This is a genomic window from Nostoc sp. (genome assembly GCF_036917675.1).
GTDB lineage: Bacteria > Cyanobacteriota > Cyanobacteriia > Cyanobacteriales > Nostocaceae > Nostoc.
Genome location: NZ_JBALCT010000037.1, coordinates 1 through 57671 on the forward strand (window position 1 = coordinate 1; position 57671 = coordinate 57671).

The 57671-nt window shown below is 43.4% G+C and carries 51 protein-coding genes and 5 pseudogenes (1 of these 56 running past the window's edge); 31 read left to right on the forward strand and 25 right to left on the reverse strand.

The annotated features are described in order from the left end of the window. The 8 genes from V7K31_RS12450 to V7K31_RS12485 form a co-directional block, all read left to right on the forward strand. Positions 1-1668: putative Ig domain-containing protein (locus V7K31_RS12450; RefSeq protein WP_335094655.1), on the forward strand; the 1668-nt coding region annotated here is incomplete at its 5' end. 615 nt (positions 1669-2283) lie between these two features. Next, on the forward strand, positions 2284-2571 hold the full coding sequence (locus V7K31_RS12455) for a Mo-dependent nitrogenase C-terminal domain-containing protein (RefSeq protein WP_335094656.1): 288 nt from the start codon (positions 2284-2286) through the stop codon (positions 2569-2571). Positions 2572-2765: 194 nt separating this feature from the next. Further along, a complete protein-coding gene (locus tag V7K31_RS12460) occupies positions 2766-3440 on the forward strand; it encodes a response regulator transcription factor (protein WP_335094657.1) in 675 nt (224 codons plus the stop codon). A 206-nt stretch (positions 3441-3646) separates the two neighbouring features. Further along, positions 3647-4615, forward strand: a complete 969-nt coding sequence (gene arsM / locus V7K31_RS12465) for an arsenosugar biosynthesis arsenite methyltransferase ArsM (RefSeq protein WP_335094658.1) — start codon at positions 3647-3649, stop codon at positions 4613-4615. A gap of 394 nt (positions 4616-5009) precedes the next feature. After that, on the forward strand, positions 5010-5978 hold the full coding sequence (locus tag V7K31_RS12470; protein WP_335094659.1) for an inorganic phosphate transporter: 969 nt from the start codon (positions 5010-5012) through the stop codon (positions 5976-5978). A gap of 34 nt (positions 5979-6012) precedes the next feature. After that, on the forward strand, positions 6013-7020 hold the full coding sequence (gene arsS / locus V7K31_RS12475; protein ID WP_335094660.1) for an arsenosugar biosynthesis radical SAM (seleno)protein ArsS: 1008 nt from the start codon (positions 6013-6015) through the stop codon (positions 7018-7020). A gap of 289 nt (positions 7021-7309) precedes the next feature. Further along, positions 7310-7495, forward strand: a complete 186-nt coding sequence (locus V7K31_RS12480; RefSeq protein ID WP_335094661.1) for a BrnT family toxin — start codon at positions 7310-7312, stop codon at positions 7493-7495. Then, positions 7458-7724, forward strand: coding sequence for a BrnA antitoxin family protein (locus V7K31_RS12485; RefSeq protein ID WP_335094662.1), 267 nt, complete (start codon positions 7458-7460; stop codon positions 7722-7724). Before V7K31_RS12480 ends, V7K31_RS12485 begins: the two co-directional genes overlap by 38 nt. A gap of 266 nt (positions 7725-7990) precedes the next feature. On the opposite strand, the gene V7K31_RS12490 is transcribed toward V7K31_RS12485, so the two are convergent. From V7K31_RS12490 to V7K31_RS12520, 7 genes and pseudogenes are all read right to left on the reverse strand, one after another. Further along, positions 7991-8779, reverse strand: a complete 789-nt coding sequence (locus V7K31_RS12490; RefSeq protein ID WP_335094663.1) for a BMC domain-containing protein — start codon at positions 8777-8779, stop codon at positions 7991-7993. A 55-nt stretch (positions 8780-8834) separates the two neighbouring features. Continuing rightward, positions 8835-9608, reverse strand: a complete 774-nt coding sequence (locus tag V7K31_RS12495; protein ID WP_335094747.1) for a transferase — start codon at positions 9606-9608, stop codon at positions 8835-8837. A 150-nt stretch (positions 9609-9758) separates the two neighbouring features. After that, the gene (locus V7K31_RS12500; protein WP_335094748.1) at positions 9759-10130 is read right to left on the reverse strand and encodes a ribulose bisphosphate carboxylase small subunit; all 372 of its coding nucleotides are present in this window, start codon (positions 10128-10130) and stop codon (positions 9759-9761) included. Continuing rightward, a pseudogene (locus V7K31_RS12505) lies at positions 10107-11765 on the reverse strand (ribulose bisphosphate carboxylase small subunit); the annotation flags it as partial. The gene V7K31_RS12500 and the pseudogene V7K31_RS12505, both read right to left, overlap by 24 nt. Before the next feature lie 77 nt (positions 11766-11842). Further along, complete coding sequence (locus V7K31_RS12510) at positions 11843-12145, reverse strand: EutN/CcmL family microcompartment protein (RefSeq protein WP_334832380.1); 303 nt, start codon at positions 12143-12145, stop codon at positions 11843-11845. Between the two features lie 6 nt (positions 12146-12151). Further along, positions 12152-12496, reverse strand: coding sequence for a carbon dioxide-concentrating mechanism protein CcmK (locus V7K31_RS12515; RefSeq protein WP_196515968.1), 345 nt, complete (start codon positions 12494-12496; stop codon positions 12152-12154). A gap of 89 nt (positions 12497-12585) precedes the next feature. Further along, complete coding sequence (locus tag V7K31_RS12520) at positions 12586-12894, reverse strand: carbon dioxide-concentrating mechanism protein CcmK (protein ID WP_190891121.1); 309 nt, start codon at positions 12892-12894, stop codon at positions 12586-12588. Positions 12895-13557: 663 nt separating this feature from the next. On the opposite strand from V7K31_RS12520, the gene V7K31_RS12525 reads away from it, so the two are divergent. From V7K31_RS12525 to V7K31_RS12535, 3 genes are all read left to right on the forward strand, one after another. Beyond that, a complete protein-coding gene (locus V7K31_RS12525) occupies positions 13558-15414 on the forward strand; it encodes an NAD(P)H-quinone oxidoreductase subunit F (protein ID WP_335094664.1) in 1857 nt (618 codons plus the stop codon). A 96-nt stretch (positions 15415-15510) separates the two neighbouring features. Beyond that, complete coding sequence (locus V7K31_RS12530; RefSeq protein ID WP_335094665.1) at positions 15511-17016, forward strand: NADH-quinone oxidoreductase subunit M; 1506 nt, start codon at positions 15511-15513, stop codon at positions 17014-17016. Between the two features lie 107 nt (positions 17017-17123). Continuing rightward, the gene (locus V7K31_RS12535) at positions 17124-18254 is read left to right on the forward strand and encodes a CO2 hydration protein (RefSeq protein WP_335094666.1); all 1131 of its coding nucleotides are present in this window, start codon (positions 17124-17126) and stop codon (positions 18252-18254) included. Positions 18255-18271: 17 nt separating this feature from the next. Here the strand turns inward: V7K31_RS12535 and V7K31_RS12540 are convergent, their stop codons facing one another. From V7K31_RS12540 to petH, 9 genes and pseudogenes are all read right to left on the reverse strand, one after another. Further along, positions 18272-18994, reverse strand: a complete 723-nt coding sequence (locus tag V7K31_RS12540) for a Uma2 family endonuclease (RefSeq protein ID WP_335094667.1) — start codon at positions 18992-18994, stop codon at positions 18272-18274. A gap of 97 nt (positions 18995-19091) precedes the next feature. Further along, complete coding sequence (locus tag V7K31_RS12545) at positions 19092-19265, reverse strand: type II toxin-antitoxin system VapC family toxin (protein WP_335094668.1); 174 nt, start codon at positions 19263-19265, stop codon at positions 19092-19094. A gap of 6 nt (positions 19266-19271) precedes the next feature. After that, entirely contained in the window at positions 19272-19466 is a 195-nt protein-coding gene (locus tag V7K31_RS12550; RefSeq protein ID WP_335094669.1) for a type II toxin-antitoxin system VapC family toxin, read from the reverse strand. A 40-nt stretch (positions 19467-19506) separates the two neighbouring features. Further along, on the reverse strand, positions 19507-19761 hold the full coding sequence (locus tag V7K31_RS12555) for a FitA-like ribbon-helix-helix domain-containing protein (protein ID WP_335094670.1): 255 nt from the start codon (positions 19759-19761) through the stop codon (positions 19507-19509). A 164-nt stretch (positions 19762-19925) separates the two neighbouring features. Then, positions 19926-21200, reverse strand: coding sequence for a DUF4365 domain-containing protein (locus V7K31_RS12560; RefSeq protein WP_335094671.1), 1275 nt, complete (start codon positions 21198-21200; stop codon positions 19926-19928). A 332-nt stretch (positions 21201-21532) separates the two neighbouring features. Next, positions 21533-22276, reverse strand: a pseudogene (locus V7K31_RS12565) (Uma2 family endonuclease). Between the two features lie 48 nt (positions 22277-22324). After that, positions 22325-23083, reverse strand: a complete 759-nt coding sequence (locus tag V7K31_RS12570; RefSeq protein ID WP_335094672.1) for a Uma2 family endonuclease — start codon at positions 23081-23083, stop codon at positions 22325-22327. Positions 23084-23214: 131 nt separating this feature from the next. Further along, entirely contained in the window at positions 23215-24501 is a 1287-nt protein-coding gene (locus V7K31_RS12575) for a homoserine dehydrogenase (protein WP_335094673.1), read from the reverse strand. Positions 24502-24716: 215 nt separating this feature from the next. Continuing rightward, positions 24717-26063 (reverse strand): ferredoxin--NADP reductase, encoded by a 1347-nt coding sequence (gene petH, locus V7K31_RS12580; protein WP_335094749.1) that lies wholly within the window; start codon positions 26061-26063, stop codon positions 24717-24719. A 326-nt stretch (positions 26064-26389) separates the two neighbouring features. Here petH and V7K31_RS12585 point away from each other — a divergent pair, with 326 nt between their 5' ends. The 3 genes from V7K31_RS12585 (at position 26390) to metK (ending at position 29829) form a co-directional block, all read left to right on the forward strand. Continuing rightward, positions 26390-26593, forward strand: a complete 204-nt coding sequence (locus V7K31_RS12585) for a zinc ribbon domain-containing protein (RefSeq protein ID WP_335094674.1) — start codon at positions 26390-26392, stop codon at positions 26591-26593. 692 nt (positions 26594-27285) lie between these two features. Then, complete coding sequence (locus V7K31_RS12590; RefSeq protein WP_335094675.1) at positions 27286-28290, forward strand: phosphoribulokinase; 1005 nt, start codon at positions 27286-27288, stop codon at positions 28288-28290. A gap of 264 nt (positions 28291-28554) precedes the next feature. Then, the gene (gene metK, locus V7K31_RS12595) at positions 28555-29829 is read left to right on the forward strand and encodes a methionine adenosyltransferase (protein ID WP_335094676.1); all 1275 of its coding nucleotides are present in this window, start codon (positions 28555-28557) and stop codon (positions 29827-29829) included. 205 nt (positions 29830-30034) lie between these two features. On the opposite strand, the gene V7K31_RS12600 is transcribed toward metK, so the two are convergent. Continuing rightward, positions 30035-31534: an MBOAT family O-acyltransferase gene (locus tag V7K31_RS12600; RefSeq protein ID WP_335094677.1), complete on the reverse strand. Its 1500-nt coding sequence runs from the start codon at positions 31532-31534 to the stop codon at positions 30035-30037. A 130-nt stretch (positions 31535-31664) separates the two neighbouring features. Beyond that, a complete protein-coding gene (locus V7K31_RS12605; RefSeq protein WP_335094678.1) occupies positions 31665-34664 on the reverse strand; it encodes a DUF1574 domain-containing protein in 3000 nt (999 codons plus the stop codon). Between the two features lie 537 nt (positions 34665-35201). Here V7K31_RS12605 and V7K31_RS12610 point away from each other — a divergent pair. From V7K31_RS12610 to V7K31_RS12625, 4 genes are all read left to right on the forward strand, one after another. Further along, positions 35202-35456, forward strand: coding sequence for a hypothetical protein (locus V7K31_RS12610; protein WP_335094679.1), 255 nt, complete (start codon positions 35202-35204; stop codon positions 35454-35456). An 84-nt stretch (positions 35457-35540) separates the two neighbouring features. Next, positions 35541-38612, forward strand: a complete 3072-nt coding sequence (gene ppc / locus V7K31_RS12615; RefSeq protein WP_335094680.1) for a phosphoenolpyruvate carboxylase — start codon at positions 35541-35543, stop codon at positions 38610-38612. A 103-nt stretch (positions 38613-38715) separates the two neighbouring features. Then, the gene (locus V7K31_RS12620) at positions 38716-38970 is read left to right on the forward strand and encodes a hypothetical protein (protein WP_335094681.1); all 255 of its coding nucleotides are present in this window, start codon (positions 38716-38718) and stop codon (positions 38968-38970) included. Between the two features lie 156 nt (positions 38971-39126). Further along, complete coding sequence (locus V7K31_RS12625) at positions 39127-39432, forward strand: small RNA NsiR4-regulated ssr1528 family protein (RefSeq protein WP_335094682.1); 306 nt, start codon at positions 39127-39129, stop codon at positions 39430-39432. Between the two features lie 114 nt (positions 39433-39546). On the opposite strand, the gene V7K31_RS12630 is transcribed toward V7K31_RS12625, so the two are convergent. Next, complete coding sequence (locus V7K31_RS12630; RefSeq protein ID WP_335094683.1) at positions 39547-40290, reverse strand: SDR family oxidoreductase; 744 nt, start codon at positions 40288-40290, stop codon at positions 39547-39549. 96 nt (positions 40291-40386) lie between these two features. Between V7K31_RS12630 and V7K31_RS12635 the strand changes: the two genes are divergently transcribed. Continuing rightward, entirely contained in the window at positions 40387-41292 is a 906-nt protein-coding gene (locus tag V7K31_RS12635; protein ID WP_335094684.1) for an AraC family transcriptional regulator, read from the forward strand. Here V7K31_RS12635 and V7K31_RS12640 read toward each other — a convergent pair. After that, entirely contained in the window at positions 41265-41519 is a 255-nt protein-coding gene (locus V7K31_RS12640) for a hypothetical protein (RefSeq protein ID WP_335094685.1), read from the reverse strand. The genes V7K31_RS12635 and V7K31_RS12640 overlap by 28 nt on opposite strands. 312 nt (positions 41520-41831) lie before the next feature. Between V7K31_RS12640 and V7K31_RS12645 the strand changes: the two genes are divergently transcribed. Continuing rightward, complete coding sequence (locus V7K31_RS12645; protein WP_335094686.1) at positions 41832-42794, forward strand: aldo/keto reductase; 963 nt, start codon at positions 41832-41834, stop codon at positions 42792-42794. 252 nt (positions 42795-43046) lie between these two features. Here V7K31_RS12645 and V7K31_RS12650 read toward each other — a convergent pair. From V7K31_RS12650 to V7K31_RS12660, 3 genes and pseudogenes are all read right to left on the reverse strand, one after another. Beyond that, a pseudogene (locus tag V7K31_RS12650) lies at positions 43047-43520 on the reverse strand (RAMP superfamily CRISPR-associated protein); the annotation flags it as partial. Between the two features lie 123 nt (positions 43521-43643). Beyond that, positions 43644-44021, reverse strand: a complete 378-nt coding sequence (locus V7K31_RS12655) for a hypothetical protein (protein WP_335094687.1) — start codon at positions 44019-44021, stop codon at positions 43644-43646. A 654-nt stretch (positions 44022-44675) separates the two neighbouring features. Beyond that, a pseudogene (locus tag V7K31_RS12660) lies at positions 44676-44906 on the reverse strand (FAD-dependent oxidoreductase); the annotation flags it as partial. A 39-nt stretch (positions 44907-44945) separates the two neighbouring features. On the opposite strand from V7K31_RS12660, the gene V7K31_RS31865 reads away from it, so the two are divergent. The 9 genes from V7K31_RS31865 to V7K31_RS12700 all read left to right on the forward strand — a co-directional run bounded on the left by V7K31_RS31865 (position 44946) and on the right by V7K31_RS12700 (position 53122). Next, entirely contained in the window at positions 44946-45137 is a 192-nt protein-coding gene (locus V7K31_RS31865; RefSeq protein ID WP_442941273.1) for a hypothetical protein, read from the forward strand. Between the two features lie 133 nt (positions 45138-45270). Next, positions 45271-46113: a YaaW family protein gene (locus tag V7K31_RS12665; protein ID WP_335094688.1), complete on the forward strand. Its 843-nt coding sequence runs from the start codon at positions 45271-45273 to the stop codon at positions 46111-46113. Then, positions 46095-47525, forward strand: a complete 1431-nt coding sequence (locus V7K31_RS12670; protein ID WP_335094689.1) for an O-antigen ligase family protein — start codon at positions 46095-46097, stop codon at positions 47523-47525. The genes V7K31_RS12665 and V7K31_RS12670 overlap by 19 nt, the downstream gene beginning before the upstream one ends. Positions 47526-48349: 824 nt before the next feature. Then, complete coding sequence (locus tag V7K31_RS12675; RefSeq protein WP_335094690.1) at positions 48350-48868, forward strand: hypothetical protein; 519 nt, start codon at positions 48350-48352, stop codon at positions 48866-48868. A gap of 441 nt (positions 48869-49309) precedes the next feature. Further along, a complete protein-coding gene (locus V7K31_RS12680) occupies positions 49310-49831 on the forward strand; it encodes a Ycf51 family protein (protein ID WP_335094691.1) in 522 nt (173 codons plus the stop codon). 205 nt (positions 49832-50036) lie between these two features. After that, positions 50037-50201, forward strand: a complete 165-nt coding sequence (locus V7K31_RS12685) for a hypothetical protein (protein WP_335094692.1) — start codon at positions 50037-50039, stop codon at positions 50199-50201. Positions 50202-50359: 158 nt separating this feature from the next. Then, positions 50360-51553: an iron-containing alcohol dehydrogenase family protein gene (locus V7K31_RS12690; RefSeq protein ID WP_335094693.1), complete on the forward strand. Its 1194-nt coding sequence runs from the start codon at positions 50360-50362 to the stop codon at positions 51551-51553. Beyond that, complete coding sequence (locus tag V7K31_RS12695; protein ID WP_335094694.1) at positions 51550-52782, forward strand: aspartate aminotransferase; 1233 nt, start codon at positions 51550-51552, stop codon at positions 52780-52782. Before V7K31_RS12690 ends, V7K31_RS12695 begins: the two co-directional genes overlap by 4 nt. Before the next feature lie 85 nt (positions 52783-52867). Continuing rightward, complete coding sequence (locus tag V7K31_RS12700) at positions 52868-53122, forward strand: hypothetical protein (protein WP_335094695.1); 255 nt, start codon at positions 52868-52870, stop codon at positions 53120-53122. A gap of 207 nt (positions 53123-53329) precedes the next feature. On the opposite strand, the pseudogene V7K31_RS12705 reads toward V7K31_RS12700, so the two are convergent. After that, positions 53330-54478 (reverse strand): annotated as a pseudogene (locus V7K31_RS12705) (ScyD/ScyE family protein). A 346-nt stretch (positions 54479-54824) separates the two neighbouring features. Between V7K31_RS12705 and V7K31_RS12710 the strand changes: the two are divergent. Continuing rightward, positions 54825-55007 carry a hypothetical protein gene (locus tag V7K31_RS12710; protein ID WP_335094696.1) on the forward strand — a complete coding sequence of 61 codons (183 nt, stop codon included), beginning with the start codon at positions 54825-54827 and terminating at the stop codon, positions 55005-55007. Positions 55008-55126: 119 nt separating this feature from the next. After that, complete coding sequence (locus V7K31_RS12715) at positions 55127-55678, forward strand: hypothetical protein (protein WP_335094697.1); 552 nt, start codon at positions 55127-55129, stop codon at positions 55676-55678. Positions 55679-55740: 62 nt separating this feature from the next. On the opposite strand, the gene V7K31_RS12720 is transcribed toward V7K31_RS12715, so the two are convergent. Then, positions 55741-57671 carry the 3' portion of a PAS domain S-box protein gene (locus V7K31_RS12720; RefSeq protein ID WP_442941270.1) on the reverse strand. Its footprint extends 1723 nt past the window's final position, so only the last 1931 of its 3654 coding nucleotides appear in the window; its start codon lies beyond the right edge, outside the window; its stop codon occupies positions 55741-55743.

The following is a 57671-nucleotide window of genomic DNA, read 5'->3' on the forward strand; positions in this document are numbered from 1 at the left end:
TACAACAGCAATGGCACTCTCGACACCAGCTTCAACGCTACTGGTAAAGTTATTACCGACTTTAACAACAGTTATGACGATGGCAAAAGCATCACTGTGCAATCGGACGGTAAGATTCTGGTGGCGGGAAGTAGCGGCGATAACAGTAGCAATTCTGACTTTGCGATCGCTCGTTACAACAGCGATGGCACTCTCGACACCACCTTCAACGCTACTGGTAAAGTTACAACCGACTTTAACAACAGTTATGACGATGGCAAAAGCATCACTGTGCAATCGGACGGCAAGATTCTGGTGGCGGGAGATAGCAATCAGGACTTTGCTGTTGCCCGTTACGTGGTCAACCAAGTTCCAGAACTAGCGAATATAATTGACGATCAACAAGCCACCCAAGATAGTGTCTTCAACTTCATCGTCCCAACTAACACTTTCACTGATGCGGATGTTGGAGATAAACTAACTTACACTGCAACTCTAGAAAATGATCACCTCCTACCCACTTGGTTGAACTTCAATCCTACTACCCTTACTTTCAGTGGCACTCCGACAAATAAGGATGTGGGTAGTTTGAACATCAAAATCACCGCTAAAGATATTGCTGGGGATGAAGCCAATGATGTTTTTACACTTGGGGTTGCTGACCATACTAATCCTAATATCCAGTCGATTACCCTACTGACAAAAATTACAGGCGATATCTTTAGTGTCAAGACTAACGTGAACACTAAAGGTAATAAAGCAAAACTCTTAATCAAGATTCAAAGCAGCACCGCCAACCAGGTGAATGAGCTGGGTGTATTTTTCGTTGACGATGAAAAAGGTACAATTAACGGCATAGCCCCTGGTGCAGAAGGCTATACACAAGCGGCTCTTTCGCGTTCACAGGTGATTTTATCTTCCATTGCCAAGTTGCCCAAGGGTTTTAAGCAGACTGACCTGAAAAACATACTAGAATTCGAGCCTGATACCAAACTCAGATTTTATCTGGTATCCAACAGTACTACTGAGGCTGTACTGTCTGGAGAAACCCCTTTTTCTAATGTCCTTTTTTCCTCAGCTACAAATAGCAACACAGAAGGTGAAGGGTTTTCTCTCAACTTCCAAAATTTCGTTGTGACGGTTCAACCAACAGAGCAACAGGTATCTTTAGGTAGTGGTCTGCAAGGTAAAAATCAAGGCGAACTGATTGATTTACGGAGTGTGACACAATCGGTAACAGCTAACTTTGTAGTCAACAGAGAAGCATCTTACAACGATTATGTGGGCTTCTATCAGGTGACTGATCAGAATGGTGGTATTGATACCAATGGTGATGGCAAAGCAGATATTCTCGTTGGTCAGGCTGGTTACGCCCAAGCCGCCGTGAGTAGACGTGTTCCAGGCATTGACTTGACGGTGAGCAACCAAGGTACAGCAAATTACACTGGTAGTTTCGGATCTGATTCTCTGTTTGCGCCGTTTATTATTGTTGATGGTCAACCCGATGCCTTTCTCAATAGCAATGCCAATAAGAATGTTTACTTCTCATTTTTGGGTGCTAACTCAGACAAGACAGATCACATTCGTCTGTTGGGAAATAACACCTTTGGTTTTGAAGATTTACCAAATGGTGGTAATAAAAGTTACAACGATATGATTGTGCAGGTAAATTTGAGTGTCAATCTCTAAAAGCTTGCTCTAGACAAGCTTTCACCTTACAGCAGAATTCAAGTATTTAAGTAGGTAGGCGTAATTAAATATAAGATCAAACCTCACCCTCAATCCCTCTCCGAACTCACGGAGAGGGAAGCCGGAGGCACGGGTGAGGTTTTATATTTAATTTGACCCACTTACTTACAGCTATTTTCGTCTTAAATAGACCACGCGGTAGGGGCACAGCATTGCTCATGAGTGTCAACTTAAGCGCAAACCCTTTTAAAACCTCGTTTCTAGCAAGAAGGCTGGAAATGCAGATCAATTGCGGCTCTGCCGCCAGCAAGGGAGGCAGAGCCTCTAGAACGGCATTCCCAGTCGGAGACTCTTAACGAGACAATCTAAAAGCTGCTTCTAGAAAGGCTTTCACGTTAAGTTGACACCTATGAGCATTGCTGTGCCCTTACGATAGATGTGGTTCAAATAACTTGAATTCTGCTGTAACAGTGTACCTAGAGACTCATTCTATCTCTGTAGAGAACCAAAAAATGAGCAATCAGTGCATAAAACTATAGAATCTAACCGTATGTATTTATAGAGGTTCAAATACAAGAAACTCAATCTAGTTAGAAATTATTAAGGTGAACAATTATGACAAACTTTATTCAAGTCCACTTACACAATGATCTACTGCACCCAGTCCGCCAGTGGTTGGAAACGATAGAAATTCATAACTCTAAATTGGCTCATTTCCTGTGCAAAGCTATTCCTGCTCAGTGTCCCTTTGACCGAGACATCACGCTGTTTGGTCGGAAGCTATTTCACATTCCTCCAATGTGTAAATTAAATCCCCTATACGAGGAAGTGGTTGGTTTGCGTTTTAAAGCGCTTTGTTATCTTGCCGATGAATGCGGTGAAGATGTTACAGCCTATTGCTAATAGCCAGTTGGATCGTTCTTTGATCAAGCAGCGATCGCTAATTGCAGACTTACGGTTGTTACTTACTCAGGATTTATACTAAGCTAGCATACACCTAATTAGATGTTTGGCTATTCAGTAGCTGGCATCTCGAAGACAGTGTTTCCAGACCGTATTGTTACTTACCGTACCCTGCTGAAATCATTAACATCATCATGACGCACATCTTACTAGTTGAAGATGAAGTCAAACTGGCACGATTTGTCGAATTAGAATTGAATTATCAAGGCTATCAAGTCAGTATTGCCTACGATGGATTAACTGCCCTCACCGCAGCGCGTGAGTTACATCTAGATTTAGTAATTTTAGACTGGATGTTGCCAGGTTTGTCGGGGTTGGAAATTTGCCGCCGCCTGCGAAGTATTGGTGATCAAGTGCCGATAATCTTGTTAACCGTCAAAGATGAAGTAAGCGATCGCATTGTAGGCTTAGACGCTGGTGCTGATGATTACCTCGTTAAACCCTTCAGCATTGATGAATTATTAGCCAGAGTCGGCGTTCACCTGCGAAGAAGCCAGCAAGCAGATGGCGCAGATGTTTTAGAATTTGAAGACCTGAGTTTAAATCGTCGCACGCGCCAAGTGTACCGAGATCATCGGTTAATTGAGTTAACTGCTAAGGAATTTGATTTACTAGAATATTTATTGGCCAATCCGCGACAGGTAATTACCTGCGATCGCATTTTAGAGGAAGTCTGGGGTTACGACTTGATGGGCGATGCGAACATCATTGAAGCTTACATTCATTACCTGCGCCTGAAACTTGAAGCCAATAACGAAAAATGCCTCATTCAAACTGTGAGCGGTGTTGGTTACACATTGCGTGATTGAATTTGGGCATTGGGCATTGGGCATTGGGCATTGGACATTAGGGAAAGACCCTGCCCCCTTCTAGTGTCAAATAACGCTAAAACACCAAATTTTTCTGTTTTATGAAGATTTGGGGTTTTTGGCAATCTCAGCCAAAACTCATCCAACTCAGAGCTTTAATTATACTAGGATGCACAAAACTATGATCATCTAAAATCTAAAATGGCATGACCTATCTAGAAACAGCAGCGCAATTCTACCGTGAAGTTGCTCAAACCCCGCAAGTTGGACTTTGTTGTGTGCAAAGTACACCCCTGCAACTACCAGGATTGAAAATTTCTTTGCTAATGCAGCAAATGAACTATGGTTGTGGCACCACTGTTCACCCCACGGAACTAGGAAAGCAACCGACTGTCCTGTATGTCGGTGTTGGCGGCGGCTTAGAAGCGTTGCAATTCGCTTATTTTTCTCGCTATGCAAGTGCTGTAATTGCCGTTGAACCAGTTGCAGCCATGCGGGAAGCCGCCGCACGCAATTTGGAAATTGCTGCTCAAGAAAACCCGTGGTTTGACACCAGTTTTGTAGAAATCCGTGAAGGGGATGCTTTTAACTTAGCCGTTGCTGATGCTAGCGTCGATATCGTGGCGCAAAATTGTCTTTTCAACATCTTTGAACCAGAAGATTTAACCCGTGCTTTAAAAGAAGCCTATCGGGTATTAAAACCAGGCGGACGCTTGCAGATGAGCGATCCAATTGCCACTAGTCAAATTCCAGCACATCTTCAACAAGATGAACGACTGAGAGCCATGTGTTTATCAGGCGCACTCACATATCAAGAGTATACTGAACGGATCACAAATGCTGGCTTTGGTCAAGTTGAAATTCGCGCCCGTCGTCCTTATCGTCTCCTAGATAGCCAAACTTATAATTTAGAAGAACACCTACTTTTAGAAAGCCTGGATTCTGTCTCGTTTAAAGTTGCTATTCCAGAAGATGGTGCTTGCATTTTCACTGGTAAAACAGCAATCTATGCTGGTTTGGAACCCTTCTTTGACGATTCAGCAGGTCATCTACTTCAGCGAGGTATTCCCGTAGCAGTGTGTGATAAGACTGCTGCTAAACTTGCTGCTATCAAGCCAGCAGAAATAATTGTTACCAATTCAACCTGGCACTATAGCGGTGGTGGTTGCTGTTAATTTATTAAGAAAGAATTCAGGTATCAGGAGGAGGTAGTGCGGTCTTGGGATCTCCCCAAATAGAGCAACTACCGTTAATAATTCAGAATAATTTTGTGCGACTGAGGAATGAATGCACAATTTGAATATTTCACTAATTGCATTCTTAATTCTGGATTCTGGATTCTTACCGAAGAAGAATTCAGAAGTCAGGAGCCAGAATTGAATTCTGAACTAAAAAGTGGATGAATCCTGCATCTTCTGCGCCCGACTTCAGTCGTGCAGGAGAAGAAAAGAATTAAAGAGCTTGAAACCCCTGACTTGACTGCTGGGGTATTCTGACGCCTCGGCGGAGCTTTCCTTGCTCCGCTCCTGAATTCTGACTCCTTTTCATTTCTTCTCTATTAGCCCCAAAATGTTGTTAATTAGTCTATTTATCGCTACGCTTTTTTTAGCATACTCCAATGGTGCAAATGACAACTTTAAAGGTGTAGCAACGCTGTTTGGTAGCCTAACAAGCAGCTATCAAACAGTAATTTTGTGGGCAACTTTTACAACTTTTGCTGGTGCAGTAACTGCAACTTTTTTGGCAAGTACACTAATTAAAAACTTCTCTGGAAAAGGACTAGTACCTGATGCGATCGCTAACACCCCACAGTTTCATATAGCAATAGCGATCGCAGCTGGTTTAACTGTGCTTATAGCCGCCCTCATGGGGTTTGCCATTTCCACCACTCACAGTTTAACAGGTGCTATTGTTGGCGCTGGATTAGTTGCGATCGGACTCAAAGTTAATTTTGCAGCTTTGGTAACTTCCTTTATTTTGCCTCTATTACTCAGTCCAATCATTGCTATTCTCTTGGGAGCAGGAATTTACAGCTTATCTAGCTATATCAATTCAAAATGGCATCTACCAGTCAATCAGAAAATGATCGATACTTGCCATTTTATCAGCGCCGGAATTATCAGTTTTACTAGAGGATTAAATGACACTCCCAAGATTGTTTCACTCATTTTAATTATTGAGTATTTTTCGATTCAGGGAGGAATGATTACGATAGCGATCGCAATGGCACTTGGCGGTTTACTCAACTCCCAAAAAGTTGCTGTTACCATGAGTACAAAAATTACCTCAATGAATCATACTCAAGGCTTATCAGCAAATATAGTAACTGGATTTCTGGTCATTGTAGCTAGTGGATTTGGGCTTCCAGTTTCCATCACTTATGTTTCAGTTGGTTCTATTTTTGGAGTAGGATTAATTGGTAAAAAAACTAATATGCGTGTTTGTTATCAGATACTACTATCGTGGATTTTAACCTTACCTACTGCTGCAATTATTAGTGGAATAACCTACAGATTATTGCAAGGTTATAAAATTTGAATATATTTGTACCCTCTTTAAGGAGTAGTAACTAATGCAAACTCAATCAATAATTACACTAGATACAGCAGTCACACCGTTTAAAAACAAACTCAGTTCACCTTTGACAAAAAAAGGAATTACTGTTTTACAAATTAATCTAGGTAAGCGTTGTAACCTTGCCTGTACACATTGTCATGTCGAAGCTAGTCCAAAACGTACAGAAGAACTTTCTCCTGAAATTTGCGAACAATTGATTTCGCTAATCCATAAATTTCCCGAAATTCAAATTGTGGATTTGACTGGTGGCGCACCAGAAATAAATTATGGATTTAAGCCACTGCTAGAAGCAGCAAGAGCAACTGGTAAACAAGTGATTGTCCGCTCTAATTTGACCATTTATTTTGAAGATGGATTTGCTGATTTACCAGAATACTTTGCTAAACACCAAGTAAGAGTTGTGGCTTCCCTACCCTGCTACTTAGCGGATAATGTTGATAAAATGCGCGGTGTTGGTGTTTTTGATAGTTCAGTCAAAGCTTTGCAGTGGCTTAACCAACTCGGCTATGCTAAAGAGCCAAATTTAACTTTGGACTTGGTATTTAATCCCCAGTTACCCACAGGTGAAAAATTTTCCTTAGCTCCCGAACAGACCAACCTAGAACGAGATTATAAAATGTTCTTGCAAGAACATTTTAATATTGTGTTTAACAACCTGTTCACCATTACCAACCTCCCTGTTGGTAGAACCAAAATGCATTTAGAACGGAGAAAACTGTACACCAGCTATTTGCTGTTTTTAGAGTCGTATTTTAATCCCAGCACAGTTGAACATTTAATGTGTCGTGATGAACTTTCAATTGACTATCTAGGCAATGTATATGATTGTGATTTTAACCAAATGATGAATTTGCCTGCGAAAAATCACAATGGTGAAACTCTGACAGTTAGCAAACTCTTAGAAGCTGGCAGTTTAGACCTGATTAGTGAGATACAAACTGCTGCTTATTGCTATGGTTGCACTGCTGGGTGTGGTTCTAGTTGTGGTGGTGCTTTGCTCTAAGGTTGTTAAAAAAAGTCTGTTACCAAAATTGTTACGAGTGCGTTGGTGTAGCCCAACCCAGGCATCGCAAAATCATTGCGCCTACGTTATCGCTCAACCCAACCTACGCAAAATCAGGTTTTTATCTCTAACACCGAGCGTATTGGGATATTATGCCGGATAATACAGATGGTTGAATTAGCGTGTCTAAATTTTCATGCAGTTTGAGTGAGATGAGGCGAAAAATTTAGAGAATCTTCGCAAACATGAGATTGATTTCGCCGATGTTCCTGAGATGTTTTAAAGTCGAATGCTAATTGAGTTAGACGATCGTTTTGATTACGGAGAAGATCGTTGGTTCGGTATAGGTTTCCTCGGCAACGGTGTAGCCGTTGTAGTTTGGACAGAACGCAAAAATAATGTGATTCGGATCATTTCAGCCCGAAGGGCAAATCGGTATGAGCGACAAAGACTTGAGAAATACCTCTGGTACTAACTGGACAGCATTGGAGTCAATGAACGATGAAGAAATTGACTACTCTGACATTCCACCATTGACAGAAGAGTTTTTTCAGAAAGCTACTCTCCGAGTTCCGGCACCTCAAGCACAGCAATTGGTACAGATTGAGCCAGATATACTAGAGTGGTTTCAAGCTCAAAGCGGAGAATATAAAGCCTTAATCAACTCTGTTTTACGTCATCACATCAAAAACTGTGATGAATAGGGAGCAGTGTAACAATTTAAAATTCAATATTACAGCGGAACTTGCCCCCTCGATTAGATGACAATTTATATCGGGGGGGTATTGCTTGATATTTACTCAAAAGCTTGATTTCCAAAACGCGATCGCATCTTTTGGAAATCAAGCGATCGCAAAATCAGTATATAGGTATTTTACTTATGGATTGAAGAAGCTATTATCAGAACAATAAGAGCGTAAGATGCCTTCCATCTCCCGATGAATGCTGGATGAGGATTTTCCAAAATTCATCATTCATCATTCCATAATTCTTCTGTAACTTTTGTAGTTAGCTTGGTTAAATCTGGTAATCTTAGTATCTCGATTTCGGCAACTTGTTCTTTAATATTCACAGGCAAGTTTAACGGTTGGTGTTTTTCTATCCAGCAACTTGCTAATGGCAAAGTTAGCTCCATTTCATCTAGTGGTCGAGGAATTACCATCACTGCATTCAATTCCCCAATGCGTTCTGCCTCAAACATTCCTGCTTCCACTGCTACCGCCACATTTGCTACGGAACCGCGAATAATGGCTGTACACAAACCCGCACCAATTTTTTCATAAGCTGCCAAATGAACATCAGCAGCTTTGAGCATGGCATCACACGCTCCTACCATCGCTGGAAATCCTCGCGTTTCTACCAAACCAATTGCTTGATTACTCAGACGGCTGTAATTGCCCTCCTCCATCAATTTAGTGAAACGGGTTGTGATGGGAAGCACTATATCTAAGTTGGGATAAGGTCGAGGAATCACCAAACTAGAAATCAACTGACCAAACTGTTCAGCCGTTTGCACACCTGATTCTACCGCCAGACGCACGTCAGCAATTCCACCCCGGACGATCGCAGTACAATGACCGCTACCAATTTTTTCATACCCAACTAGGTGAACTCCCGCCGATTTCAGCATCATATCCGCCGTACCAACTATCGCTGGAAAGCTGCGGGTAGAAACTAAACCCAAAGCAGTATCCTCGTAGGTTTCTTGACGATGCGCTCCCTGGAGGGTATTGATAGACCGTTGATTATATGTTTCCATGTGAATTCTCCAAGATACGGAAAAGCCGACAACTTACAATTAACACTTACTCGGACTAATCGTCAGAGTTTGGGTTGCTCAAGGATTGTCTATGAGGAAACAATGTAGTCAACAGTCTGCTTATGCTCCCTTGCCCATAGATTTGATTCCCAAAACCGTTAGGTGATTCTGTGGCTATCTGACTCGAGTCTGAGTCATGTTCTGTATACTCTTGGGCGGCTTCCTCCAAACTGGAGTCAGGATCATTAGGCGGTTCTTCCACGGGAGGAGACTGTTTTTCTGGAGTGGCGGGAGATTTAAAATAAGAAATCGACTTGTTTTGTTTGAAATCCACAAAAGCCGCAGCTGAGAAGTTAGTTGAGGAAATTACCTTTTCTTTAACTCCACCTAAGCCATTTTCCTCTTCCTTCTGCGGTGGTGGACTTGTAGAAGCTGGGTTATTTGTGGATGGTTCCAGTTGCTTTGTTTGGAAAATCTGCCGACTAGTGTCTCCTAAAATCGAACCAGATGGTACTACTTGTCCAGGTTCAACTGAATAGTTAAAAACTGTTGTCGCCGAACCAATGCAAGCATTTGCTCCAATTTTGCCCTTGCCAACCATCAAAAAACCTGCTCCCAGGTTTGCACCTGCTTCTACCTCTAGGGTTCCTTCATGGACTTGGAGAATTGCTCCCATACCAATACAGACCCCTGGCCCAATGATAATCTTGCTGTTTGCAGCCGCTTGCAGTATTACCCCAGGTGCAAGTACCGCGCTTGGATGAATACTCACCTCACCACTAATGTAAGAATCAAAGTTATTGCTGAGGTGCGGTAGCGGCACAGACATGGAAATTTTAACCTCGGAAGCCGGATGTAGTACTGAGTGCTGAGTGCTGAGTGCTGAGTGCTGAGTATGTTCCAAAATCTGAGTTTACAGTTGGTGTGACTGGTGTCTTTAAGTCTCAACTCAGCACTCAGCACTTTTAACTCAGCACTACTATGGTCGTTGAATAATCGTTTCCAATACCCGACGCTTCGCTTTGGGGTCAACACCAATTAAGCGCACATATTCACCTGGATATTCGCCGAGTTGCTTTTCTAGGGCAGCGATCGCTTCTCTTTCTGAGGAGGCTTGAATTTGACCGGTACTAGTCCAGGAACCTGTACGGAACCGCCGTTGGTCTACATGTTCAATGCTAATTTTTGAGCCGCCAGCCAATAATTGCCGGAGTTGGTCTACTATTTCAGTACTCAAGCGGGTACTGGTAGCTGTTGCTGTAGCAGTACCAGAGGGTGCATTGCTAGTAAATGATTTTTGACTGCCAGAGGAGGCTACTTGACCATTTGGACGTTGGATAATCGTTTCCAATACCCGACGCTTTGCTTTGGGGTCAATACCAATTAAGCGCACATATTCCCCTGGATATTCGCCCAGGTGCTTTTCTAGGGCTGAGATCGCTTCTCTTTCTGAGGAGGCTTGAATTTGACCGGTACTAGTCCAGGAACCTGTACGGAACCGCCGTTCATCTACGTGTTCAATGCTAATTTTATATCCACTACTCAATAATTGCCGGAGTTGGTCTACTACTTCAGTACTCAAGCGGGTACTGGTAGCTGTTGCTGTTGCTGTTGCTGAGGTCCCACTCGTACTAAATGATTTCTGACTGCCAGAGGAGACTACTTGACCATTTGGACGTTGGATAATGCTTTCTAATACGCGCCGTTTGGCTTTGGTATCAATGCCGATTAAACGCACATACTCACCTTGATGGCTTTCGATACATTCTTCCAAGGCGGAGATTACTTGATTTATGGAAGTTGCTTCAATTGATTTGCAACTAGTCCACGAACCAGTTCGGAAGCGGCGTTCATCTACGTGTTCCATACCAATTTTGTAACCACCTGCCAAGAGTTGGCGGATTTGCTCTACAGTTTCACCATTGACTTTGCCACTGGTAGAGTTGTTACTATTACCATTACCATTACTGCTGCTATAACTGCCATTACCACGACTAGCAGGAGCTTTAAAGGTGGTAGCTGGTTTAACATCATCATCTGGACGTTGGATGATGGTTTCTAATACGCGCCGTCTACCTTTGTCAATGCCAAACAGCCGGACATACTGGCCGCTATGCTCACTTACACAGCTTTCTAATGCTGCGATCGCTTCACCAAGCGATCTCGGTTCAATTGGTTGGCAACTAGTCCAAGAACCCGTGCGGAACCGTCTTTGGTCTACGTGTTCCGTACCTATCTTATACCCTTGCTCCAATAGATAGCGCAACTGCTCTATTGTTTCTGCACCTAAGCTATTGCTCGACACTTCACTACTCCTTTCCAACTCTAAGACAGTAATACTACTACCTGTATAAGATTTAGCAATTTCATCCCGAATGGGTGCTATACATTTGCTATCCGCAGCACAGAGATAACCCGCTCGTAATGCCTGATTAATCCCAACCACATGATGAGCAAAATCTTTATCCTGATCTTGCACATCTGGCAAACGGTCAGCTTGCTGCTGGTTGGTAATTATCGCTCCCGAAGGTATATATTTACCTGGGGGAATCTCTACGTCTTGAATCAAAGCGTGCATCATCACAATGCAACCTGCACCCACCCTGGCATTGAATACCGTAGAGCGAAAGCCAATGAAGGAATTATCCCCAACATAAGCTGGCCCGTGAATGAGAGCCATGTGGGTAATGCAAGCATTTTTACCAATCCATACCGAGTATTTATTTTGGTCATCGCCAATTACTCGACCTTGCTCTAACCCATGAATGACAACACCATCTTGAATATTGGTGTTTTCACCAAGATAAAAAGGTGTGCCTTCATCCGCTCTAATCGTAGTCCCCGGAGCAACGATTACATTTGCACCTAACCGTACATCCCCAATAATATTGGAAAATGAATGTACAAAGGCAGTTTCATGGATTTTGGGTTCAGCTAAATTCCTCGACCACGGGGTTGGGGGTGCCGCCGTGCTGCGAACTGCCATCGCGAGATTCCTCCTGTATTGTCATTTGTCAGTTGTCATTTGTCCTTTGTCGAGAGCTAATGACTAATGACCAATGACTATCGATATTGCTCTTTTTTGCTGTAAATGAGGCGATCTTCAACGTGAATGGTATCTATGATCGCCACCACTACTGCATCTAATGGACGTTGTTCATTTCCAAGAACTTGACGAGCAGCACTGCCACGACTGACAAGTACCCACTCATCTACTCCTGCTCCCACACTATCTGCTGCTACCTCATATTGTGGCAGGATGTTTCCGTCTTCATCCACTAATTGTAACAACAGTAGTTTGACACCCCTGAGACTTGGATCTTTTTGGGTGCTAACTACTGTGCCGCGAACTTTGGCAACTTGCATTACAAATTACGGTCTTCTACCGAAAGGACGAATTGCATTCACATTTTCCCGGAACTGCTCTACGTCTTCGGTATAACGAATTGGCAGAACATATTCCAAGTTCTCGTGAGGACGAGCAATGATGTGAGTAGACAGTACTTGTCCGCCAAAAACGCGCTTTACAGATTCAACACCTGCGGCCACGGAAGCTTGCACTTCCGAAACATCACCCCGGACAATCACTGTCACCCGACCACTACCGATTTTTTCATAGCCTACTAAAGTGACACGGGCAGCTTTCACCATTGCATCAGCAGCTTCTACTACTGCTGGAAAGCCTAGCGTTTCAACCATTCCTACTGCAATTGACATTAGTTTTAATCCCTATTTCAAAGTTTTTAGCCTGGACAAAAGTGATGCTTAATCAGGTAAAAGTGTTAATTACTTTGTTTAAACAGCTTTTAAGTACGGAACTGTTCCACAGCCTCTGTGTAACGTATCGGCAAAACGTATTCCAGGTTTTCGTGAGGACGAGCAATGATGTGAGTGGATAAGACTTCACCACCATTAACTCTTTTCGCCGCTTCAACCCCAGCTGCTACAGAAGCTTGCACTTCCGATACATCTCCCCTAACGATCACGGTGACACGAGCGCTACCAATTTTTTCATAGCCTACTAAAGTGACACGGGCGGCTTTCACCATCGCATCAGCAGCTTCTACTACTGCTGGAAAGCCCTTCGTTTCAATCATCCCAACTGCAATTGGCATCGCAGAACTCCTACAAAATGAATCTAATCAGTACTGTTGTTTGAAATTTTTGACGGGGAGAGCTTGATCTTAGAGTTAAGAAAACACTTCCAAATTAAGCATAGGAAAGCTTTGCATCCCTGGCAATATAAAATACTATAGTAGTTTATGATAAGAAAGTTTTAAAAAACTTAACAAAACTTTATCTGGTCTTCTGGGCAATTAAAGTTGACTAATTCCTAGAGCAGCCACTTATGCTTTATAATTTCTTTATTGCATTTACAAAACGACATTCATAACTCAGGCTAATCCCATCTGGCGAGGGACAAGCAGAGGCTGTATGTTTTGCTATATCTATCTTTCCTCAAATTTTACTCTATGTACAAGGACTAGGTGAAAAATATATAACTTTTTCAAATATATCGTATAAAGTACTTTGGTCAAAGTAGAAATACAAATGTAAAAAGGTCGGTGATGTTAAGACAAGTAAATGCTTTTACTTATGTAAAGTTATATTTTACTTATATTTAATCGGGTAAGGTTAAGTAAAAGTACTTCCGGGAATTTAGTTGAAATAATAGCAAAAAAAACATCGGTGTTTTGGTAAATTAATTTTATTAAATAAATCATAACTGTTTGAAAGCTTTTTTTAAGATTAAGGCTGAGTCGTAAAGGGAAATTTCAATGGATCAATTTCTATTTTCAACAAGTTGGTTTGTGCCTTTTTATAGCTTATTGGGCGCAATTTTGACCTTGCCGTGGGGAATAGGAATAATTCAGCGAACAGGGCCAAGACCTGCGGCATATATAAACTTGTTGACGACTGTTTTAGCTTTTGTCCATAGCCTGTTTGTATTTAAAAATATCTGGGATAGAGAACCAGAAAACTTATTGGTCACTTGGTTCAAAGCTGCGGATTTAGACTTATCTTTTAACTTGGAACTATCGCCAATCAGTATTGGGGCAACAGTTTTAATTACAGGGTTAAGCTTACTGGCACAAGTTTACGCTCTGGGTTATATGGAAAAAGACTGGTCGTTGGCGCGTTTTTTTGCGCTGCTGGGATTTTTTGAAGCAGCGCTGAGTGGTCTAGCAATCAGTGATTCTTTGTTTCTTAGCTATGCGCTTTTGGAACTCCTGACGCTTTCAACTTACTTGCTGGTGGGGTTCTGGTATGCTCAACCACTAGTAGTGACAGCAGCGCGGGATGCGTTTTGGACTAAACGGGTGGGAGACTTGTTGCTGCTGATGGCTGTGGTGACGCTTTCCACCTTAGCCGGCAGTTTGAACTTTTCGGATTTATATGAGTGGGCGCAAACAGCTAATTTAAGCCCAATGACATCGACCTTGCTGGGGTTGGCGTTAATTGCTGGGCCTGCTGGGAAATGCGCCCAATTTCCACTGCACCTGTGGTTAGATGAGGCCATGGAAGGTCCCAACCCCGCCTCGGTAATGCGAAACTCACTAGTAGTAGCTGGTGGTGCTTATCTTTTGTATAAACTGCAACCATTGTTAGCACTGTCGCCAGTTGCCTTGAATACCTTGGTAGTCATGGGCACGGTGACAGCAATTGGGGCAACATTAGTATCTATAGCTCAAATTGACATTAAGCGATCGCTATCTCATTCCACCAGTGCATACATGGGCTTAGTGTTTTTGGCAGTGGGGTTGCAACAAGGGGGTGTAGCGTTGATGTTGCTGTTAACTCATGCGATCGCTAAAGCATTATTATTCATGAGTTCTGGTTCAGTAATCTTGACTACCCAAAGCCAAGACTTAACAGAAATGGGCGGTCTGTGGTCACGGATGCCAGCCACCACCACTGCCTTTGTAGTGGGTTCAGCCGGGATGGTAACAGTGCTACCGTTGGGAAGCTTTTGGGCAATGTTAGCATGGGCTGACGGTTTCGTGAATATTAGCCCTTGGGTGATTGGGGTTTTGTTATTGGTCAATGGCTTGACAGCATTGAATTTGACCAGAGTCTTTAGATTAGTATTTTGGGGGAAACCGCAACAAAAGACCCGTCGCACGCCAGAAGTTGGTTGGCAGATGGCCTTGCCAATGGTGATTCTGACAGTATTGACTCTGCTTTTGCCTTTGATGCTACAGCAATGGTACTTGCTACCCGATTGGGAAAGTATTAATTGGTATGTGGCGTTAGCGTTGTTTGCTTCTACCGTGATGGGAGTAGGTATAGGGTCTACAGTTTATCTGCATAAAGCTTGGTCAAGATCCAGAATCTTGGCGTGGAGATTTATGCAAGACTTGTTAGGTTATGATTTTTATATTGACCGAGTTTATCTTGTAACGGTTGTGAGTGCAGTAGCACTGCTATCTAAAATTTCTGCTTGGAGCGATCGCTACTTGGTTGACGGTTTCGTAAACTTGGTTGGGTTTGCGACAATTCTCGGCGGACAAACTTTAAAGTACAGCATTTCTGGCCAATCTCAGGGCTATATGTTGACCATCCTAGCAGTTGTCAGCGTCCTGGGTTTTTTCATCAGCTGGTCATCGGGTTTACTAGATAAATTGCCTTTTTAGAGAGACGCGATAAATCGCGTCTGTACAAAACCTAGAGACGCGATAAATCGCTTCTGTTATTCTCCCTCATCCCCCTGCTCCCCTTATCTGAATTCTATGCTTAGTGTTTTAATTCTAGTGCCGTTAATCGGCGCAGCTTTAATTGGTTTCTCGCCCTCTGGAATCAGTGGGAAATTTGCCCGTGGGGTGGCTTTACTCTTTGCCAGTATCGCTTTCTTGTGGACAATCGTATTAGCAATTCAGTTCCATCCAGGGGAAATCACTCAACAGTTTGCCGAGTCTCTCCCTTGGGTAGAGGTTTTAGGCTTGAACTATAACCTTGGGATAGATGGTTTATCTTTGCCATTGCTGGTTATGAATGGACTATTGACTTGCATTGCTATCTACAGCAGCGATGAATCCCTACAGCGTCCGAAATTTTATTACTCTTTGATACTATTATTAAGTGTTGGAGTAACAGGAGCCTTTATGGCACAGGATTTACTGTTATTTTTCCTGTTTTACGAATTGGAACTGATTCCGCTATATCTATTGATAGCCATTTGGGGTGGCGCAAGACGGGGTTATGCTGCAACAAAATTTCTCATTTATACAGCAGTTTCGGGAATCCTGATTTTAGCAAGTTTCCTCGGCATGGTTTGGCTGAGTGGTTCCTCTAACTTTGCACTAGCAACCTTGAACGCTACGACTTTACCTTTAGCGACACAGCTTTTACTGCTAGCGGGGATTTTGGTCGGTTTTGGGATTAAAATTCCCTTAGTTCCCTTCCATACTTGGTTGCCAGATGCTCACGTTGAAGCTTCCACACCGATTTCCGTGCTGTTGGCTGGGGTACTGTTGAAGTTGGGAACTTACGGCTTACTGCGATTTGGTATGAATTTGTTACCAGAAGCTTGGGCTTATGTGGCTCCTTGGTTAGCGACTTGGGCAGTGGTAAGTGTATTGTATGGTTCATCCTGCGCGATCGCTCAAACCGATATGAAAAAAATGGTGGCCTATAGTTCCATTGGACACATGGGTTACGTGCTTTTAGCGGCGGCGGCGGCTACACCTTTAAGTGTTTTGGGTGCTGTGATGCAAATGATTAGCCACGGCTTGATTTCGGCAATGCTGTTTTTACTGGTGGGGGTTGTGTATAAAAAAGCCGGAAGCCGTGATTTAGAAGTCATCCAAGGATTGCTAAACCCAGAACGGGGTATGCCAGTAATCGGTAGCTTGATGATTGTCGGAGTCATGGCCAGTGCTGGTATACCGGGAATGATCGGGTTTATTTCCGAATTCGTAGTTTATCGGGGGAGTTTTCCAGTTTTTCCAGTACAAACCCTGCTGTGCATGATTGGTACAGGTTTAACAGCCGTTTACTTCTTAATTCTCGTCAACCGCGCCTTTTTTGGTCGCCTGTCTGCATCAGTTACCAACTTACCGCGTGTGTATTGGAGCGATCGCGCCCCAGCTGCAATTTTAGCTGTGCTGATTGTCATTCTCGGCATTCAACCTGGTTGGTTAGCACGCTGGACTGAACCAACAATTACAGCAATGGTGAATAGCCAAAACGTAGTATTAGCAGTGTCCTTGGATAAAGCAATGGGGAGTAGGGAGTAGGGAGTGGGGAATGGGGACTGGGGAAGAGTATTTCCCAATGCCCAATGCCCAATGCTCAATACCCAATGCCCAATGCCCCAATCCTTATACTTTTTGGAGAGATGCCAATGGTAACTATTAAAAAAAAAGCTACTCACAATCCCTTAGCTGAGTATATTGAACGTCTGCAAAAAGGAGAAGCATTACTTCCCGATAATCCAGAAAATGTCCTGGAAGTTGTTGGCATTCTGAAAAGCTATGGCGTAGTTTTAGATGCCTACTCAACAAATCTTAACTATATTGCCGAGCATCAATTTTTAGTATTTTTTCCATTTTTTAAATACTTTAATGGAGAGGTTTATTTTCAGAAATTACTCCGTCACTGGTGGCATAACCGAATTAATTTTGAATATGCCGAGTATTGCCTGAAAGCCATGATGTGGCACGGTGGCGGCGGACTAGATACGTATTTAGATACAAAAGAATTTAAAGAAAGAGCGCAAGCCGTTATCGCTGCAAAATTTAAAAATAATCCCTTAATCCCAGGTATTAACCAACTGTTTCCAGATTTCTTAACAGAACACTTGCGCGTCTCTGCTTACTACACCGGTTTAGGTCAATTCTGGCGAGTAATGGCTGATATGTTCCTCAGCTTATCAGACCGCTACGACCAAGGCGAAATCAAATCGATTCCCCAAGTTGTAGACCACATTAAAACAGCGTTAGTGGCAAATGCGTCAAACCCAATTACCTACGCCGTCAAAATTCGGGATGAAGTGTATGAAATCATTCCCAAAAGCGTTGGTTTGACCTTCTTAGCAGATACAGCCATACCTTATGTAGAAGCAGTATTCTTCCGAGGAACTCCCTTCCACGGTACAGTTTCATACAACGCCCAAGGATATCAAATTCCCCCAGATCAAACTCGATTTCAATATGGCGCATTGTATGCCGATCCTTTGCCTATCGGTGGTGCGGGTATTCCTCCCACCTTATTGATGCAGGATATGCGTCATTATCTTCCAGAGTATTTGCACGAAATTTATCGTCGCAGTCTTCGGGGTGAAGATGATTTGCGAGTCCAAATTTGCATAAGTTTCCAAAAATCGATGTTTTGCGTGACGACAGCAACGATTTTGGGACTGATGCCTTATCCTTTGGATACTAAAGATCCAAATGAGGAGAAAGGTAATCGAGTTTATTTAGAGAAGTGGATGAGTCGGTTACAAACTTCGCGGTTGCTAGATGTGAATAAATAGTTTATTTTTGGTCAAGATTATGCTTCTGGTTCAACGCCGAGCGATCGCAATTGAGCAACTAGGCGCTCATTTCTTTGACGTTCCTGTTCGGCTCTTTCCTCACCAGTCAACAACAAATTACCTTGCGAATCCCACCAGCGTAGCCAGGGTAATTCCATATTGTGATATTGCCCCTGCCAGAGACCTAACTCAACCTCTAAAGGATGTATAGGATAATGCCCACGTTCATTTGCTGTTAATAACTGATATTGTCCACCAATTAATTCATAAACTTCCACGCTGGCTTTATTCACTTCATAAATACCGTAGAAGGGAGGACGAATCACCTGCTCATAAATCCAAAATTTCCCCTTCCAAGGTGTTTTATCTCGCTCCTGACTACCATCTCCAGAAACAAATTCTAATGCAATCAAAGGGGCAATAAACTCTCGCCATAGTACATAAGACCTACGCGTTTCTCCATTCAGAGTAGGTGGTACATTCCCTACATAAAACCAGTCTGGTGCTTCTGCACCTTTTTCTGGCGGGTCAGTCATCCGCCAGTAGATACCGCTATCTTGACCAATACAGTATTGCCCATCAGGATGACGTTTTTGCAATATCGGTTTAATTGAGTCAGTTAGGAGAATGCTTTGGGGATGTTCCTGAAAGTTTTTCACGAAAGTACCATCAGACTCTGGTAGCTGCGTATGGTCTGGGAACGGTGTGAGGGCGGTGGATGGATCGGTTGCAGAGGTCATAAGGCTACCTTTGCAGGAGTAAGGGTTGTTTTTTAGTTTAGCAAGAGTAGACGCAAAGCGGCTTATCGTGAGACATTTAGGTAATGGCGATCGCTATCTAAAAATTCTCCACCCAGAAAAGATTCTTTGCGTAGCTACTGGTTTTCAGAGCATTGTAAAATTTTTCATCTGCTGTCACCATTTGGCATTTTTGTGTAATAGCCAGCGCTAAGTATAAACTGTCATACAGTGCGCGATCGCTCTGGATGGCAATATCTAAAGCAAGCGGCATTAACGGTCAAGATAAGTACACTTCTAGAGGAATCGTATTTAAATCTGCCAAAGTTTGTTTTGCATTATCGGCTGTGTCTTCAGCCCGACGGACTCGTTTCCACAAGACATTTGCCACTTCTGCGAAGAAAAAATCTGGAACTAAAAAAGTATAGCTACTTGTCAGCAAACGTCTAGCTTTATCAGAGTGGACTTCAGGCACGAACCATTTTATGCAACACTAGCATCTAAAACATAGCGACTCACCGTTCTCTATCCTCACGGATCAGTTCAGCACTGTCACTGAAAGTTTTTCCTGTATATCTAACTTGAGCGCGTGCTACAGCTTCTCTGGCTTGTTCCATGTCGCCGCTAGTGTGGTAATGTGTCGCTGTTTCTGCGGCTTGTTGGAGGATGTGTTTTAATTCTTCTTGCAAAGACCTACCGTGTTGTTTGGCAAGAGTTTCTAGCTTTTCTAGAATAATGGGGTCTAAATCTTCAACTAAGATTTGAGCCATAATTTCGTGGTCGTTTTTTGCTGCTTTTATTCGATATTTTAAATTAGTTTAGCAAGTGTAGATGCAAAGAGAAGCTTGATCGGAGGCTATCTGCTGTAAAAGCCTATCCTCGACTTCCATTTAACAGTCGTCAGTTGATTCTAGAAACTACTAAGCAAATAAGATTAATAAAGTCTAATCAATCTCACAGTTTGTATTGCTTCAAGCGTCATTTCATCTTCATCAGAGAAGAGAATAGTATGTGTCTTTTTATTAGGGTGTTTTGTAAGGTATTCTGTAACATTTTTCCAATAAATTTTTCCCTTACCATCACGGACTATCAGGTATACAGGATAAAGTTGTTGTTTCCAATATTCAAGGTGTTCTCGTTTTTTGATAAAAACTGAAAGTTTTCCGTCTTGACGTAATGATAAGTAGGAATCACCTGATTTAAGCTGTATATAAATGCGTTTGCCAGAAGGCTTACCATTATCATCTTTAAACTCAATTTCTCCATCAATAGCATACCTTTTATTATCATAAAATTCGCAAAACTGTCCTGCTTTATTGACAAGTAGCATCACTTGACCTCTTTGAATACCCTCTTTGTTTTCATTGTCAAGCAATACATTTTCTACTTTAATAATTCCGCCTTTAGATAATTGCCGATTCATTTTTTGTTCAATTTGTTCTTCATATCGTATTATTCTTGGTGCAAATCTTCCTATACCTTGATGTGCTAAACTATCTTTCCAAGGAAACACTGATTTTAATTTTGAATTGTTGTAAATATCTGTAGCATAAATACTGTAAGCATCAAGGAATGGATTCCAATATTCCTGTCTAAAACATTCCCTTTCGGCAGAACTATTTTCTGAATTAGCAAGTTTTATAGCTGTATTTAATAGGTTGTAATTATGTTGTGTATCTTCTCGATATGGAAGCATAACTTTGCTATTTTCTCTTAACTCTTTTATAAATGTTCTTATGCCTTGAATTTGCTGAGTTTTTAATATTGGCTGTTCTCCTGATATAGTTGGACATTCAATAATTGAATTAACTCGCCATCTCCTAATTTCCTGCATACAACCTATCCACCTTTCATAATGTGATGGATAGATTTTATTGATGGATTTGAATTTTTGCACACCAGCGCACAAGTTAAGTTGAGCATTTAAAACTTGCCCATATGTTTTACGATCTTGAAAATCTTGAAGGTTGTAAGGTGATTTTTTTGGATTTAGCTGGTCTGTTTGTAGGCATATTATCCAGTAAGCTATTATTTGCCAATCGTAGTTAAGTCCTGCTAATAATAGATTTTGCCCTTGAGTTAGGAATTGGTGGTTTCTTTTAACTGGAAGGAAGGGAGCCTGTATTATCTGAATTGCTTTGTACAGAAGTGGATTAAGTTCTATGCATTTTTTTTGAATCGAGACGCAATTGAATTTCTGGTCTGTCATATGATTACCTCTTAACTTATGTACTGAGGTTAGCGAAAACTAGTTAGAAGCACAATCGCTGGGAGAATAAATCTTATAAAGCTTATATGGCAAGCTTTTTGAAGCCTCTATTTTTTCGGATATGTTTTTTGGACCTAGAGATGCCGCCATGATGTATTCAGCGATAGCATCCCCAGCATCCTATAGTCAGTCATAAAAACCAAAGCAGCCGGAGTACACCAACTGCTTTAACACTCTTCTATTACTCTGGAGAGATAATATTTAAGCTAAATAAGGAAAGTTAGAGTTGATGAGAGAATTAGCGATCGCACCTTTAACCCCATTCCAAAATATTAAGCTTCTGGTTCAACGCCAAGCGATTGCAATTGGGCACTCAAGCGATCGGCTCTTTGTCTTTCCTGTTCAGCCCGTTGAGATTCCTGTTCAGCTCTTTCCTCACCAGTCAATAACAAATTACCCTGCAAATCCCACCAGCGCAACCAGGGCAATTGGGCGTTTTGATATTCTCCTTGCCATAAGCCTAACTCAACTCCCAAGGCGGTAATCGGATAATGTCCGCGTTCATTTGCTGTTAATAACTGATATTTTCCACCAATTAATTCATAAACTTCTACACTGGCTTTATTCACTTCATAAATGCCATAATAAGCCGGATGAATTACTTGCTCATAAATCCAAAATTTCCCTTGGAAAGGGGTTTTGTCTCGTTCCTCATTACCATCTCCAGAGACAAATTCCAAGGCAATCAAAGGGGCAATAAATTCTCGCCAGAGTACATAAGACCTCCGCGTTTGTCCATCGAGCAAGGGCGGTACATTTCCTACATAAAACCAATCTGGTGCTTCTGCACCTTTTTCTAGGGGGTCTGTCAAGCGCCAGTAAATACCTAAGTCCTGACCTATACAATATTGACCTTCAGGATGTAATTGTTTGAGGACAGGTGTAATTGAGTCAGTGAGTAAGATGCTTTGGGGACGCTCTTGCCAATTTTTCACGAAAGTACCATTAGACTCTGGTAGCTACGTGTGGTCGGGGAAAGGAGTGAGAGCGGTGGATGGATCGGTTGCAGAGGTCATAAGACTACCTTTGCAGGAGTAAGGGTTGTTTTTAAGTTTAGCTTGCCATTAGGCTTCTGGTTCAACACCGAGCGATCGCAATTGGGCAGTTAAGCGATCGGCTCTTTGACGTTCTAATTCCGCTCTTTGACTTTCTAATTCCGCTCTTTGGCTTTCCTGTTCGGCTCTTTCTTCACCACTCAACAACAAATTACCTTGCAAATCCCACCAGCGCAACCAAGGTAATTCCGCATTCTGGTAAACTCCTTGCAAAATACCTAACTCAACTCCCAAAGGTGCAATAGTATAATGTCCCCGTTCATTTACTGCTAACAGCTGATATTGTCCTTCAATCAGGTGATAAACTTCCACACTGGCTTTATTCACTTCATAAATGCCGTAAAAAGCCGGATGAATTACCTGCTCATAAATCCAAAATTTCCCCTTCCAAGGAGTTTTGTCTCGCTCCTCGCTACCATCCCCAGAGACAAATTCCAATACAATTAATGGAGCAATGTGTTCTTGCCAAAGCACATAAGAGCGGCGCATTTGCCCATTGAGTGTAGGCGGCACATTGGGGACATAGAACCAGTCAGGAGCTTCAGCACCCCGTTCTGGTGGGTCAGTAATCCGCCAATAAATCCCACTATCTTGACCTATGCAATATTGCCCGTCAGGATGACGTTTTTGCAATACTGGTTTAATAGACTCCGTTATTAGAATGCTTTGGGGATGTTCCTGAAAATTTTTCACGAATGTTCCATCAGAGTCTGGAAGTTGCGTATGGTCTGGAAGTGTGATGCTAGTAGCTGGATTGGTTGCAGTCATGGGGCTACCCTCGCGTTTAACGCGGCAGTTTGTTATTTAGTTTAGCAAGGGTAGACGTAAAGAGAAATCTGAAAAAACTAAGCATTCTAGCCTGTGGGAACATCTGAGAGCGATCGCACTTTGCATTCATCTCAAAGTACACGCAGTAAACTGGGAATGCTTTCGATCGCTGACAAATTCCGAATTTCTGCTAAAGCTTGCCGAAAATTACCTTCCCGTACATCATGGGTAACAACCACAATCTCTGCTAGTTCCCCTTGAAAGCCAGTTTGGACAATTGACTCTAAGCTAACGCCATAGTTACCAAAGCAAGTCCCCAATTTACCGATAACTCCCGGTTGATCATTGGTAAGGAAACGGGCGTAAAACCGAGTTATCAGTTCTGCCATCGGCGCAATTTGGCAGTATTCCTGATGTCCACAAGCTAATAATGGATTTGCAACTGCTGTATTGGTTTTAAGAACAGCAACTAAATTCAAAATATCCGATGTGACAGCACTGGCGGTTGCACCGGCACCAGCACCGGGTCCGAAAAACATTACTTGCCCGATTGGTTCTCCTTCCACAAGAATGGCATTGTAAACGCCGTTGATGCTAGCCAAAGGGTGTGCTTGAGGCACTAAAGTAGGATGAACTCTGACGGAGAGCAAAGATGAGGGAGTATTACGTTTAGCGATCGCTAACAATTTAATCACAAATCCCAATTTTTCGGCGTAGGCAATATCTGTTTTGCTCACTTGCCGAATGCCCTCAGTATATACATCTTCTAGGTTGATGCGTCCACCAAAGCCTAATGATGCCAGGATGGCAATTTTATCCCCTGCGTCTAAGCCATCGATATCGGCGGTAGGGTCAGCCTCAGCATAACCGAGGCGCTGGGCATCAGCTAAAACATCGCTGAAGTTGCTACCTTCTGTTTGCATCCGTGTCAGGATGTAGTTCGTTGTACCATTCACGATGCCAGTTATAGTGTGAATGCGGTTAACACTTAAAGACTGCTTCAGGGGTTGAATCACCGGAATACCACCACCCACAGCAGCTTCTAACATGACGTATACACCTGCTTGATTGGCAGTTGTGAAAATTTCTGCCCCAAAGCGGGCGATCGCTGCTTTATTGGCGGTGACGACGTGCTTACCATTACTTAAAGCTTTGAGAATGAGCGATCGCGCCGGCTCCAATCCACCCATCACTTCCACAACTATATCCACCGCCGGATCGTTGACAATTGATTCTAAATCTGTAGTTAAGACTGCCGTAGATAATTCTACAGCACGGGGTTTATCGAGCGATCGCACTCCCACCCGATAGATTTCGATCTCTTGCAACAATGGGTGACGCCCAGTTATATCTTGCAACAATTGCACTGTTCCCGTCCCCACGGTGCCTAATCCCAGTATTCCTAGTTTCACACCCACAATTTTTGCACCCAATTCATTTTTAAGTGCTGAGTTCTGAGTGCTGAGTGCTGAGTAGTAACAACTATTTAGTACTTTACCGTTCAGAACTTAGAACTCTTTCCTCAGCTATTTATAATATTCATAACAAAACAATTGTAGGGTGAGCACCGCTCACCCTACTGATTCATAACTCAGAACTCAAAACTCATCACTCAGCACTCGCTACTCAGCACTTAGTAAGTTTCTACGTGCCAGCGATGAGCTTTCTTAAGTTCCTTCTGGTAATCACTCCAAGTTACGCCTTCCTTAGCAGCAGCAGTTGTTAAGGCTGCATCAATACCTTCTTCCATACCGCGCAAACCGCAGATGTAGGTGTGAGTTTTTTCATTTTTAATCAACTGCCACAATTCATCAGCATGTTCCGCTACCCGGTCTTGGATATACATTCTACCGCCTTGGGGATTTTTCTGTTCGCGGCTGATGGCACCAGTGAGGCGGAAGTTATTAGGATATTTTTGTTGAATTTCTTCCAGTTCTTCCTTATATAAGAGGTTTGGAGTTGTCGGCACGCCAAATATTAGCCAAGAGAATCCTTTAAATTCGTATTCTGGGTTAGCTGCTCTTTCCGCATCTTTAAACTGACGCCACAGATAAGCCCGCATGGGGGCAATACCTGTTCCGGTTGCCAACATGATGACATTAGCATCAGGGTCTTGGGGTAACAACATTTCCTTACCCACAGGCCCGGTAATTTTTATGTCTGCCCCTGGTTCCAGGAAACACAGGTGTGTAGAGCAAACACCGTAGACTGTTTCGCCAGTTTCCGGGTGCTTGTACTCCAGCTGGCGGACGCACAGTGATACTGTCTTATCATCTACATCATCGCCATGACGAGTTGAGGCAATGGAATATAGTCTGAGTTTTTCCGGCTTGCCGTTCTTGTCTAATCCTGGTGGAATAATCCCAATACTTTGACCTTCTATATATTTCAAATCCCCGGCGGAAATGTCAAATTTGAGGTGTTGAACAATACCAATACCACCTTCTTTGACTAGCGGTTCATTAGATATTACCTTGCCAATAAACGGAGCATTGGGACGGTAAGTGTTTACAGGAACGTCACCGTGGTCTTTTTTGGCTTTCGCTTGAGTCATGGTGTTGCCTTTCTTGTCCTTGTTCTTGAGCTGTTCTTCAGCTGGTGATTTAGCGAAGTCTTCGTCTTCACTATGAGCATTTACAGGTGTGGCTTTACCATTCCCTTCACTGTTAGCAGTTTCCCCAGATGTCGCTAACTCGCTGACAACGCTTGTAGCATTCCCAAATGAGGCTTTACCATTAACTTGCTCTAGAGCAGTTACGGGCTGGATGCTAACAATTGTGCCGCCTAGACGAGTGATACGTCGCATTTCTTGATTCATGCGGTTATAAGGCACTCTGATGAACACACTGCCACTTTTACGAATTGGGTAGTTAGTTTGATCAGTTTCTTCGCCCTGACGCAAACCCACCACTTCATACACGAAGACGCGGCTACCTAATTCTGTGTTGGCAGCACCCTCAACAGCACCTTGATTGTACATTCGTTCTACCACTCCGATAATTTACTTAACCGTTTTTCAAAAAAAAACTATTCCCTACCTTGCCAGCTTTAGTTTACCGGATTTTCGTTTCACAAAACTGGCCTGAAGGAAAAACGGCATCATTAAATTAATGCCTTGCTAAGTACACTCACCAAAGATATGCAGGCATAGCAAAAAACACACCTGTTCACCTTCTAAGGTAAAGGATAAGTCTTGTAGAGAATGTTAATAATGAGTCAATTTAATCTTTTTTTCGTTAACTACTACCCCGATTAGGGAGATTAGCAAAAGCTATAAGTGACAAAGGTTGGGGGATGTTTTTAACTATGCTTAAATACAAAGCTGAGAAATTTGGACACACCTATCAAGAAATAGGTCGTTTCTTCCCATCATCTCAACTTTGTAGCGATACCCTAGAACCCATCCCGATGCTACAGAATGGTTATGATTCATTGGGTGTAAGATTTGTAGATTGTCCCCACTCCCAGAGACAGCATGATAGAGACATAAATGCTGCGATAATTTATTAGAAATGAACGACTGCAATTATAGGCGTTTGGAACTAGCACTTCTGCCCTTGGAGGGGATGTAAGACCAAAGTCACGACTGACGTAAAAAATCTCTGACGACCCAGGCTTTCCCCCGTGAATTGCGAAGCCTACAATGTCCTACAATGTACTGCAAGGTCGGTGTAGGTAGTTCATAGCCAATAATTTGACCAATGCAAGTTGTTGACTCATTCGTTGGATAGATTTTAGCTTTGAATATCGGAAACATTGTCGAGCCGGAATTACAATTTAGGAAGGCTAAAGAGTTCGCTGCCAGAATAAATTCTACCTTATAGACTTGATTATATAGAGTCACAACTAGCAGACTGACAGCACTGCAACGCTTATGGCGATGCTGATCCCCATTTTTAAATTAACAACTAAATCAACAAAATCATTGATGAACCACGCTAATTCTTCTTGAGGGCAAATCTTGTATGGGATACCCCCTTCTGTTAAAATCAAATATACCACTAGGATTAAATACTTACCGGCACAAACATTCAGGCTAGTCTGACGAGTAGCAGCTTATTACTTTGTTGTCTACCCGTTTGGTGTGTTATAGCAGTGCTAGGTAGCAAGAACGCAGGATAAACCAAAGGGGTAAACTCCTGGCTTCAGAATCTGCTGTGTGAAAAATTATTGAGACAACTTTAGTATTTTAGAGGAGATTTATGACAAATAAGCCGGAACGCGTGGTACTGATTGGAGTAGCCGGAGACTCTGGGTGCGGGAAATCTACGTTTTTGCGTCGTTTGATAGATTTGTTTGGTGAAGATTTAATGACAGTCATCTGCTTGGATGACTATCACTCGCTCGATCGCAAACAACGCAAAGAAACCGGGATAACGGCACTAGACCCCAGAGCGAACAATTTTGACCTGATGTATGAGCAAATTAAAGCGCTCAAAAATGGTCAAGGTATTAATAAGCCGATTTACAACCACGAAACCGGCTTGCTTGATCCGCCAGAGCGAGTGGAGCCGAATCGGATTATAGTTATTGAAGGGCTGCATCCTTTGTATGATGAGCGGGTGCGATCGCTAATCGACTTCAGTGTTTATTTTGACATTAGCGATGAAGTCAAAATTGCCTGGAAAATTCAGCGAGATATGGCTGAACGTGGTCATCGCTACGAAGATGTCTTAGCGCAAATCAATTCCCGCAAACCTGACTTTGATAAGTTTATCGAACCACAAAGAGAATTTGCCGATGTAGTTCTCCAGGTATTACCTACCAACTTGATCAAAAACGACACGGAGCGCCGAGTCTTAAGGGTACGTATGCTGCAACGGGAAGATAAGGAAGGCTTTGAGCCAACCTACCTGTTTGATGAAGGCTCAACAATTAATTGGACTCCCTGTGGACGCAAGCTGACCTGTTCTTATCCTGGTATGCAACTATACTATGGTTCAGATGTATACTACGGTCGCTATGTCTCAGTACTAGAGGTGGATGGTCAATTTGACAACTTGGAAGAAGTAATTTATATCGAAACCCATCTTAGCAATACATCCACCAAATATCAAGGTGAATTAACTCACTTGTTACTCCAGCACCGCGAGTATCCAGGTTCCAATAATGGAACTGGTTTCTTCCAAGTGCTTACAGGTTTGAAAATGCGTGCTGCTTATGAACGGCTGACAGCTACCGAAGCAAAGTTAGCAGTTCAGGTTTAAAAGCAGCAGTGTTTATATCAAAGTTTGTGGGGGCGCTTCTGGGTGTCCCCCTTTTTTTGTGTTATTAAATACATCTTAGCTAGAAAATAATTAGCATACATTTATCTTCTTTACAGATACTTACCTGATAATTAGTGGTTTTTATCAATATCAAGAAGATACTAACTACTGAAGTATAAATATTGTTATGATTTCATAAATTAGGTAGTTGAACTAAATACCACATTTAGTCAGCAAAAAAACTCAAGTCAGGAGGAATTTCCTTTGTCTCGTCGATATCTATTTACCTCCGAGTCAGTCACCGAAGGTCATCCAGATAAAATCTGCGATCAGATTTCTGATACCATTCTGGATGCCTTACTGACACAAGACCCCAGTAGCCGTGTCGCCGCTGAAGTAGTAGTTAACACTGGTTTGGTGCTAATCACTGGTGAAATAACCACCAAAGCCAATGTGAATTTCGTCAATCTCGCTCGGAAAAAAATTGCCGAAATTGGCTATACCAATGCTGATAATGGCTTTTCTGCTAACAGCACCAGCGTTCTATTGGCTTTAGACGAACAATCACCCGATATTGCCCAAGGCGTTAACACCGCCCAGGAAAGCCGCCAGCAAGATAGTGATGAACTATTCGACAAAATTGGCGCCGGAGATCAAGGTATAATGTTCGGCTTTGCCAGCAACGAAACACCAGAACTGATGCCCTTACCCATCAGTCTTGCTCACCGCATTGCTCGCCGATTGGCAGCAGTCCGCAAAACTGGTGAACTACCATACCTGCGTCCTGACGGCAAAACCCAAGTAACTGTGGTCTACGAAGACGGACGCCCAGTAGGCATTGATACTATCCTGATTTCCACCCAGCATACAGCCACTATTGGGGAAATCACAAATGAGGCAGCGGTACAAGCCAAGATTAAACAAGACCTCTGGTCAGCAGTAGTCGAACCTGTTTTTGGCGATATTGACATTAAGCCGAATGAGGAAACACGTTTTTTAGTCAACCCCACTGGCAAATTTGTCGTTGGCGGTCCTCAGGGAGACTCTGGTCTGACAGGACGGAAAATAATCGTTGACACCTACGGTGGTTATTCACGGCATGGTGGCGGCGCTTTTTCCGGCAAAGACCCCACGAAGGTAGACCGTTCTGCTGCCTATGCAGCTCGCTATGTGGCGAAAAATATTGTCGCCGCCGGGTTAGCAGACAAAGTTGAAATCCAGCTATCCTATGCTATTGGTGTAGCGCGACCAACAAGCATTCTGGTGGATACCTTTGGCACTGGCAAAGTAGATGAAGAAACCTTGCTGGAATTAATCAACCAGCACTTTGAACTGCGTCCGGCGGGGATTATCCATACCTTCAACTTACGCAACTTACCAAGTGAACGAGGCGGACGTTTTTATCAGGACGTCGCGGCTTACGGTCATTTTGGGCGGACTGATTTAGACTTACCTTGGGAACAGACCGATAAAGCCGAATTGTTGAAGCAAGCAGCAAATGAGTCACTTTCGGCAGTAGTTGCTCAGGCACTAACTTAGACTTATAGACTACTGCAAAAACCTAATATGTTTATCTGAGGGTATAGGCAACTTAACAACTTGCTTATACCCTTATTTATCTTTCAATTGTCGTCGTTAAGGATTATCAGTGAAAATTTTAGACGCGAAATTTTTGGATCGCGAAAGGGAATATTCAACTTGCTATTGTCTAATGTTTGAGTTAATTTTTCTGGGTTGTGGAATTTTAAAAATCAAAGTAGATGTAAGGTAAACTGCCTTCAGGAGCTAATAACCAAACAGCGTAGAAGCATAGAGGGGCGAAGACAAGCTTAAGAGGCCAGTTCAACTCTAACTTCAGAATTCGGTTGAAGGCATAGACTACAGCCATAAGGGCAGCGATCGCTAGAAGTACCCAAGTGAGTTGATATTGGCTCATATTTAAGGCTTCCACATAGACCTTTTCGGCAAACTGGGCGTCAGCAGGATAACCCCAAAGATGCCGAATTACCAAAGAAGAGTCTTGGAGATTAGGTAGGCGGAACCAAATCCAAGAGGTAAAAACCATCAGTTGCGTCAATAACCAAGCGACAAAGATACCCAGAGGATTTTGCCAGAATTCTTCTAAACTTTCAAAGCGATCGCTCATCGCATCTGTAAGTCGATGAACCACCAAGGCTAACCCGTGGAATATGCCCCAAACGACATAACCCAAAGCAGCACCGTGCCAAATACCAGCGATTAGCATTATAGTAAGTAAATTCCAGCAGGTACGGACTAAACCCCGACGGGAACCACCCAAAGGAAAGTAGATATAGTTACGTAACCAATCTCCGAGAGTTATATGCCAACGCCGCCAAAATTGGGCAATATTGGTGCTGAAATAGGGAAAGTCGAAATTCTCAGGTAGAACCAAGCCGAAAAGCATAGCACTACCACGGGCAATGTCTACGTAACCATTGAAATCTAGATATAACTGCAACCCGTAGGCAAATGTCGCTAACCAGAGATCGGTACTACCCGCCCGTTGCAAATTACCAAAACATAAATCAACAAAAATTCCCAAGTGGTCTGCAAAAATACCTTTTTTGACTGCGCCCCTAGCAATCAACCACAGCGCTTCAGCGACTCTATCGCTACTGGGGAAGTCTAGTGTATTGAATTGATTTGCTAAGTTGTGATAGCGCGTAATCGGGCCGGAAATCAGTTTAGCGAAGAATAATTTGTAGGTGGCAAATTTGAGAAACTGCTCAGTCGCAGGGGCACCGCGATAGACATCTATTAAATAGGCAATGCATTCAAAGGTAAAAAATGAAATTCCCAAGGGTGCAATCAATTTAAAAGAGCTATCTGGTGAGTTTGTTTGTATATGAAAAACAAACTTGAATAAAGGGGTGCAATACTTAAAACCTAATAACAGTAAAACATTTAGAGTTATACCCAGCCATAAAAGTTTTAGACGGCGAAGATTCCAGTCACCTTGGGCAAATTGCCACTCTTCGTTAGAAATTCGCCAGTCACCAGAATGTTTTCCTGGTGATGTATTGTTTCCAATCTCCAGCCCCACACGGAAATTAATAAATGTCAATGCTAATAGTAATGGTATGTACTGGATCTGCAAAGATGCGTAGAAAACCAAACTGGCAATTAGCAGCGTCCACAATCGCAATTTCTGTTGTGCTAAAGACCAGTAAATTCCTAACACACTCAACAAGAACAGCCCATAGAAAATTGATATAAAGTTCATTTTTTAGTCATTTGTCATTTGTCATTTGTCATTGGGCAATTCAATTTTGGATTTTTGATTTTAAATTTTGGATTAAATTTCAATCTAAAATCCAAAATCTAAAATCTAAAATTCTTGCTCCCCCACTCCGCTATTTCACTGGCCAAGGAATCATCGGATCATTCGCCAGCTTTTTCGAGACTTCGTATGCTCCAAAGCGGTTGAGGTGGCTAGGATCAGAAAAGTAGTCATTTGATTTTATCCACTGTTGGCTCAAATCACGATAAATAAAGTTGCGACTAGTAGCCAAATGCAACATATATTGCTGAAATTCTTGCTCATATTGTCTACGCACTGGATCTAAATAATCTCCCGTCAGAGGCATATTGACAAACACTAAGGAAATTTTATGAGACTGGGCAAACTGAAGCACTTCTTGAGTGGCAGCATCTTGCTGTCCTTCTATTTGGAAAGATTTATAGTCGTTGTCGTAATTTCCGGGAACTCTAGAATGTTTTTGATAGTATCTAGCGGGATTAAAGCGAATAGACAAAGGTAGAAAGCCATCAAAGTCAACTGCTTGTTGGGAAATACTCTCATCTGAAGTACCATCTGTTAGCTGTTTTTCTGATGCAACTGTCTGATTAGGACCAGGTATAAGCAGTTGTTTTTGCAGTAAACTTTTAATTTGATCGCGGTTTTGATAGCTAGCAGAAACAGATGCTAGAGCCTGATTTAACGACTGATTGACAGCTTCATAGATACTAATCTCTGGTTTTTCTTTGTTTGTCTTTTCTTCTGGCGGATTTACTGGATTTTGTGGCAAATCATTACTATTTGCAATTGTTGGTGTTTTTTGGAATGCTTGTTTATAACCAGCTGATGCAGCGATCGATTTAAAGGTAATATCCTCACGTCCACCGTTGAAAGCACGGGCACCATCTGCCCAGATAATTATTTTAGGTAGTTCTGATGGTTCCAGTACCTGGCGAATTACAAAGTCTACAACTTGTGCAGTAGCACCGTTGATCCCAAAGTTAAACACGCCAAGATTTGGATAGCCCTGACTCGCTAAAGCTTTAGAAAGTGCTGCGGGATCAACTCCCCTGAGAGCGCGAGAGGAGCCAATAATCAACACATCTGGGGGACTACCAGTTCTAGCCAAACGCTGTTTATACAGTGCTAGTTGCTCGTCTAACTGCCTGACATTGAAACTTGGCAGCTGCGATCGCGCTGCTAAAAGAATAGCAGTAGCGGTTGCTTTTTCCTTCAGTGGTGCGGCTGCCAAATTCTTGATCGGGATATTATCACTTTGGGTAAATTCCGAAGCATTAAATACAGAACTCTGATTTGGAGGAGATTTTGTCTTGGAAGTGCTGGTAAAAAATGTCGTTTTCTGACTCTGATTTTTCCCAGATGTCAAAGATGCCTTTTGCCCAGATGATGATGGGGGTGAGATATTGGTGGGCGTAGTGTGTGCGATGATTTGACCTAACACCCAATCAGTTTGGAGGGTGAGTAATAATCCTAGTGTTCCCCAAACCAGAACCACCTTAAGTCCTTGAGCATCAGGGTTTGTCTCGGCTGACTTGTGGCTTTCGGTAAATAGCTGGCTTGTCAACAGGAATTTTTTCGCTGTTGTACTCGCTGTTACTATCCAACCTCGCGCTACTTCTGTCACAAAAGTTTGAACGTCTTCTGTCGTTAAATCGGGGCGCAAAATTGGTTCGTTAGTTTCAGAGGTTACTAGATCGTTGACGTATTCAGAAGTGGCTGCAAATTCTGGAGTTGCTTCGGGGACTAAACGCTGGCGATGCTCAAGATCAAGTCCGTAGTGCCAAAAAGGTTCTTTATTCCCAGCGCGACGCCCGTAAACACGTATCCCCATTATACCAGGAATCTTTAACTGGCGGATAAACTGGGTAATTTTGTTTGCTACTTGTTCACGCCCTGGACAAACAGGTGCATCACACATGATGTGTAATAAATCATTTTTGGCGAGCAGGAGTACGCGAATTCCACCTGTCAATAGCCGCCAATCCAAATCAGGATTGAGTAACCGCTCCAGTAAAAATACGATCGCCGGTTGATCGCCACTATTCGCCAAATCTAGCGGTGATGTGGCAAAGGCGGGATACTTTGTCGCGGGTAAAGCTAGCCAATCAATCCAAGTTGGTTGGTTGTCACCGGCTTTTTGTCCGTAGACGGTGGCGGCGAGAATGCCTTGAGGTGCGATCGCTTCTAGCTGGGGTAAAATCGCCTCTAAGCATACTACTTTGTCGGGGATTGGGGCAATTCCCAAGGGATCAAAAGCTGGAGTACAAAAAATATGTAGCGTTGATTCTTTCAGAGAAACTTGGACAGCAACTTTTAACTCTGACAATACCTCAGTTAATAGTCGCGCGATCGCTTGGATATCACCCCAACGCGCCCACTCCTTCAGCATTACCTCTGGTGGGGTCAAATCCACCCGCAGCAGCCAATCAGGGGCAGTTTCGCCGATCACCTGGGAAACAATTACTGCATCTTGGTAGCCGGAAAGCTTGAGATCACGCAACTTCTGTGCTATTGGTTCAGCCAGCAATGATGCATCAGGGCTATAACTCGACTGGCAAAATATCCACAGGCGATTTTCTTCCGGTTGAGAGTTCTTTGGCTTATATAGCTTAATCTTTGCTTGTACCGATACACCTAACATACTCAGAGTTTCGCTGAGATATCTAGCGATCGCCTCTGGGTTCCCTTGGCGTGCCAAACTTTCGTTAGAGACAATCAGCGCCCCAGCAGATTGTTTTGATTTTTCTGACTCTGCTAGCAGCGCTTGCTGCACCTGCTCCAAATGCTTATCTATTTGATTCAAGTAAACCCGATGACACCATTTGGGGCGCTGTTCCCCTTTTCTCCGGCCATAGACAAATACTTGATATATTGAGGGTTCTTCCTTGCTTGTGAGGATATCCAAGTCAGTTTGCTGTAATGCTTGCAGCAAGTCAGACAAAGTGCGCCAACGCTGCGGACATTCTGTACCTTCACAAAGAATATGAAGGTCATTTCCCCGCAACCGGACTTTCACTCCGAAAGTGTTGATCCCTGTTGCTTGGCTTACCCATTGCAATAAGGATTGCTGGCGATCTGGTAATAATATTTTCATCGGAATTTAAATTTACAGAAAGCGATCGTTGGGGGATAGTGCCTGCACTTGTAAACTAGAACCATAGGTCTATCACACTCTGACGGTTTTTTTTTAACAATTTTGTTACCTTCGTAGCTCACAAAATCGGACAAGATAGTGTTGTATAGGTTGCAAGTCTGACTAATGTTGAGTTTTGCGTTTATTTTACTAATAGGGAGTCAGAAATCAGAAGTTAGGAGTTAGGAGACGCGAGGAACATCGCGTCTGTACAAGAGCCAAGAGTCAGAATAATTCTATATGACGGGCTGATGACTTGTCCTTATAAAGCTAAAGCTGGATTCGCGTCGCACTGCGCTAACGCCCCTAATGGGCAAAACAACAACAAGCTTATCTCATTTATGATAGTTGGAGTCATCCTAACTCCTGTACAGACGCGATGTTCCTCGCCTCTCTACTCCTAACTCTTGTACAGACGCGATTGATCGCGTCTCTCCTAACAGACGCGATCAATCGCGTCTCCCTTTTACTCACAATTCCCATAACCAAAAATTAGCAATGTCTCCTACCAAACAACAGCTTTCACCTAAACCCGCATCCAATCTGGATTTATTTACCATTCCCCAGTCTTTCCTTTTACAAATAGGTACAGCGTCTATATTACTATTGCTCATTACCGGAAAAACTACAGTCAGAGCATTAGAAGCCATAGGGGAAGCCAGTGAAGAATTATTTCGAGGCGATCGCCTACCCAACCTCGACTTCCCAGATGAACACGAAACTAATCCAGATGAAAATATATACACCAAATAATTATTTGCTCAGGAACAACCCGGTGAGCATTAAGTGCAAAGCCTAGAACCGTAAACAGTAATTAGCTTTACAAGAATAGAGAATATGGGTTCCCTTTTATACTCTTCGTCTCAAACTGCGGATATATACCCGGTGTCGGAATTATTTTTGCGTCATCGTCTTCAGGTAGTGGAAGAATTGTGGGAGTCAGTTCTCCGGCAAGAATGCGGTCAAAATATGGTAGATTTGTTGGGGCAGTTGCGCGATTTATGTTCACCAGAAGGACAAGCAACAAACGATCAAGCATCCTCAGCCGTCAAATTGATTGAACAACTAAATATCAACGAAGCAATTCGGGCGGCTCGTGCTTTCGCTCTGTATTTTCAGTTGATTAACATCATCGAGCAGGAATATGAACAACGGCAGCAATTGAGTCGCTATGAGGCAGAAACAGAAGCTACAGAGCCAGAAACACCATCCAATGTCAACTATTCCTCCAATCAAAGAGAAGATGACGCCCCTGTTAGCAGGGGAATAGCAGCAGACTTCCTGAGAAAGAGTTATGTAGAAAAAGCGCCAGTCAAACCAAAAGGTACTTTCGCTGCCTTGTTTCCCTATTTATTCAAACTGAATGTACCACCCCAGCAAATTCAACGTCTAATTGCACATCTGGATGTGCGCTTAGTTTTCACAGCGCACCCGACGGAAATTGTGCGTCATACCATCCGGGATAAGCAGCGACAGGTAGTACAACTATTACAAAAACTGGATGCCTTGGAAAACCACTCTGGTAGTACACCAGGAGCATATCCTTGGGAAGCAGCAGATGTCCGTGAACAATTGCTCGAAGAAATTCGCCTGTGGTGGCGCACCGACGAACTTCACCAGTTCAAACCCACAGTGCTGGATGAAGTAGATTATGCCCTGCACTACTTCCAAGAAGTTTTATTTGATGGCATTCCCCAACTGTATAAACGTTTCAAACACACCTTATCCAATACCTTTCCTTGGCTAGAACCACCGAGTAAAAACTTTTGCTCCTTCGGTTCCTGGGTAGGCTCAGACAGGGATGGAAACCCATCAGTTACACCCGAAATTACCTGGCAGACAGCTTGCTATCAGCGCAAAATGGTGCTGGGGAGATATATTCAGTCAGTGAAAAATCTGATTGAATTGTTGAGTGTATCGATGCATTGGAGTGATGTTTTACCAGACTTACTAGAATCTCTAGAGTTGGATCAGTCACAGTTGAGTGAGGTATACGACGCACTGGCGCTGCGTTATCGACAAGAACCCTATCGGCTGAAACTGGCTTATGTGCTGAAACGGCTAGAAAATACTCGCGATCGCAATCTAGCTTTATATAATCGGGAAACGCCAAAAAATCAAGATAGCCCCCTATATCTTTCGGGAGACGATTTTTTAGCAGAACTGCGGATGATTGAGCGCAACTTAACAGAAACAGGTTTAAGCTGTCGAGAATTAGAAAATCTGATCTGTCAGGTAGAAATTTTTGGTTTTAACTTGACACAGTTAGATATTCGTCAAGAATCATCCCGCCACGCCGATGCGCTCAATGAGATCCTAGAATACCTGCAAATATTATCTCAACCTTACAACGAACTCTCTGAGGAACAAAGAGTCGCTTGGCTCACAGGAGAACTGCAAACCCGTCGGCCATTAATTCCGGCAGAATTGCCATTTTCGGAAAAAACCAACGATGTAATTGAGACTTTTCGCGTCGTGCGATCGCTGCAACAAGAATTTGGTTTTAACATCTGTCAAACTTACATTATCAGCATGTGCCGCGACGTCAGCGACGTGCTGGAAGTACTACTGTTAGCCAAAGAAGCCAGACTTTTTGATCCCGCCATTGCTGTCGGAACTATTCAAGTTGTCCCCCTATTTGAAACGGTAGAAGACTTACAACGCTCCAGAAGCGTCATGCGGAAACTCTTTGAACTCCCGTTATATCGCGCTTTGTTAGCCGGAGGCTACGAACAGACAAAACCAGAGGATGCCAATGAAAATTCATCTTCGCCTGCTTCCTCTTCCTCGCCTCTCACCCCGAACTTGCAAGAAGTCATGCTGGGGTATTCTGACAGCAACAAAGACTCTGGTTTTTTAAGTAGCAACTGGGAAATTCATAAAGCCCAAAAATCACTGCAACAAATAGCAGAAAACTACGATATAAGCTTGCGGATTTTCCACGGACGCGGCGGTTCTGTGGGACGGGGTGGGGGACCTGCTTACGAGGCGATTTTAGCCCAACCGGGTCATAGTATCAATGGGCGAATCAAGATTACTGAACAAGGAGAAGTTTTAGCTTCCAAATATTCCTTGTTGGACTTAGCATTATACCACATGGAAACCATCACCACGGCTGTGATTCAAGCTAGCTTGCTGCGGACAGGGTTTGATGATATTGAACCCTGGAATGAGATTATGGAAGAATTAGCAGCGCGATCGCGTCAACATTATCGTGCTTTAATCTACGAACAGCCTGATTTTGTTGACTTCTTCCACGAAGTAACTCCCATTGAAGAAATTAGCCAACTACAAATCAGTTCCCGTCCAGCACGCCGCCCATCTGGTAAGAAAGACTTAAGTAGTTTGCGAGCTATTCCTTGGGTATTTAGCTGGACACAAACTCGCTTTTTACTGCCTTCCTGGTACGGTGTTGGCACAGCTCTACAAGAATTCTTGAACGAAGAACCAGAAGAACACTTGAAATTGCTACGTTACTTTTACGTGAAGTGGCCTTTCTTCAAGATGGTGATTTCTAAGGCCGAGATGACTTTGGCAAAAGTAGATATGCAAATGGCACATCACTACGTCCAGGAGCTATCAAAACCAGAAGATAAACTTCGTTTTGCCAAGGTTTTTGATCAAATTGCCAGCGAGTTCTATCTGACAAGAAATTTGGTGTTAAAAATCACCGATCACAATCAACTGTTAGATGGTGATCCTGTATTGCAACGATCTGTGCAGTTACGCAATGGCACAATTGTACCTTTGGGATTTATTCAAGTTTCACTACTCAAGCGCCTACGACAGTCCCAAAATACTAGTGCTATTTCTGGAGTCATCCACTCTCGTTACAGCAAAGGCGAGTTACTGCGAGGGGCATTGTTAACTATTAATGGTATTGCTGCTGGGATGAGAAATACGGGTTGATTGGGAATGGGGCATTGGGCATGGGGCATTGGGCATGGGGCATGGGGCATGGGAATAAAGGAATAAAGGAATAAAGGAATAAAGGAAAAATGACTAATGACTAATGACAAAAAATAGAATTTTAATTTGCACTTTTTTGGCGCTGTCATCAGGTTTTTTTGGTGCTTACACCAGTGGGCAAATTACCATAATGCTGCATAGCCAAAAGTGTCAAAACCAACCTTGGGGTTTAAAGGAGATGTGCAACGCTTGGATAACACCGGGAGCAATATGGCAAGGTAGCACAACAGGACTATGGACAGGCACTATCTTAGGGGCGTTTGCTGGGGGTTTGGTGACGCGACAAATTCGTAATTAGCCTTGGCGGAAGGTCATTCGCCAGTTTTGAACCGCCCTTTTAACCTTAATTTGACACAAATGCCCACCTGTGCGTCCATAGCAAAAAAGCTAGTAAGTAGCGTTGGTGTCAGTAAGACTGGTAAAATCTACCCGTAGCGAATAAGAGCAAATCACCATGCCTACTGAAACTAACCCAGGGAATCAAACTACCACAGGTGCTGATGCTATTGATGAAGCGATCGCACAGGGAATCGATTTTGATGGTTCTGCAATTCCCCCTGCCAAGCTAGAACTTTATGGTAAAGTCATGGCGCTAGAAGGCAATAGACAGAGGAGTGGCGTATCTAATACGATGCGATCGCGCATTGTGCGAATTGGCGCAAAACACATTCCCCAACCAGAACTCGACCAATTACTTGTAGATGCTGGTTTCGCACCCCTAAAAGAGAAAGAAATTGCCTTTTTTTATAGCGGAAAATAAATATCGCAGCACGGCAAAGTCAGGTTGTATTGCACCCAACTAAGAACCGCTATAGCAAGAGCGATTCGTATGCCTCATAATCCACAGCGACCAGTAAAAGGCCGGAGTCTAGGTTCAGCATGACTCGGCCAATACCACGGCGTCAGCGCCCGCTGGAATGCGAAGCGGCGACGATGGATCGTTCGCCGCGCGCCACACCGCTTCCGCAACGTCCAGCGCCCGAGTGACCGCAGACGAGTTCCCCATTCCCGCGAAGACACTTTGTGCAAAGCCGGCGTACGCCTCGGGGATGCCACCCTGCATCCGGGACTGTGCGTTTTTACTAAAGGGTGTCTCTGGAGCCTCTCCCGGTATCACCAAGTTCACACGCACATTGAATGGCTGGAGTTCTAGCGCAAGAGACTCGGTGAACGCGTTGACCGCAGCCTTGCTCGCCGTGTACACCGAAAGTAGAGGAAGCGGCTTCAACGTCGTACTCGACGTGACGTTCACGATGACACCTGCTTTCCGTTGTCTGAACTGAGGCAACACCGCCTGAGTCATTGCCATCGTACCAAGAGTGTTCGCCTCGAAGACCGCGCGCACGGTCTCCATCGAAGTGCCTTCGAGCACACCCATCAACCCAATACCTGCGTTGTTGACCAGGACATCGATCGGCCCTGCGGCCTCCACTGCCAGACGAATGCTTTCCGGTTCGGTCACATCGAGAGTGAGCACGCGTAGACGTTCGGAACGTGGCAGAACGTCCTCGCGCGGCGTGCGCATCGTAGCGACGACCTTCCAATCGCGATTGAGGAAGTACTGGGCGGTTTCGAGGCCGAACCCGGACGAACATCCGGTGATTAGGACGGTTTTCATGGAGACTCCTTCTGATTTGAACTACCGATACTATAGACAGCCACATCAGGACTTGCAATAATCAGGGGTACAAGTTTCATTTGCAGGAGTCCAAATATGGTCGATCCGCTCGCGGAGGTTGTTACGATGCTCCAACCGGAGACCCCACTCTCGAAGATTGTCAGTGGTACGGGTGGATGGAGTGTTCGCCGCTCTGAGTACGGACGACCCTTTTTCTGCGTGATCCTTGACGGATCCTGTCGCCTTGCGGTCGATGGACACGAACCGATCACCCTTCGGGAGAGCGACTTTGTCCTGCTCCCTTCGGCCTCAAGCTTTACGATGTCAGGTCTTGAGCCGGCGACACCCGAGAAAATCAATCCCTCGACTGTCTCTTTGCTTCATGGCGAGGTAAGACATGGCATTCAAAGCGGCTTGCCTGACGTTCGGCTGCTGGTTGGCTACTGCGTCTTTGGTTCGCCGGACGCGGCCTTGCTGGTTTCGCTCATCCCGCAACTCGTTCATGTTCGCGGCGAGAGGAGGCTGGGCACCATCGTGCAGCTTGTTGGAGAAGAATCTCGCGAGATGCGGCCCGCGCGTGATGTCATCCTAGCACGCCTTCTGGAGGTTCTTCTCATCGAAGCCCTCCGATCCACGGCGGGGACTGCGGCCTCGCCCGGCCTCGTGCGTGGGCTTGCCGACGAACGCCTCGCCCTCGCGATCCGACAAATGCACGAAAGTCCGACCCAGTCCTGGACGGTTGCGCAGTTGGCGAAAGTGGCAGTCCTCTCTCGCTCGGCGTTCTTCGAGCGATTCCGCCGCGCAGTGGGCGTTGCCCCGATGGAGTACCTGCTCGCTTGGCGCATGGTCATGGCCAAGAATATGCTGCGGCGCAAACAAGGTGGCGTCGCTGAAATTGCGGAACGCGTCGGCTACGGCTCCGCAAGCGCGTTCAGCGTCGCATTCACCCGCTATGTCGGACTACCGCCAACGCGTTATGCACGAGAGCAGGTGGAATCGTAGCGCACATTACGGTGCGAACCCTGTCGTCCCGATAGATCGCCCATGCTCAAGGCAGACGCATAGAGAACTTCACTCGTGTTGAGACATTTGGCGCCAATGCGGCGAACGGCACCAACGATGTGAATTGGGTCAAAGTAACCGTCAATCCCCGTAGCCGAGAAGTATTTTCCTACCAGCCACTGATTGTTCCCGGCAATCGAGTCGCGGTTCCGTCTCCTTAACGCCACGCAGGTTTTAATTGTTGGGAACTGCAAACATAAAAGCCCAAAACTAAAATTTTGAGTTCTTATCGAATAGCCCAAACTTTGATTTTTCGGTAGGAGCAATTCATGAATTGCCCCTACTATATTTAGTTTTACGTTAGTCCTATCTTTACCTCACACATTTCTAATTGCCATCCCTATTTTGGCTTCTTCAGTATTTTCCCGATCGGTTCAGAAACTGTATCTTCAGCAAGATATTCTCAACTTTCCCTTGCATTTTGAATTGGCACACAGCTATATGTACTTAAAGTAATAGCTGAAAGACTTGGAGAACACATGTCAGGAACTACGCCAAATTCAGAAATGCAATACCGAGTTCTGGGCAGTACAGGAGAAAAAGTTTCTGCAATTGGATTGGGTGGTTGGCACATCGCCTTGAAGCACGTTGATGAGCAACTGGGTATCCGAATTGTGAGAACAGCGATTGATCGCGGCATCACCTTTATGGATAACAGTTGGGATTACAACGATGGAGTTAGCGAGATTCGCATGGGAAAAGCGCTGCGCGATCGCTACCGAGACAAAGTGTTCCTGATGACGAAAATTGACGGCCGCTCTAAGAAAGAAGCCGCAAGACAGCTAGACGAATCTCTTCAACGCCTGCAAGTTGATTGCATCGATCTTGTGCAGCATCACGAAATCATTCGGTATGAAGATCCGCATCGAGTTTTTGACAAAGAAGGGGCGAATGCTGCCTTAATTGAGGCGCAAGAAGCTGGCAAAATTCGATATATTGGCTTCACTGGGCACAAAGATCCCCATGTTCATCTGCATATGCTGGAAGTTGCAGCCACTCACGGGTTTAAATTTGATACAGTGCAGATGCCGCTCAATGTGATGGATGCCCACTACCGGAGCTTTGCAAAGCTGGTTGTACCAGAACTTGTTAAACAAAACATCGGCGTTCTGGGGATGAAAAGCCTAGCAAACGGTATTCTTTTACGATCAAATACTGTAACGCCAATTGAGTGTTTACACTATGCTTTAAATCTGCCGACATCGGTTGTGATTACCGGAATTGACAGCATGGAGATTTTAGAGCAAGCGTTTGAAGCAGTGCGGACGTTCCAGCCAATGAACGACCAGCAGGTGCAATCGCTCTTAGCAAAAACAGCAGAAGCGGCATCACGCGGCGAGTTTGAGCCATTCAAAACTTCATCAATTTTCGACAGCACTGCCCAAAATCCAGATTGGCTGGGAGAGGAGCCACAGCGCATCCAACAATTGATGTCAGCGTAATCCCAGAGCAGATTGTATTGATTGATGTGTGATGCCAGAGCTAACGTAGTCTAGAAGATTAGCGATCGCACTTGTTTTTCTCAAAAACGTATGTTATGTCCTGCGTTGACTACTAATTGAGTATGCTACCACTGATATCTTTCTGGTTTCATGACTTGGATCTACCTGCAAATCACGGATGAAAGTGTGAATCTTGGGATAGCATTCGCCTAAGTCGTCTGGGTTTTGTACCAGAATTAAATCTCGTTTTTTTTGAAAGCGATCGCCATGTTTGAGCAAGTAATATGCGATCGCAGTTCTAATTGCCCCTTTAATCGACGAACCGGGGATATATAGCTGTCCCATGCCATTGCGAATCATCGGACGCAAATCGGTGATCCGATCATCTGTCAGCTTTTGGCTAATGGCGTTTTTAGGGAAAATCAACTCTCCCTTGGGATCAGTCGTATTCTACCACTGTTCTCCGAAAGCATCTTTGAGTAGGTTGCTTATATCAAGGCGATCGCTAATTGCTTGGATGTAGTCATTGAGAAATCTACCACCTTTATTCTGAAGGGCTTTGGCAAGGGCTTGTTGGTTGGGAAGGTAAACTTTTTTAGATGTTTGCACATATTCAAAGGGGTTTAACCTCGATACTGACGAACCAATACGCAAGACAGGGCTAGTTAGCTGTATCTTTTTTGACTCGTAAACTTCGAGCTTTTTGAGAGCAATAGAGGCAAGTATTTTAGATTTTAGACTTGTACTTTGATAGGTAGGCTTATGTTCATCATCTAGTTTTAGAAGGCAATCTAAAGCAGCAAACGGTTTCAGGTGCTAAATTATCAAATTTAGATGCGCGTCAGCTTATTAACCAAACCAGTGAGAAGGTTCACAAGCTGGTTCAACTGTTTCACAAACATGATTCCTAATCCAATCTGACTTTTCTTGAACGATTAAACAAATGCCTTGGTGAATCAAATTTTGTAAATGTAGTTGCTGCTCAAAGGGTTTACGAGGCAACTCGTAATAAGCCAAGCTTCCTTGTTCAGCCTCTGCTAGCGGAATTTGTCCGTCAGGCATCATGCTGTAAAAGGAGGGAATGCGGTTCAGGACGAAAGCAATTAGCTCTTGACGTAAGTCAGGAATCGCAAAGGCTTGTTGATATGGATGGGATGGATATGTACCCAAAATGCTTTCAATCTCTCCTACTACTGATTGCTGTGTTAAATTGACTACCGGTTTCATGATTTTTAAACTCCTTTTTTAATCCAGTCAATGGTTGGTAAAGAAAACAACTTTTTTAGATATCAACGTCGTCATGCCAATCAGTTAGAAGTAATTCAACTGATATATGCAATAGACCCTAAAACTAGCCTTTTATCTTGGTAAAATATCAGACATTTGGCTTTGCTTATTTTAGTTAAGGTTTATACTGGTTCACAGCATGACTTATTAAAACAGCGTCCAATAAGCTGGTAAGTTACCGATATTTTCTATTTATAATCCTAATTATTTAAATTTTCTGCCTTTTTGGCAGAAATCTACATAAAATGCAGCATCAAGGCTAGGGGATCAAAATTAACCGCAATAAAACTACTTGAATTAGGAACAAGTTTTTAATGAAGTTAAGCTTTTTTGGCAATTTACATCACTTTTAGATTAGCTGCAAAATTTGCTGTTGCATCTAAAAAACTTATTTGTTGCACATTTATTTAGTAAGTCATAAAAATAGCGACTCACTATAGTGCAAAATCAGTCTAGCCACAGATGAAAGAATCAGGTAAAAACGTTTAAAAAGTTCACATTATCTAAAGGTAGATGATGCAATTGATTATTAATTTCATCAGCCGCAGCTAATCCAGAAAGCATTGCACCTTCTACAAGATTGCCGCCACACCAATGGCGCGATCGCAATATCTCCACAAAACGTCCGAACAATTCCCCCTTTGGCTTCAGGTAACAAGCCCCATGATCCGCCCAAGTTCCATGCAAGCGGCGTGTAGCCAGTCTTCCTCCCAAACCACGGGACTTGTCCACCACTAGCACCGAATATCCAGCTTGACTTAACTGCTGGACGCAGACTAAACCGGCCATTCCCGCACCAATCACTGCAATATCAATAAGATCAATGAAATTACACCCATAATTGAATCTGTTGGTGCCAGTGTCATCAATCTATCTCCTTATTCCCCAGATTTCAATCCCATTGAACATTGGTGGTCACAGCTTAAAGCTTTTATCAAAACTTTTTCTCCAAAAACTACTCAAATGGTGGATGTATTGATTGCAGTTGCTTTAAACCTCATCAATCCTATGCACCTGCGAAATTGGTTTGCTAACTGCTGCTACTGTACTTCATGATTCAGGAAAGTGCTGTATTAGTCATTAGTCATTAGTATTAGTTATTATCAAAGGACAAAATTACTACTAATGACTGCTGAAGGCTAATAGTAGAATAAGGTACAGAAAGCTGCACGGAACGGAGGAAGGGAAATTGGATGAAATGAGGGCGGCGCTAGAGTTAGCGACCGAAGAAGAATTGCAAGACTTAACGGCAATTCTATTTAGTCGTAAGTTCAATCCCCTAGACTATGTACACACACCCGAACCTATCGAAGTACAAAGCCAAGACCGCAAAGCTTGGCTAGACTCACTAGAGCGTCGCTTTCGCTTTTTGGCGGCAGATGGGATAACGGTATTGCGGGGACGCACAGGGCAGGTAACTTATCGACAAGCCTTAGTTCAAGTATGTAAGTATCTAAAAATTCCCTATTCTAATCAGCTGGCAACTATTGATTTAGAAGCAGAAGTATTTTTACATCTGTTAGGACAGGTGTGGAAAAAATTGCCTGAACAGGAAAAGCAAAAATTGACTGTACAGGTGCAGCGTCAGCTGCTCAAATCAGAACTAAAACAACCGCTACCACTTTTATTGCAACGTGACCCCTTGGGGTTACTTTTCAAAGGCGGTAGTGCGATCGCTGTTACTTCGATGCTCCAACCACTTGTACTTAAGCAAATTGCCCGTCAATTTGCCATCCACTTTGCTACCTATGAAGTAGCCAGACAAGCGGCGATTACAGGCTCAGAAGCAGCTGCAACGCAATTTCAAAGCTATGTAACTATGCAAATGGCGCAACGTGGTATGAGTGTGAGTGCAGCTCGTTATGGGGCAACCCGCACGATGTTTGCTGTGATTGGGCCGATAATGTGGACTTGGTTTTTTGCAGATTTAGGGTGGAGAGCGATCGCCACTAACTATGGTCGGATCATCCCTACCATCTTCGCCCTAGCTCAAATTCGCCTCACTCGTGAGGAATGTTGGGAGCCAGCTTGAACAAAGTTTTTGACTATTTCAAGCCTCGTTGGCAATCTTCTTGGAACTACTCTCTATGGGGACTCTTAATCTTTCCATTGAGTCCTTTCTTGGGGGCTGTGACTATAGGTATTGTCTCATTAATAACTTTGCTGAAACAATACCGCAAAATTAGTCGCCGCCCCCTCAACAGGGGATTTGCCCTTTTGAGTGTGTTGCTGATCGTGACTGCTGGGTTTGCCCAAGACAAGACACCAGCTTTTGTCGGCTTATTTAATTTATTACCATTCTTTTTAGTTTTCGCTGCTCATAGCACTCTGATTCAAACATTTGTTCAATTGCGGCAAATGGCTTGGATTTTGGTGATCGCTTCCATGCCAGTGATAATTATCGGTTTGGGACAGTTATTTTTGGGCTGGAGTTTGAAGTTCGAGATTTTGTGGATTGTCTTTGCTTGGACGATCAGACCAGGAGGAAATCCACCAGGTCGCATCGCTTCACTTTTCATGCACGCTAACACCTTCGCTGCTTATCTAGCGATAGTTTTTATCCTTGGTCTAGGGTTGTGGCTCGAACAATGGCGATTAAGTATGGGGCAGGGGGCATGGGGCATCGGGCATCGGGCATGGGGCATTAGTTATTCTCCCCTTGCTCCCTCGTCTCCCCCACTCCCTACTCCCCATTACCCCTTATCCCCAGAGGGGACCCCACCTTCCCCACTCCCCCTCCTCTTCCTAACCGTGGCAGTGATTACAAATTTCATTGCCTTGATTTTCACCGACTCACGGAATGGGTGGGCGATCGCTATTTTTGCCTGTTTAGCTTATGCACTGTACCAAGGTTGGCGCATTCTTGTGGGCGGTGTCGCTGCGATCGTTTCTAGCGTGCTTTTGGCAGCTTTTGCGCCCTCGCCCGTCGCTCAATTTTTTCGTCAGTACATTCCTGCCTTCTTTTGGGCAAGGTTAAATGACGATATGTATCCAGATAGACCAGTTGCTTTAATGCGAAAAACTCAGTGGGAGTTTGCCTGGTCTTTAGCTGAGGAACATCCTTGGACTGGCTGGGGCTTATGCAGTTTTAGTGGACTCTACAAAGCGCAGATGCAGATTTCCTTGGGTCATCCCCATAACTTGTTTTTGATGTTATCTGCTGAAACTGGTTTTCCGAGTACTTTTTTATTTTGTGGCTTACTCACTTGGATTTTGATTATAGGTGTCCAATTACTGCGAAAGTCAAAATATATAAATACACAAGACAGATTGATATTTTTCAGTTATCTTTTGGCTTTTGTGGCGTGGGTTCTATTCAATACAGTAGACGTAACTCTATTCGAGTTGCGTTTGAATACGCTCTCATGGTTAATTTTGGCTGCCATTTGTGGAGTAGTACATCGTTATAACCAACAAGACAGGCTTGCATCTCATTCAAATTAACGTGAGTTCGACGAACTTCTCCGATTCGTAGAGAGATGTTTGGCCAGGGCTGTATCTTAACTTAGTGCCATTCCTCTTAGAGGTCTTTTGATTCAAGTCAGTTATATCATGTCCGCCAGATTACCCATACCATAATAAAAGAACCCCACCTCTTAATCCCCTAAGAGCCGGCGGGGTGGGGTTCTTCGGGTTTAATAAGCAATCAAGGGGACATGATATTACAGCAGAATTCAAGTATTTGAACCACATCTGTCGTAGGGGCACAGCAATGCTCATTGGTGTCAACTTAAGCGCAAACCCTCTTAAAACCTCGTTTCAGCAAGAAGGCTGGAAATGCACTTCAATTGCGGCTCTGCCGCCAGTCTTGAGGCAGAGCCTCAGATTAGGCATTCCCAGTCGGAGACTGGGAACGAGATACGACTCTTGACGAGATAATCTATAAAAGCTGCTTCTAGATTGGCTTTCACGTTAAGTTGACACTAATGAGCAATGCTGTGCCCTTACTGCGTGGTCTATTTACCTGAAGGTAGCTGTAAGCACTGAGAGTAGCTATTAGTTGCTTTCCAGTGTATACACTCAGGACGCTCGGGTATTTTTAGTAAATAATATTACTATACAGCGTGACTAATACTTAATTAGTCACAGTTGCTGATTGTTGGGAAGGTGTAGGGAAAACCTTTTAGGTTTTTCCTGCATGACGGGCGTCTCTTGTAGATGCCCTTTTGTATATTTATTATTTTTCTTCAGTTAAGCACGATTTTAAAAAATATTGAATTTGACGGAATATCTGAAAAAAGTTTATCTTTCATAAAGGAACATCGAACATGATTGCTGAAATTAAACTAGGTCTTTGTAACCCGCCAGAACCTATCTATTTGTATGTGAAGAAAGGAGAATTAAGCGGGGAATCCTACCTGTGGTATAACTATGATATAAATAATAAAATCACTATTCCTGTGCAGAAAACAGGACTGACTGGGTATATATCAGAACTTAAATTAACGACGAAAGAATTTAAAGAAAAGGACAACGTTAAGTTAGACATCGTCATCAGAGCCGATGAAATTTATATTGTTAGAACTGGAATAGAAACGAACTTTGCTAAAAGTTTCCTTTTAGCTGTATCACTAGTGCAGGACTTTTCCAAGCCCCTGATTATCGCTGCAACTGCTGGAGAAGAGAATGTAGTTTTTTGTAACCTCTACGACGCGGCGACTAAAACCCGGATTGACTCCAAATGGAACAAAGATGCTGATTGGCTAGCAATCATTGATAGTATTCAAACTAAGTTGCAGACATCTAAAAATTCCCATATCGTCTCTGGTGAGCCAATACTGTTCTGAATTAGGACTTACGCACAAGTTACGGAATAACGAACCACAGAGGCGCAGAGAAGCCAGTGCGTTGCGGGGGTTCCCCCCGTTGTAGCAACTGGCGCGACACAGAGAAATCAGAGTTTGAGAGATATTTTGCGTAAGTCCTATGAATAACTGAGGAATTTGGAAAAGTAATACCAGTTTTAGCTATGGCTCTAAGCCTTGGCGGCGTTTTTCCTGGATGACTTGTTGTAGCTCATCTACTGTTTCAATTGTTCTGAGGTTGACTTCACTTCACCACTAAACTTAGGCTAAACGCAAGTTTAAACTTTATTATGACTGCGATCGCAGTCAATCGCGCCCAATATTTCTGATTAGCATTAGAGACTACGATAACCCTTATGGTGTACGCTCTCGGTAAAATGGGTGTGTCGGTAACGAAAAAAAGACGCATCCATAACCAACCTTATGCTCACAACAGCTAACTTTCTTCAGTACACCCAATGGTCAGGTATAGCTACCTTGGTATTTGCTGCCTTAGTAGTTTTGGCTTTTATTCTCAAATGGGGTATCCGCTTTCGCCTGGTGGGTACAACTGGCTTTATGCTAGTGCTGACGGCTGGTTTGTTTGGACTCTCGATAGTCCCCTTGAGCCGGACTGTGATTCCCGGAGCAGTCCGGTACACTCTAGTTTATGACAATGGGTCAACACAAGCGGTGATTGCCACATCACCCCAAATTACACCCACACAATTAGAAGCAACTTTACGTCAAGCAGCTAGTAATTTGTTTTCTTATGGTCGCTCAGGTACACAGGAAGACGACAATTTGACAGTTCGCGCCCGTACCATTGTCCACCCGGAAACAGGGATTTCTGTACCAGTTTACTTGGGTGAGGTCAAGCGATCGCTCCTTTCTCATCAAAATTCCCCAATCACAGTCGAAATTTATACAGACAATTTCGCCCAATTGCCAAAACCTACCGCTTAAGAGGAGCAGGGGGACAAAGAATAAGAATTAAATAACATACAACAATTTATGTCCCTGGCTTACCTCACCCTCAATCCCTCTCCTTATAAAGGAGAGGGAAGCTAGATAAAGGAGAGGGATAGTGAGACAGGATGAGGTTTTGCATTTTATTTAATCCACGTTCATAAGGGGATAGGGGGACAAGTTTCTTCCTTGTCTTTTCCCAATGCCCAATGCCCAATGCCTATTTACAGATTATCAATTCTCAATGGCTTTTCTTGAGAATCTGACAATGCTAATGTTAATTAATACGGTTATTCAAAACTTTGATAGTTGGGAATTTCAGGTGAATGGGCATCATAGATTCAAGCAACGTCGTCAAACTACTTAATCAGTCGGCAACAAGCTTTGTCTATTTGATTGCTTGGCTCAAATCCAAATCAGTCCGGTGGAAGCTTGGAGCCATCCAAAAACCAGCTTGGCAACAAGTATCCCCGATTGCCTGTCTATTAGTTTAAGAAATATCAAGGTTTTGGCAAACTAGATTATATGCCTAATAAACTTTCTACTCAACCTTCTTTGTCTACTCAAACCTCTAATTCATTATTTACGCTCACAGTTGCCCCAGCAAAAGTAATCCGTGGTTGTGGGGTGTTGCAAGCAGGCGCAGCAGAGATCGCCTATTTGGGAAGTCGTCCCTTAATTGTGGCAGGTGAGTCTACTCTCGCCATCAGCCGAAAAAATTTGCACCCAGTTTTAGAAACGCAACAGTTAGATACTGCCCAAGCTTCCTATGGTGTAGATTGCTGCGAAGCTAGCCTGAAATCTTTACAGAAGACGGCAAAAGAACATAAAGCTGATGTGATTATCGGTGTTGGTGGCGGCAAAGCCCTAGATACAGCGAAATTAGTCGCGCAGCAGTTACAGTTGCCAGTGGTGACAATTCCGACTTCCGGGGCTACCTGTGCAGCTTGGAGTGCTTTGTCAAATGTTTATTCGGAAGATGGGGCGTTTCTCTACGATGTGGGGCTGTCTCGTTGTCCCGATTTACTGATACTCGATTATGACTTGATTAAAACTGCACCACAACGTACTTTAGTAGCTGGAATTGGTGATGCGATCGCTAAATGGTATGAAGCCTCAGTTAGCAGTGGGCATTTGCAAGATACTTTAATTATTGCGGCGGTGCAACAAGCGCGAGTTTTGCGAGATATCTTGTTGCAAAAGTCAGCCGCCGCCCTGAAAGAACCAGGTAGTGAGATTTGGCAAGAAGTCGTAGACGCTACTGTTTTATTAGCTGGGGTAGTTGGGGGACTTGGAGGGGCGCAGTGTCGCACAGTTGCCGCCCATGCGGTGCATAATGGTTTAACGCACATTTCTGGACATGGCAGTATTCATGGCGAAAAGGTTGCTTTCGGAATTTTGGTGCAACTGCGTTTAGAAGAAATGCTCCAAGGCAATCAACTAGCCGCTTCGGCACGACAACAATTGTTAAAGTTCTACACAGAAATTGGACTACCCCAAAAATTAAGTGATTTGGGATTGGGCAATATCACATTAGGCGAGTTGCAAATAGCCACTGAAATTGCTCTAGTTCCTAATTCTGACATCCATCGACTACCATTTAAAGTCGCGCCAGAACAGTTGATGGCGGCAATGGTTTCTACCACTGCACCTATAGAGAGTAGAGATACTATGAGTCGAGTTTCGCCCAAGGGAATCAGTGACGAGGTTGAAGAATGAGTTTAAATTGGATTGTCCCAGCAGAACGCATACAAAAACTGCCACCTTATGTATTTGCCCGTTTAGATGAACTGAAAGCTAAAGCACGGGAACAAGGATTAGATTTAATTGATTTGGGTATGGGAAACCCCGATGGTGCAACGCCAGCACCAGTTGTAGAAGCTGCGATCGCTGCTTTAAGAGATCCCGCTAATCACGGTTATCCTCCTTTTGAAGGCACTGCTAGTTTCCGCCGTGCCATCACCAACTGGTATCATCGCCGTTATGGTGTGGTTCTCGATCCTGATAGCGAAGCCTTGCCACTGCTGGGTTCTAAAGAAGGATTAACCCATTTAGCGATCGCCTTCGTTAACCCTGGTGATTTAGTTCTGGTTCCTTCCCCAGCTTATCCCGCCCATTTCCGCGGCCCAGCGATCGCTGGCGGGAAAATCCACAGTTTGATTCTTAAACCAGAAAATGACTGGTTAATTGATTTAGCGGCGATTCCTGACGAGGTTGCAAAACAAGCTAAAATTCTCTATTTCAACTATCCCAGCAATCCCACTGCTGCCACCGCACCCCGTGAATTTTTTGAAGAAATCGTCGCTTTCGCCCGCAAATATGAAATTATGCTGGTGCATGATTTGTGTTATGCCGAGTTAGCTTTTGATGGTTATCAACCCACTAGCTTGTTAGAAATTCCTGGCGCGAAAGATATTGGTGTGGAATTTCACACCTTATCTAAAACCTACAATATGGCTGGTTGGCGCGTTGGGTTTGTCGTGGGTAATCGCCATATAATTCAAGGTTTGCGGACGCTGAAAACTAACTTGGATTACGGCATTTTTGCCGCCTTACAAACAGCAGCCGAAACAGCTTTACAACTGCCAGATGTGTATTTGCACGAGGTACAACAACGCTATCGTACCCGCCGCGATTTCCTGATTCAAGGATTAGGAGAGTTGGGTTGGGATATCCCCAAAACTAAGGCGACAATGTATCTTTGGGTGAAGTGTCCCGTTGGCGTTGGTTCCACGGATTTTGCCCTGAACGTATTGCAGCAAACAGGCGTTGTCCTGACTCCAGGTAATGCCTTTGGGGTTGCGGGTGAGGGTTATGTCAGGATCAGTTTGATTGCCGACTGCGATCGCTTGGGTGAAGCTTTACATCGCTTCAAGCAAGCTGGTATCCGCTATCAACCTGAAGTTGCACTCTCTCCATCAGAAGCGATCGCCGATCTCGTTAGTTGAATAGAGCAAGGAAACCCAACATTACATAACTCAAATTTTTGCTGATGATGTTTGATATCATGTAACAAAGTAAATAGAGTTAAAAATGATTGGTACTAATATTTACATCAGTCAAGAAACTCAAGAATCTCTAATTAAAGCTGCTGCTTTAAAAGAGATATCTGTTCAAGAACTAGCTACTTCTATTCTGAAGCAAAGTATTCAAGAAAAGTTTGGGCAAATTAGCTATTCTTCCGAGAATCAAGGCAAATTTGCCATTAATCCTCTTGTAAAAATGCAACCCTATGCTTATTTGGCAGATCCAAATGAACCCGTTATTTCTCCTGATGATTGGGAATAGAATTATAGTTTCAACAGCAAGAGTTTATGATGTTCCTTTGGTGAGTGTAGATGAAAAAATACTTGCCTATTCTGATGTAAAAAGAATTCTGCCTTGATGTTAAGTGCGTGTCGCTGATGTTATGGGGTAGGCATTGCGCTCAAAAATGCGACTCGCCGATAGCGCAGCCTTAGCAAGTCCGCGAGCGTCTTGATTCTGAATTCTTCTTCAATTAGGGAATAATTTATTTTCTGGAAGTCCCTTAAGTCGTTTGGCTTTACCATTTTGCAACAAAGTAACGCTCGCAGTGCCAAGAAGCGCTAATAAGCTCAAAGTAGAAGTAGATTCAGGAACAGACTTGGGATTCTCAATTTTGAGAACTTGTCCAAGTCCAGGGCGATCGCCTCGGTTTGTCACATAAATATCACCATCAGCACCAATAGTCAAAGCAGTAGGAGACTCTAGTCCATTGCCACTAAGAATAGTTGTGCGAGTTCCATCGGTCGCTATTTTAATCACAGAACCATCTAGATTACCTTTCCAGAGTGACTGATTAGCGTATTGCAAAGCATATAAATTACCCTCAGGATCAAAAGCTAAGTCAGTAAGTTGGGTAAAGCCATCAGTATAGACTGTAGGTTCACGATCAGAACCAATTCGATAGATTTTTGCTTTACCTTCTGGAAAAGGAAAACCAGTTAATTGGCTAATATAATAAGCACCATCTGGGCCTTTGGCGACATTTGTGGGTACTGCTTGGATTTCAAATGGCGATGACGATGCACCAGAGGGAAAAACTGGATTAGTTAATGTCTGCCGGGGAATTGTGGCGATCGCGTTCAAATTACTTCCATCAGTCCCTAGACTAAATAAGTCATTGGCACCCGCATCAACTGCAACAATATTATTTCCCTGTAAAAGAAGAGAGAAGGGATTACTAATTACATCGCCTTTATCAGGATTATTTGCAAGTTCATAATTAGCTAAATCAGCAACACTACTCCAGGAATTTGTATTGAAATTAGCAGTGATGATTTTTCCTAAGTCAGTGTTACCTAATCTGACGCGAAATGTGGGATTTTAACCATATCCAACCGCAATATAAGGCTTGCCAGTAGCATCAAATTTGACATCCTGAGGACCGGAAGTATCAGTACCATCTGGTAGTGCTAAAGAAGGAAGTCCTGTAAGTATAGGTTTTTGAATACCATTTTCAATTTTTGTCACTGCACCAGTTGTGCCATAACATAAAAATTGGTTTTCAACGCTCGGTGAAGGAACACAAGCTCCACCTCCGCCTGTTCCTGCTTCTGTAACGTAGAGACTCCCGTCAGGGCCAAAAGTTAGACCCCGTGGATTATTAAGACCATCAGCAATTACTGAAAACTATGCCGCCTCTGCTGCTTTCATTCCTGAAAAAGCCGCAATACAAACACTCAAAAATGTAATCCCAAATTGCTTTAGTTCCATTAGACTTAGACGCATCCGAAAATTAAATTTGCCTAAAGGTAAAGATAGAATATATCGGGAGCATCTCAATGAATGTAAAAAGCCTTCTAAAACCTCACCCCAACCCTCTGGGATGCTTTGGAGAAGGAGCAAGAATCTTGTTTCTCATCTGGATATATTTGCAAAACTGAGATGCTCCCGAATATATCCAGATGAAATCTGAATTTCATAATTTTGAGTCAGATTATACCATTTTAAAAAATATTTGCAACACATGAAAAACTCCATCCCCTTGTGGGTGGAGTTTTTGGGCATGGGGAATGGGGCATGGGGAAGAATCACCAATGCCCAATGCCCGAAGTCGGCGGGCGGCTATCCCTCTCCACCCACAAGGGGATGGAGTTTCTGGCCGACTTTCAATAAACTTTCCAACGGATTTCGCAATTTTAAAGAATAAAAGAGCAAGATTTCTGGCGATTTGAAAAACTATCCGGATTTACCGACAAAGCAGTGTAATTACTAATTACAGAGTGTGATAATAATTACAACACTATTTGATTTATTAAAAATAATTTTATGTTATCTAATTTAGATTTAGTTCGAGAATTTGTAAACAACTCTATCGAGAAAAAAGATATTTTATTGGCAAATCGTTCTTTAACAGCACAAACAGTTCATAATATTAGCAATCTGGCAACAAAAGCTGAAGGCGTAATTGCCACTGCCCAACTAAATACCACATCAACTGAATTCTTGATTTTGTCCCACTCATCCCATTGGGAATTACTGAATCAGACTTTACCAGAATGCAATTATCTCCTTAAAGGAAACATAGATAGTCGTGGTTTCTATCGGTATCAATACTCCCAAATACCTAAAAACTATAAGTTGCAATGTACTAAATCTGTCGTTTTATGGCAAACTTGGTGGAAATATCGCAAGAATGCTTTACAACTAGGAATTCCATTGGATCTTTTAATCCAGACAAGAGATACATGGTATCCAATCAGAGATTTAATCATTAGTGATGGACTTCTGTATGTCAAAACTTTAGGAAATGAGATAGAAATTCATGCAGATGACTTAGTGATTTGGTTAAGCAAAATTGAAGTAAATTCTCAAAATTAGTTATTTTTCATTGCTTAAAGCACAAGTATTTTGGCTTTTCAAGCGTGCCATTCGTCTCTGAGTTAATTATGTCTTTTTTGAGCTTCTAAGGGTTGTAAGTTAGTTTTGAGATCGCTACAAGGAGAAATCAGGTTTGCGATCGCTCGAAGTAATTTAGCTGGCTCCACAGGTTTGGTGATATGCTGCCCAAATCCGGCGGCAATTGCCTGTTGATAATCAGCCTCAGATGCGTAAGCTGTCAGGGCGATCGCGGGAATTTGCCCTCCAAGTTCTGGTAACATAGCTCTGATCTGACGTATCAGCATATAACCGTCTATTTCCGGCATTCCAATGTCGCTTAACAGCAAATTTGGCTGGAACTCAGGCATAACTTGTAGTGCTTCCACAGCCGATGCAGTCTGGGTTACTACCGCGCCAGACTGCTCCAAAATGAAAGCAATTAACTCTCGCGTATCCTGCTCATCATCCACAAGCAGAACTTTCAGCCCATTTAAATCAGGCGAATCATCAGGTTGTCTATCATTTTGCTGGCTATGTAGATGAATCTTGATCAGTGGTAGCATGACTGTAAAGGTTGCTCCCTGTTCTTCACCCAAACTTTCTGCCTGAACTGTGCCGCCATGTAGCTCTACGATGTGACGAACAATAGCTAATCCTAAGCCCAGTCCGCCGAATTTCCTGGTAGTTGCACCATCAGCTTGTCGGAAGTAGTCAAAGACGAATGGTAAAAAATCTGGGTTAATTCCCTTACCTGTATCACTGACTCGAAGTTGAGCCTGAGAACCAACAGACTCTAAACTGATTTCTACCTGTCCACCTTCGGGCGTAAACTTAATCGCATTGGAAAGTAGATTCCAGATAACTTGCTGCAAGCGACCTAAATCACCTGTTACTAGGAATTTGGGATTTGAAATTTGGGATTTGAGATTGTCAGATTGCTGATTAAAATCGATAGATTCTAAATTTATGTGAGAATTTTCTAATCTAAAACCTAAAATAGTAAATCGCAAATTGATCGATTTGGCTTCAGCCGCTAGACGTACAGTTTCTATTGCTGCGGCGATCGCACTTTCCAGATTTACAGGAGTAATATTTAGGCTGAGTTTACCTTGCAAAATCCGAGAGACATCCAGCAAATCTTCAATTAGTTGCGTTTGAAGCTTGGCATTGCGTTCAATGGTTTCAAGAGCGCGAGTGGTGGTTGCTTCATCATACTTTTTAGTTTGCAATAACTTCGACCATCCCAGAATCGGGTTTAGCGGCGTGCGAAGTTCGTGGGAAAGAACCGCCAAAAATTCATCTTTGATCCGATTAGCTTGGATTAATTGCTCTTTTTGCTGCTGTAACGAAGCCATCAACTCGGCGCGTTCCAGAGCAACCGCCACCTGATCGGAGGTTGCTTGTAATAAAGCAATTTCCCCAGAAGTGAAGTGGGTACGGGTGCGACTGGCAAAGGAAAGGACACCAAGCAGCTTTCCTTGAGCAATTAAGGGTTGACCGGCATAGGCTGTAATTCCCAAAGTCTTGATGATGTCAGCATTTGGATGAGTAGAGTTCAGCACATCATTGACGACAATTTGACGGCGTTCTTGCACCACTAGTCCACACATCCCTTGATTAAATTCCAGGTATTCAATTGCTTGAAATACTTCATCAGTAATGCCATTCCAACCTACTAACCGAAGTTTCTGCTTATTTTCGTGTGTATCGATTAGATAGTGAAAGTAAAAATGCAAATCCATCTGCGCCGAGAGTTTGCTAAACAAGCTGTTCATTAAATCCAAGGGGCGCTCGGTTGAAAGCAAATCACTGGTTGTTTCAGAGAGCAGTTTCAGTCGTTCACTGCGCTGTTGTAAGGCAAGTTCAGCAAGCTGGCGTTCACGAAAGGCGCGTTCGCGTTCGGTGATGTCAACTGCAACCCCTCCTACCAGGCGTTGCCCAGAGGCATCGGCAATGGGAAACTTATATACCAAAAATTCCCCCAGGGTGCCAT

Bases quoted from the DNA above. Each gene is read 5' to 3' on its own strand.
- V7K31_RS12710 (WP_335094696.1), top strand. From the start codon at position 54,825: ATGAAAAACTCCATCCCCTTGTGGGTGGAGTTTTTGGGCATGGGGAAT.
- V7K31_RS12545 (WP_335094668.1), bottom strand. From the start codon at position 19,265: ATGCCGCTTGCTTTAGATATTGCCATCCAGAGCGATCGCGCACTGTAT.
- V7K31_RS12600 (WP_335094677.1), bottom strand. From the start codon at position 31,534: ATGAACTTTATATCAATTTTCTATGGGCTGTTCTTGTTGAGTGTGTTA.
- V7K31_RS12555 (WP_335094670.1), bottom strand. From the start codon at position 19,761: ATGGCTCAAATCTTAGTTGAAGATTTAGACCCCATTATTCTAGAAAAG.
- V7K31_RS12560 (WP_335094671.1), bottom strand. From the start codon at position 21,200: ATGACAGACCAGAAATTCAATTGCGTCTCGATTCAAAAAAAATGCATA.
- V7K31_RS12495 (WP_335094747.1), bottom strand. From the start codon at position 9,608: ATGTCTGTGCCGCTACCGCACCTCAGCAATAACTTTGATTCTTACATT.
- V7K31_RS12460 (WP_335094657.1), top strand. From the start codon at position 2,766: ATGACGCACATCTTACTAGTTGAAGATGAAGTCAAACTGGCACGATTT.
- V7K31_RS12515 (WP_196515968.1), bottom strand. From the start codon at position 12,496: ATGTCAATTGCAGTAGGAATGGTTGAAACGCTAGGCTTTCCAGCAGTA.
- ppc (WP_335094680.1), top strand. From the start codon at position 35,541: ATGGGTTCCCTTTTATACTCTTCGTCTCAAACTGCGGATATATACCCG.
- V7K31_RS12690 (WP_335094693.1), top strand. From the start codon at position 50,360: ATGCCTAATAAACTTTCTACTCAACCTTCTTTGTCTACTCAAACCTCT.
- V7K31_RS12570 (WP_335094672.1), bottom strand. From the start codon at position 23,083: ATGACTGCAACCAATCCAGCTACTAGCATCACACTTCCAGACCATACG.
- V7K31_RS12700 (WP_335094695.1), top strand. From the start codon at position 52,868: ATGATTGGTACTAATATTTACATCAGTCAAGAAACTCAAGAATCTCTA.
- V7K31_RS12490 (WP_335094663.1), bottom strand. From the start codon at position 8,779: ATGGAAACATATAATCAACGGTCTATCAATACCCTCCAGGGAGCGCAT.
- V7K31_RS12685 (WP_335094692.1), top strand. From the start codon at position 50,037: ATGCCCAATGCCCAATGCCTATTTACAGATTATCAATTCTCAATGGCT.
- V7K31_RS12695 (WP_335094694.1), top strand. From the start codon at position 51,550: ATGAGTTTAAATTGGATTGTCCCAGCAGAACGCATACAAAAACTGCCA.
- V7K31_RS12670 (WP_335094689.1), top strand. From the start codon at position 46,095: ATGTTGGGAGCCAGCTTGAACAAAGTTTTTGACTATTTCAAGCCTCGT.
- V7K31_RS12680 (WP_335094691.1), top strand. From the start codon at position 49,310: ATGCTCACAACAGCTAACTTTCTTCAGTACACCCAATGGTCAGGTATA.
- V7K31_RS12455 (WP_335094656.1), top strand. From the start codon at position 2,284: ATGACAAACTTTATTCAAGTCCACTTACACAATGATCTACTGCACCCA.
- V7K31_RS12540 (WP_335094667.1), bottom strand. From the start codon at position 18,994: ATGACCTCTGCAACCGATCCATCCACCGCCCTCACACCGTTCCCAGAC.
- V7K31_RS12645 (WP_335094686.1), top strand. From the start codon at position 41,832: ATGTCAGGAACTACGCCAAATTCAGAAATGCAATACCGAGTTCTGGGC.
- V7K31_RS12590 (WP_335094675.1), top strand. From the start codon at position 27,286: ATGACAAATAAGCCGGAACGCGTGGTACTGATTGGAGTAGCCGGAGAC.
- V7K31_RS12510 (WP_334832380.1), bottom strand. From the start codon at position 12,145: ATGCAAGTTGCCAAAGTTCGCGGCACAGTAGTTAGCACCCAAAAAGAT.
- V7K31_RS12485 (WP_335094662.1), top strand. From the start codon at position 7,458: ATGAGCGACAAAGACTTGAGAAATACCTCTGGTACTAACTGGACAGCA.
- V7K31_RS12530 (WP_335094665.1), top strand. From the start codon at position 15,511: ATGCTTAGTGTTTTAATTCTAGTGCCGTTAATCGGCGCAGCTTTAATT.
- V7K31_RS12635 (WP_335094684.1), top strand. From the start codon at position 40,387: ATGGTCGATCCGCTCGCGGAGGTTGTTACGATGCTCCAACCGGAGACC.
- V7K31_RS12630 (WP_335094683.1), bottom strand. From the start codon at position 40,290: ATGAAAACCGTCCTAATCACCGGATGTTCGTCCGGGTTCGGCCTCGAA.
- V7K31_RS12655 (WP_335094687.1), bottom strand. From the start codon at position 44,021: ATGAAACCGGTAGTCAATTTAACACAGCAATCAGTAGTAGGAGAGATT.
- V7K31_RS12470 (WP_335094659.1), top strand. From the start codon at position 5,010: ATGTTGTTAATTAGTCTATTTATCGCTACGCTTTTTTTAGCATACTCC.
- V7K31_RS12535 (WP_335094666.1), top strand. From the start codon at position 17,124: ATGGTAACTATTAAAAAAAAAGCTACTCACAATCCCTTAGCTGAGTAT.
- V7K31_RS12610 (WP_335094679.1), top strand. From the start codon at position 35,202: ATGTCTCCTACCAAACAACAGCTTTCACCTAAACCCGCATCCAATCTG.
- V7K31_RS12585 (WP_335094674.1), top strand. From the start codon at position 26,390: ATGCTTAAATACAAAGCTGAGAAATTTGGACACACCTATCAAGAAATA.
- petH (WP_335094749.1), bottom strand. From the start codon at position 26,063: ATGTACAATCAAGGTGCTGTTGAGGGTGCTGCCAACACAGAATTAGGT.
- V7K31_RS12620 (WP_335094681.1), top strand. From the start codon at position 38,716: ATGACAAAAAATAGAATTTTAATTTGCACTTTTTTGGCGCTGTCATCA.
- V7K31_RS12715 (WP_335094697.1), top strand. From the start codon at position 55,127: ATGTTATCTAATTTAGATTTAGTTCGAGAATTTGTAAACAACTCTATC.
- V7K31_RS12525 (WP_335094664.1), top strand. From the start codon at position 13,558: ATGGATCAATTTCTATTTTCAACAAGTTGGTTTGTGCCTTTTTATAGC.
- V7K31_RS12605 (WP_335094678.1), bottom strand. From the start codon at position 34,664: ATGAAAATATTATTACCAGATCGCCAGCAATCCTTATTGCAATGGGTA.
- arsS (WP_335094660.1), top strand. From the start codon at position 6,013: ATGCAAACTCAATCAATAATTACACTAGATACAGCAGTCACACCGTTT.
- V7K31_RS12675 (WP_335094690.1), top strand. From the start codon at position 48,350: ATGATTGCTGAAATTAAACTAGGTCTTTGTAACCCGCCAGAACCTATC.
- V7K31_RS12520 (WP_190891121.1), bottom strand. From the start codon at position 12,894: ATGCCAATTGCAGTTGGGATGATTGAAACGAAGGGCTTTCCAGCAGTA.
- arsM (WP_335094658.1), top strand. From the start codon at position 3,647: ATGACCTATCTAGAAACAGCAGCGCAATTCTACCGTGAAGTTGCTCAA.
- V7K31_RS12625 (WP_335094682.1), top strand. From the start codon at position 39,127: ATGCCTACTGAAACTAACCCAGGGAATCAAACTACCACAGGTGCTGAT.
- V7K31_RS12480 (WP_335094661.1), top strand. From the start codon at position 7,310: ATGCTAATTGAGTTAGACGATCGTTTTGATTACGGAGAAGATCGTTGG.